The sequence below is a fragment of the uncultured Photobacterium sp. genome, assembly GCF_947039875.1.
Lineage (GTDB): Bacteria > Pseudomonadota > Gammaproteobacteria > Enterobacterales > Vibrionaceae > Photobacterium.
Genome location: NZ_CAMRAN010000022.1, coordinates 1 through 57,671 on the forward strand (window position 1 = coordinate 1; position 57,671 = coordinate 57,671).

General features: G+C 41.5%; 50 protein-coding genes and 1 riboswitch (1 of these 51 running past the window's edge). Of the genes, 16 read left to right on the forward strand and 34 right to left on the reverse strand.

Annotated elements, in window-relative coordinates; translation table 11 throughout:
• Positions 1–424 precede the first annotated feature (424 nt).
• Positions 425–886, forward strand: coding sequence for an RNA-binding protein (locus Q0V26_RS09490; RefSeq protein WP_297481157.1), 462 nt, complete (start codon positions 425–427; stop codon positions 884–886).
• Here the strand turns inward: Q0V26_RS09490 and murI are convergent.
• The 3 genes from murI to btuB are packed head-to-tail and all read right to left on the reverse strand — an operon-like array spanning position 855 to position 4,259.
• Positions 855–1,655 carry a glutamate racemase gene (gene murI, locus Q0V26_RS09495; RefSeq protein ID WP_297481158.1) on the reverse strand — a complete coding sequence of 267 codons (801 nt, stop codon included), beginning with the start codon at positions 1,653–1,655 and terminating at the stop codon, positions 855–857. The genes Q0V26_RS09490 and murI overlap by 32 nt on opposite strands.
• 14 nt (positions 1,656–1,669) lie before the next feature.
• Positions 1,670–2,368 (reverse strand): adenine nucleotide alpha hydrolase, encoded by a 699-nt coding sequence (locus Q0V26_RS09500; RefSeq protein WP_297481161.1) that lies wholly within the window; start codon positions 2,366–2,368, stop codon positions 1,670–1,672.
• Positions 2,369–2,426: 58 nt separating this feature from the next.
• Positions 2,427–4,259, reverse strand: a complete 1,833-nt coding sequence (gene btuB / locus Q0V26_RS09505) for a TonB-dependent vitamin B12 receptor (protein ID WP_297481163.1) — start codon at positions 4,257–4,259, stop codon at positions 2,427–2,429.
• Between the two features lie 32 nt (positions 4,260–4,291).
• A riboswitch (cobalamin riboswitch) is annotated at positions 4,292–4,528 on the reverse strand.
• A 147-nt stretch (positions 4,529–4,675) separates the two neighbouring features.
• Here btuB and trmA point away from each other — a divergent pair.
• Positions 4,676–5,782, forward strand: a complete 1,107-nt coding sequence (gene trmA, locus Q0V26_RS09510; RefSeq protein ID WP_297481166.1) for a tRNA (uridine(54)-C5)-methyltransferase TrmA — start codon at positions 4,676–4,678, stop codon at positions 5,780–5,782.
• A 77-nt stretch (positions 5,783–5,859) separates the two neighbouring features.
• On the opposite strand, the gene Q0V26_RS09515 is transcribed toward trmA, so the two are convergent.
• Positions 5,860–6,231 carry a YijD family membrane protein gene (locus tag Q0V26_RS09515; RefSeq protein WP_297481168.1) on the reverse strand — a complete coding sequence of 124 codons (372 nt, stop codon included), beginning with the start codon at positions 6,229–6,231 and terminating at the stop codon, positions 5,860–5,862.
• A gap of 27 nt (positions 6,232–6,258) precedes the next feature.
• A complete protein-coding gene (gene fabR, locus Q0V26_RS09520) occupies positions 6,259–6,891 on the reverse strand; it encodes an HTH-type transcriptional repressor FabR (RefSeq protein WP_297481170.1) in 633 nt (210 codons plus the stop codon).
• Positions 6,892–7,201: 310 nt separating this feature from the next.
• Here fabR and sthA point away from each other — a divergent pair, with 310 nt between their 5' ends.
• The gene (gene sthA / locus Q0V26_RS09525) at positions 7,202–8,617 is read left to right on the forward strand and encodes a Si-specific NAD(P)(+) transhydrogenase (protein WP_297481172.1); all 1,416 of its coding nucleotides are present in this window, start codon (positions 7,202–7,204) and stop codon (positions 8,615–8,617) included.
• 93 nt (positions 8,618–8,710) lie between these two features.
• Here sthA and cysQ read toward each other — a convergent pair whose 3' ends face one another.
• The 14 genes from cysQ to gspC form a co-directional block, all read right to left on the reverse strand.
• Complete coding sequence (gene cysQ, locus Q0V26_RS09530) at positions 8,711–9,544, reverse strand: 3'(2'),5'-bisphosphate nucleotidase CysQ (RefSeq protein WP_297481175.1); 834 nt, start codon at positions 9,542–9,544, stop codon at positions 8,711–8,713.
• 3 nt (positions 9,545–9,547) lie between these two features.
• On the reverse strand, positions 9,548–10,105 hold the full coding sequence (nudE, locus tag Q0V26_RS09535) for an ADP compounds hydrolase NudE (RefSeq protein WP_297481177.1): 558 nt from the start codon (positions 10,103–10,105) through the stop codon (positions 9,548–9,550).
• A gap of 143 nt (positions 10,106–10,248) precedes the next feature.
• Entirely contained in the window at positions 10,249–11,007 is a 759-nt protein-coding gene (locus Q0V26_RS09540) for a type II secretion system protein N (RefSeq protein ID WP_297481179.1), read from the reverse strand.
• Between the two features lie 2 nt (positions 11,008–11,009).
• Entirely contained in the window at positions 11,010–11,492 is a 483-nt protein-coding gene (locus Q0V26_RS09545; RefSeq protein WP_297481182.1) for a type II secretion system protein M, read from the reverse strand.
• On the reverse strand, positions 11,492–12,811 hold the full coding sequence (gene gspL / locus Q0V26_RS09550) for a type II secretion system protein GspL (RefSeq protein WP_297481186.1): 1,320 nt from the start codon (positions 12,809–12,811) through the stop codon (positions 11,492–11,494). Before gspL ends, Q0V26_RS09545 begins: the two co-directional genes overlap by 1 nt.
• Positions 12,780–13,814, reverse strand: a complete 1,035-nt coding sequence (gspK, locus tag Q0V26_RS09555) for a type II secretion system minor pseudopilin GspK (RefSeq protein WP_297481190.1) — start codon at positions 13,812–13,814, stop codon at positions 12,780–12,782. Before gspK ends, gspL begins: the two co-directional genes overlap by 32 nt.
• A complete protein-coding gene (gene gspJ / locus Q0V26_RS09560) occupies positions 13,811–14,455 on the reverse strand; it encodes a type II secretion system minor pseudopilin GspJ (protein WP_297481193.1) in 645 nt (214 codons plus the stop codon). Before gspJ ends, gspK begins: the two co-directional genes overlap by 4 nt.
• On the reverse strand, positions 14,442–14,801 hold the full coding sequence (gene gspI / locus Q0V26_RS09565) for a type II secretion system minor pseudopilin GspI (protein ID WP_297481196.1): 360 nt from the start codon (positions 14,799–14,801) through the stop codon (positions 14,442–14,444). The genes gspJ and gspI overlap by 14 nt, the downstream gene beginning before the upstream one ends.
• Positions 14,801–15,409: a type II secretion system minor pseudopilin GspH gene (gspH, locus tag Q0V26_RS09570; protein ID WP_297481199.1), complete on the reverse strand. Its 609-nt coding sequence runs from the start codon at positions 15,407–15,409 to the stop codon at positions 14,801–14,803. The genes gspI and gspH overlap by 1 nt, the downstream gene beginning before the upstream one ends.
• Positions 15,410–15,419: 10 nt before the next feature.
• A complete protein-coding gene (gspG, locus tag Q0V26_RS09575; protein ID WP_297481202.1) occupies positions 15,420–15,860 on the reverse strand; it encodes a type II secretion system major pseudopilin GspG in 441 nt (146 codons plus the stop codon).
• Between the two features lie 22 nt (positions 15,861–15,882).
• Positions 15,883–17,109 (reverse strand): type II secretion system inner membrane protein GspF, encoded by a 1,227-nt coding sequence (gene gspF / locus Q0V26_RS09580; RefSeq protein WP_297481205.1) that lies wholly within the window; start codon positions 17,107–17,109, stop codon positions 15,883–15,885.
• Positions 17,109–18,611, reverse strand: coding sequence for a type II secretion system ATPase GspE (gene gspE / locus Q0V26_RS09585; protein ID WP_297481208.1), 1,503 nt, complete (start codon positions 18,609–18,611; stop codon positions 17,109–17,111). Before gspE ends, gspF begins: the two co-directional genes overlap by 1 nt.
• A complete protein-coding gene (gspD, locus tag Q0V26_RS09590) occupies positions 18,611–20,626 on the reverse strand; it encodes a type II secretion system secretin GspD (RefSeq protein WP_297481210.1) in 2,016 nt (671 codons plus the stop codon). The genes gspE and gspD overlap by 1 nt, the downstream gene beginning before the upstream one ends.
• Positions 20,627–20,676: 50 nt before the next feature.
• Complete coding sequence (gspC, locus tag Q0V26_RS09595; protein ID WP_297481213.1) at positions 20,677–21,546, reverse strand: type II secretion system protein GspC; 870 nt, start codon at positions 21,544–21,546, stop codon at positions 20,677–20,679.
• A 284-nt stretch (positions 21,547–21,830) separates the two neighbouring features.
• On the opposite strand from gspC, the gene hslR reads away from it, so the two are divergent.
• The 4 genes from hslR (at position 21,831) to Q0V26_RS09615 (ending at position 27,432) form a co-directional block, all read left to right on the forward strand.
• The gene (gene hslR / locus Q0V26_RS09600; RefSeq protein ID WP_297481216.1) at positions 21,831–22,241 is read left to right on the forward strand and encodes a ribosome-associated heat shock protein Hsp15; all 411 of its coding nucleotides are present in this window, start codon (positions 21,831–21,833) and stop codon (positions 22,239–22,241) included.
• 153 nt (positions 22,242–22,394) lie between these two features.
• Entirely contained in the window at positions 22,395–23,273 is an 879-nt protein-coding gene (hslO, locus tag Q0V26_RS09605; RefSeq protein WP_297481218.1) for an Hsp33 family molecular chaperone HslO, read from the forward strand.
• A gap of 328 nt (positions 23,274–23,601) precedes the next feature.
• Complete coding sequence (pckA, locus tag Q0V26_RS09610; RefSeq protein ID WP_297481221.1) at positions 23,602–25,233, forward strand: phosphoenolpyruvate carboxykinase (ATP); 1,632 nt, start codon at positions 23,602–23,604, stop codon at positions 25,231–25,233.
• Between the two features lie 171 nt (positions 25,234–25,404).
• Positions 25,405–27,432, forward strand: a complete 2,028-nt coding sequence (locus Q0V26_RS09615) for an AsmA family protein (RefSeq protein WP_297481223.1) — start codon at positions 25,405–25,407, stop codon at positions 27,430–27,432.
• Here the strand turns inward: Q0V26_RS09615 and Q0V26_RS09620 are convergent.
• The 3 genes from Q0V26_RS09620 to Q0V26_RS09630 are packed head-to-tail and all read right to left on the reverse strand — an operon-like array spanning position 27,339 to position 29,693.
• The gene (locus Q0V26_RS09620) at positions 27,339–28,268 is read right to left on the reverse strand and encodes a bifunctional GNAT family N-acetyltransferase/hotdog fold thioesterase (protein WP_297481226.1); all 930 of its coding nucleotides are present in this window, start codon (positions 28,266–28,268) and stop codon (positions 27,339–27,341) included. The genes Q0V26_RS09615 and Q0V26_RS09620 overlap by 94 nt on opposite strands.
• Before the next feature lie 57 nt (positions 28,269–28,325).
• The gene (dtd, locus tag Q0V26_RS09625; RefSeq protein WP_297481229.1) at positions 28,326–28,763 is read right to left on the reverse strand and encodes a D-aminoacyl-tRNA deacylase; all 438 of its coding nucleotides are present in this window, start codon (positions 28,761–28,763) and stop codon (positions 28,326–28,328) included.
• Between the two features lie 9 nt (positions 28,764–28,772).
• Complete coding sequence (locus Q0V26_RS09630) at positions 28,773–29,693, reverse strand: virulence factor BrkB family protein (RefSeq protein WP_297481232.1); 921 nt, start codon at positions 29,691–29,693, stop codon at positions 28,773–28,775.
• A gap of 147 nt (positions 29,694–29,840) precedes the next feature.
• Here Q0V26_RS09630 and Q0V26_RS09635 point away from each other — a divergent pair, with 147 nt between their 5' ends.
• Complete coding sequence (locus Q0V26_RS09635) at positions 29,841–30,479, forward strand: DUF2959 domain-containing protein (RefSeq protein ID WP_297481235.1); 639 nt, start codon at positions 29,841–29,843, stop codon at positions 30,477–30,479.
• Between the two features lie 166 nt (positions 30,480–30,645).
• Here Q0V26_RS09635 and typA read toward each other — a convergent pair whose 3' ends face one another.
• Positions 30,646–32,472 carry a translational GTPase TypA gene (gene typA / locus Q0V26_RS09640; protein WP_297481238.1) on the reverse strand — a complete coding sequence of 609 codons (1,827 nt, stop codon included), beginning with the start codon at positions 32,470–32,472 and terminating at the stop codon, positions 30,646–30,648.
• A 600-nt stretch (positions 32,473–33,072) separates the two neighbouring features.
• Here typA and glnA point away from each other — a divergent pair.
• The 5 genes from glnA to add all read left to right on the forward strand — a co-directional run bounded on the left by glnA (position 33,073) and on the right by add (position 38,959).
• Complete coding sequence (gene glnA / locus Q0V26_RS09645; RefSeq protein ID WP_297481241.1) at positions 33,073–34,482, forward strand: glutamate--ammonia ligase; 1,410 nt, start codon at positions 33,073–33,075, stop codon at positions 34,480–34,482.
• Positions 34,483–34,615: 133 nt separating this feature from the next.
• The gene (locus Q0V26_RS09650; protein WP_297481244.1) at positions 34,616–35,191 is read left to right on the forward strand and encodes a DUF4124 domain-containing protein; all 576 of its coding nucleotides are present in this window, start codon (positions 34,616–34,618) and stop codon (positions 35,189–35,191) included.
• 134 nt (positions 35,192–35,325) lie between these two features.
• A complete protein-coding gene (gene glnL, locus Q0V26_RS09655; RefSeq protein WP_107276932.1) occupies positions 35,326–36,384 on the forward strand; it encodes a nitrogen regulation protein NR(II) in 1,059 nt (352 codons plus the stop codon).
• Between the two features lie 25 nt (positions 36,385–36,409).
• The gene (gene glnG, locus Q0V26_RS09660; protein WP_297481251.1) at positions 36,410–37,822 is read left to right on the forward strand and encodes a nitrogen regulation protein NR(I); all 1,413 of its coding nucleotides are present in this window, start codon (positions 36,410–36,412) and stop codon (positions 37,820–37,822) included.
• A gap of 132 nt (positions 37,823–37,954) precedes the next feature.
• Positions 37,955–38,959 (forward strand): adenosine deaminase, encoded by a 1,005-nt coding sequence (add, locus tag Q0V26_RS09665; protein ID WP_297481254.1) that lies wholly within the window; start codon positions 37,955–37,957, stop codon positions 38,957–38,959.
• Positions 38,960–39,060: 101 nt separating this feature from the next.
• On the opposite strand, the gene hemN is transcribed toward add, so the two are convergent.
• From hemN to Q0V26_RS09690, 5 genes are all read right to left on the reverse strand, one after another.
• Positions 39,061–40,434 carry an oxygen-independent coproporphyrinogen III oxidase gene (hemN, locus tag Q0V26_RS09670; protein WP_297481255.1) on the reverse strand — a complete coding sequence of 458 codons (1,374 nt, stop codon included), beginning with the start codon at positions 40,432–40,434 and terminating at the stop codon, positions 39,061–39,063.
• Between the two features lie 151 nt (positions 40,435–40,585).
• The gene (locus Q0V26_RS09675) at positions 40,586–41,065 is read right to left on the reverse strand and encodes a DUF2489 domain-containing protein (RefSeq protein WP_297481258.1); all 480 of its coding nucleotides are present in this window, start codon (positions 41,063–41,065) and stop codon (positions 40,586–40,588) included.
• A gap of 3 nt (positions 41,066–41,068) precedes the next feature.
• Positions 41,069–41,620 (reverse strand): Der GTPase-activating protein YihI, encoded by a 552-nt coding sequence (gene yihI, locus Q0V26_RS09680; protein ID WP_080158854.1) that lies wholly within the window; start codon positions 41,618–41,620, stop codon positions 41,069–41,071.
• The gene (locus tag Q0V26_RS09685; RefSeq protein ID WP_297481260.1) at positions 41,620–42,261 is read right to left on the reverse strand and encodes a class I SAM-dependent methyltransferase; all 642 of its coding nucleotides are present in this window, start codon (positions 42,259–42,261) and stop codon (positions 41,620–41,622) included. Before Q0V26_RS09685 ends, yihI begins: the two co-directional genes overlap by 1 nt.
• Before the next feature lie 902 nt (positions 42,262–43,163).
• Positions 43,164–43,781: a c-type cytochrome gene (locus Q0V26_RS09690; protein ID WP_297481263.1), complete on the reverse strand. Its 618-nt coding sequence runs from the start codon at positions 43,779–43,781 to the stop codon at positions 43,164–43,166.
• A gap of 156 nt (positions 43,782–43,937) precedes the next feature.
• Between Q0V26_RS09690 and yihA the strand changes: the two genes are divergently transcribed.
• Entirely contained in the window at positions 43,938–44,606 is a 669-nt protein-coding gene (yihA, locus tag Q0V26_RS09695; protein ID WP_080158851.1) for a ribosome biogenesis GTP-binding protein YihA/YsxC, read from the forward strand.
• A 901-nt stretch (positions 44,607–45,507) separates the two neighbouring features.
• On the opposite strand, the gene polA is transcribed toward yihA, so the two are convergent.
• Positions 45,508–48,279 (reverse strand): DNA polymerase I, encoded by a 2,772-nt coding sequence (gene polA / locus Q0V26_RS09700; RefSeq protein WP_080158850.1) that lies wholly within the window; start codon positions 48,277–48,279, stop codon positions 45,508–45,510.
• A gap of 376 nt (positions 48,280–48,655) precedes the next feature.
• Between polA and elbB the strand changes: the two genes are divergently transcribed.
• Positions 48,656–49,306, forward strand: a complete 651-nt coding sequence (elbB, locus tag Q0V26_RS09705) for an isoprenoid biosynthesis glyoxalase ElbB (RefSeq protein WP_080158849.1) — start codon at positions 48,656–48,658, stop codon at positions 49,304–49,306.
• 263 nt (positions 49,307–49,569) lie between these two features.
• On the opposite strand, the gene Q0V26_RS09710 is transcribed toward elbB, so the two are convergent.
• The 4 genes from Q0V26_RS09710 to recQ all read right to left on the reverse strand — a co-directional run bounded on the left by Q0V26_RS09710 (position 49,570) and on the right by recQ (position 53,083).
• Complete coding sequence (locus Q0V26_RS09710; RefSeq protein ID WP_297481268.1) at positions 49,570–50,013, reverse strand: GNAT family N-acetyltransferase; 444 nt, start codon at positions 50,011–50,013, stop codon at positions 49,570–49,572.
• A gap of 84 nt (positions 50,014–50,097) precedes the next feature.
• Positions 50,098–50,820, reverse strand: a complete 723-nt coding sequence (locus Q0V26_RS09715; RefSeq protein WP_297481271.1) for a 7-cyano-7-deazaguanine/7-aminomethyl-7-deazaguanine transporter — start codon at positions 50,818–50,820, stop codon at positions 50,098–50,100.
• Between the two features lie 106 nt (positions 50,821–50,926).
• A complete protein-coding gene (locus tag Q0V26_RS09720; protein WP_080158846.1) occupies positions 50,927–51,226 on the reverse strand; it encodes a DUF3630 family protein in 300 nt (99 codons plus the stop codon).
• 12 nt (positions 51,227–51,238) lie between these two features.
• Positions 51,239–53,083 carry an ATP-dependent DNA helicase RecQ gene (recQ, locus tag Q0V26_RS09725; protein ID WP_080158845.1) on the reverse strand — a complete coding sequence of 615 codons (1,845 nt, stop codon included), beginning with the start codon at positions 53,081–53,083 and terminating at the stop codon, positions 51,239–51,241.
• Between the two features lie 616 nt (positions 53,084–53,699).
• Here recQ and ggt point away from each other — a divergent pair.
• Positions 53,700–55,424: a gamma-glutamyltransferase gene (gene ggt / locus Q0V26_RS09730; RefSeq protein WP_297481295.1), complete on the forward strand. Its 1,725-nt coding sequence runs from the start codon at positions 53,700–53,702 to the stop codon at positions 55,422–55,424.
• Positions 55,425–55,503: 79 nt separating this feature from the next.
• Here ggt and uvrD read toward each other — a convergent pair whose 3' ends face one another.
• A protein-coding gene (gene uvrD, locus Q0V26_RS09735) for a DNA helicase II (protein ID WP_297481275.1) crosses the window boundary here: on the reverse strand, positions 55,504–57,671 show its 3' portion. The gene runs 4 nt beyond the window's last position; only the last 2,168 of its 2,172 coding nucleotides appear in the window; its start codon lies beyond the right edge, outside the window; its stop codon occupies positions 55,504–55,506.

Consider the following 57,671-nt stretch of genomic DNA (forward strand, 5'->3'; position numbering starts at 1 on the left):
ACTTTCAATGCCTTGGCGTTGAACGCTTCAGCAAGTCAGGCTGCGTATAATACGCACTATCAAAATAAAGTCAAGAAGAAATTTTACATCAAAACCTCTTATTGACTTCCTTTTCGCTGTGGAAAGCAAAAAGACAATGATTTATCAAAAGTTTGAACTTGATCGGCTGTTTAGTCGTATCATCTTTCGATGGAGCCGCATTATAGAGACTTTGATCACTCTGACAAGCCTTTTTGAAAAAAAATAATGTAATTGCTGATTATTTCATCTAATGTGGGCTATGTGTTTGTAATAAACTCATGCGAGTATATTTATACTCAATAATTATGAATTACAGGCCATTAAAATTGGCATCATCATAAGCTTGATGTTAAAACACCCATTAACGCATTCTTCTCTTTCCCTTTTGAGATGTACTTTAAATATGAAATCAAATAACCAAACCACAATAACAGTGATTGCTATCGCTATCATTGGCGCCTTAATCTTTAGTATGTTCAGTAGTACTCCACCAGCCATTAGTTTTGCGCTTGGTGCGATGCTAACAGGATTGGCGTTGCACTTTATGCAAGAAAATAAAAATCCTATCCTCGATGAATTAGATCCTTCTCAAAGTAGCAAAACCCTTTATGTTGGCAACCTTCCTTATCGTGCTAATGAGAGCGACGTAAAAAACCTTTTTGCAGAGCATGGCGATGTTTTTGCTGTGCGTCTAATGAAGGATAAACGCACAGGTAAACGTAGAGGCTTTGGTTTTGTTGTTATGAATAGTCAAGACGCAGAACATGCCATTGATCAACTCAACAACCAAGAATATGGCCAACGTACCCTAAAAGTACGTGAAGCTAACGAACCTAAAAATGCGGATAGTTTAGATCTTGAATAATATCTAATTGCATTTCATTTAAGCTTTTATTCAGCGCCGCAGCATCTGATGTTGTGGCGCTGCTATATGTAACGTTCTTTACCTGCGGCATTATAGATGGCATTACTTCAGTTGGTAACGCTAATAGTAATGCCACTCGCTTAGCGATCGCTTTACCTGAATCGATAACATTTACTCGATGGTTTAGTGCCAATAAAATTTCTTGTTTTATTAACGGAAAGTGAGTACAGCCTAAAACAATACTATCCACGCAATCTTGCCATGGTGCTAGAATTTCAGCTAATTCACCTATATCAACCGGTTTACCGCGTAGCTTTTGCTCTGCCATCTCCACCAATCGGGTAGAACCAATCATCTTAACTTCACAGCCATTAGCAAATTGTTGTACTAATTGATGAGTGTAAACTCGATTAACGGTTGCAGGTGTTGCCAATAAACCAATCGATTTTGTTTGGCTAATCAACGCGGCAGGTTTTATTGCTGGAACAACGCCAACGACGGGTATTGTTAACTGCTGACGTAACGAAGGCAAAACGATAGTACTGGCCGTATTGCAGGCGATAACTACCAAATCAGCCTGATACTGATTAGCTAATAACGTCACAATATAATTAGTACGCTTTATTAATGTTGCGTCATCTAATTCACCATAGGGGAAAGCAGCATTATCGAAAGCGTAAATAAATTGTACTTGAGGTAGTAAAGCATGGATCTCTTGATACACCGATAAACCGCCCACCCCTGAATCAAAAATGACAACTTTTTTCACTACCACTTACCTTATTACGATATCGAGTCGTTATGATACTGCGATGAGTCAGTCTCTACCAGTGTATAGCGTTGATAACAAAACCGTGAATCAGTTTCACATCCTAACCATTTCAGGTTAAGTGGTTGCTGATAAAAAGGACCATCGACGACTAACGAATGAAATTCTCCATTTTCACCACAGAGATCAGTGGCCGGTGCTAATTCAGTTAATAATTGATAATCAAACCAACGCCCACAAAACTTAATATCTAATTGGGTACTATCGACTGTGACTAATTTTGTTTGCATGCCACATTCAATAATTTCATTGGCTAACTGAAGGCTTGATTGCCCTAATAAGGGAAAAACACACTCCCAACCTGCTGGTTTAATGTATTGACGCCGATAATCTGCAATACCATTGCAAAACAAATCACCAAAAGCGACACTATCAAACTGTAACTCACAATTTTTCAACCCATCAACAATTGCCTGTTGATAGACATCATTAGCGGGAAACACATCTGGTAGTGTAATCAGCACTAACGGTAAACCAATCAGCTGCGCCTGTCGTTTAACAATATCAATTGGCGTTGCTTGAAACGGCACCTCGCTACCAACATACGTCGTATAAAGCCCAATAACCTCATAATTAGGATCGTTCATTAACCGCCATAACGTTAATGCTGAATCCTTACCTGATGACCAACTAATAATCACGCTTTGTTTCATATTTATCACCATCAAAAAGGCCGCACAATGGCGGCCTTGATCTATAAAAAATCACACATTAAAACTGATAATTAATGCTGGTATAGTAAGTTCTACTCGGCATTACGTAACCACCAGCTGTTTCGTAGTCTTCATTTAAAAGGTTCGCTACTCGCCCTTTTAAAGCAAGCTTGGGTTGTAGCCAGTATGTTAAGGCAATATCCCACGTATCATATGCTGATAGCTCAGTATCTGAAATATCTGGTCGTTTACCATGATACTGGTACGTCACTGCGGTATCTAGATCACCATAACTTGCCGTACCTACCCATTTAAATGAGAATTTTTCACGACGTATAAGCTGTTGGCCTTCACTATCTCGAGGATCTTTAAAATCAAAGTTTAGCTGGTGAGTAACAATACCCGTATCAAAGTCAGCTTCGACTTCAACACCTTTAATTTTACTTTCCCCTTTAACGTTGTCATACGATGGCGTGCCGCCGACATAAGCAATTAAATCATCAATGCGCATTTGGTAAGCCGTAACAGCAACGCTCGCAATATCGTAATCAGCATGCAGCGAAACATCGATATTTTTTGAGGTTTCCGGATTTAAATTAGGGTTACCCGTTGACCAAGCACTTTTAACGTAAAGTTGGTAAAGATTAGGGGCTTTAAATGCTGTGCCGTACGAACCACGTAACTGAATATTGTCATTTAAATACCAGCCACCAGCAATATTGTACGTTGAATGGGTACCATACTGCTGATTATCATCCAGACGAACACTGGTTTCGATACTAACTGGAGAGTAATCCCATAAGCCAATCGCATAATAACCAGTATTATCGCGTTCTTTATTACCCGCAAAACCCGTTAAATCATTCCATTGCTCTTGGCGCCAATCAATACCACCACTCACTGACAATGTTGATAATAATTGGTATTGGTTATGCCATTGAACATTACGTTGGTGATATTGGTCCTTGCGATTAACAACATTGGTTTTATCGATCAAATCAAGGTTGTCTTGTTTTTGATAATCAAAAATCAGTGATGACTTATAGCTATCCTGCGCATATTTTAAACCCGCAGAATAATCATTAAATTCGGTTTCCGATCTCACATACTGATGACCAGAATACACACTTGAGCCGTCATATTGGGAATGATTTTTATACCAACGAGTAGCGACAAAGCCCGAAATTTGATCGGTAAATTGATGATGCAGTGCTAATGATGCATTACGGCTATCAAAACCATGTTTATCGCCATCATTCAATCCTGATTGAGGATGAACATTATAGCCTTTATCGTTTTCATAACCGGCTGCAACTTGTAATACGCTGTTATCACCGATTTTATACGCACCAGAAACATTCGCCTCTTGATAATTATGGCTACCAATACCCAGATCTAATTTCGTTTTTGATGGCGTATCTGTTCCTGTCAGGGTAATGATATTGATCACACCACCAATAGCTTCAGAGCCATAAATTGCCGCGCGAGCACCACGAGTAAATTCAATCCGCTGTACTTGAGTTAATGGAATTTGATTGAAATCTACATTACCCGCCACAGAGCGAGCCATACGAATACCATCAACCAAAACTAAAACTTGATCCGAGTTTGCACCACGAACAAAGATACTAGAACTTTGCCCACGCCCACCATTTTGAGTGATCTGTACCCCAGGTAATAAACTCAACACTTCAGTGAGTGTTTTAGCTTGTACTTTATCGATGTCTTGACGAGTCACAACATTAAAAGGAGCTAATACTGAGGTTATAGGTTGCTCAAAGCGGTTAGCGGTTACCACCATTACATCATCAGATGTAGTGTCTGCTGCAAATGAAGCAAAAGAAGGGAGACACAACGACGCTACCGTCGCTGCTAAAAGGGATTTTTTCATTACAATTGTCCTAAGTCGCGTTTATAACAAAGCAATATGCTTGTCTTGCTGGTTGGTATTCGGACTTAAGAGCATGACCATCAGGTCGCCTAGGCAACAACTTCCCATTGCCACTATACTAAATAATACTGTGATTATTTGTAGGGAGCATCAACAGTGTTTGGATTACATCCATGTGCGTTCGTTCTCTATTACCGCTGCGCGTCAGTTACGGATTCACACCGTATTCCCGAGCCTTCCAAGGCTTAACCAGCACAGCGCGAATGCTAGTGTTGTATTGCTTTTATGTCTAGTTTTGTTTGGTATTAGTTATGAATTTTTGGATACATGAATATTTTAATTTGGATCAACACTGGACATCAGTGTGCAATACAATAAAATCTGCGGTCTTATTTTGAGCAGTCGAGGCACACACTATGACATCCACCGTCCTTAATATCGCTGATTACCAGCCCCAGTTGGATGAAAAAGCAGCGCGTATTCAAGATCTACTTAGTGATTTTGAAACGCCTGAATTAGAGGTGTTTGCCTCTCCTGCAGAGCATTACCGTATGCGTGCAGAGTTTCGTGTTTGGCACGAAGGCGAAGAGCTGTATTACATCATGTTTAATCAACACACCCGTGAAAAATACCGAGTTGATCAATTCCCGGCTGCAAGCCGTTTAATTAATGATGTAATGCCAATGTTGCTTGAAGCAATCAAGCCAATAAAAACCCTGCGTCACAAACTGTTCCAAGTAGATTTCTTATCTACGTTAAGTGGTGAAATTTTAGTTTCGATGTTGTATCACCGTCAACTTGATGATGAATGGACAGTCACTGCCAAACAACTAAAGCAACGCTTAAATGATGAAGGGTTTAAACTAAACCTTATCGGTCGTGCGCGTAAGATGAAAATCGTCTTAGATCAAGATTACGTTATTGAACAATTAAAGGTTCACGATAAAGCACTGACTTACAAGCAAGTTGAAAATAGCTTTACCCAACCTAACGGTGAAGTTGCACAGAAGATGCTGGAATGGGCCGTTGATTGTACTCAAGACAGTGTAGGTGATTTACTGGAATTGTATTGTGGTAATGGTAATTTCTCATTAGCACTTGCGCCAAACTTTGAGCGAGTACTGGCAACTGAACTAGCAAAACCATCGGTTGATTCAGCACAATACAATATTGCGGTAAACAATATTGAAAACGTACAAATTATTCGTATGTCTGCGGAAGACTTTACTGATGCAATGGCGGGTAAACGTGAATTCCGTCGTCTAAAAGATCAGAATGTTGATTTACAAAGCTATAACTGCAACACCATTTTTGTCGATCCACCACGTTCAGGTATGGATGATGGAACTTGCCGCATGGTACAAGGCTACGACAACATCATGTATATCTCATGTAACCCAGAGACATTACGTGACAATTTAACCATCTTAACTGAAACCCACAATATTACTCGATTTGCCTTATTTGACCAATTCCCTTACACCCACCATATGGAAGCCGGTGTATTACTAGCGCGTAAATAAGCAGTGATCCTCAAAAGATAAAAATAAAAAAGGCGCTATCAGCGCCTTTTCCTTTTTCAAATAACAGCCAATATAACTTACACTGTTTTTTGGTCTTTCTTATCCATTACACCCATTTTATACGATACCCAAAATAACAACGCCAATGTAATCATTAATGGAATGAAATTTGACCCCATATCTGGGTATTCAGCGCGAAGTAATGCCGCATAACCAAATACCCCAACGAAGAAACATGCACTAGCAAGCGTAGGAACGCCTTCAGCCATAGGTTTACGCATGTATTCTTGGTATAAACAGTACACGGCCATGGCAAAAGCCAAAACAGGGAAAATAGAGAATGTTACATAACTTGAAAACAATACCGCCAAAGTACCATAACCACAAATACCTGCTATTACAGATAAAATAAGTGTCTTACGCTCAGCTTTAAGTTGTTGCTTTTCCATATATAATTCACCAAAATCAAAATAAGATTATAGTTTCTGCCTGAGCTCTCGACGCTCACGCTCTTTACGGTACCAATAAGCACCTTTTGCAATCATTCTAAGTTGCATAATCAGTCTTTCTGCATGCTCAGCGCGAGCATGACAATCTAGATCAAGAGCTTCTGCTCCTGAACTAAAGACCAATGTTACTGACGCTTCAGCTTGTGTATAAGCTTCTTCATGAGTTACCCCAGTTTTCGCTTTAAGATACTCAGCCAGTTCCGCCACAAAATGTTGTATTTCTCGCACAACCGCAGCACGAAAAGCTGTTGATGTACCAGAACGCTCACGAAGCAGTAAGCGGAATACGTTAGGACTACTTTCTATAAATTCCATAAAAGTCTCTACTGAGGTACGGATCACGCTGCCTTCAGTAGCAATACGCTGTCGAGCTTGACGCATTAATTGACGAAGAATTAAACCGCCCTCATCAACCATGGTTAATCCCAATTCATCCATATCTTTAAAATGACGGTAGAATGATGTTGGAGCAATACCCGCTTCACGCGCAACTTCACGTAGACTTAAATTAGAAAAACTTCGCTCGGCACTTAACTGGCTAAAAGCGGCATCAATCAATGAACGCCGAGTTTTTTCTTTTTGCTGAGCCCTAATTCCCATCAATTATCTGCTTCTCTGTGATTTTATTACAATGATACTCTGTTTCATCTGCGCCATAGCAATGACATGAGACTCTCACATAGTAAAGCGAGAGCGCGACTGACGCAAAGCCAGATTGAGATCAATTACTATTTTTCGTCACAAAACGTGGCGCTGGTTTAATAACCAATCTAGAACTATACCGATTGATTAATAATAAAAACTTCGTGACCCGCTTCGAGACACATCATTCCCTTATGCATCGTTATCTGGTAAATCGTTATCATAATGTTAATGTAAGACGGAAAAACATAATCAAGGGATGACTTTTATGACAAATAACCTACCTGCTTCTCAAAACCATTTTGATGTTATCATTATTGGTAGTGGTCCTGGAGGTGAAGGCGCGGCAATGGGGCTAGCGAAAGCTGGATTTAAGGTGGCAATTATCGAACGCGAAGACAGTGTCGGTGGCGGTTGCACCCACTGGGGAACCATTCCGTCAAAATCATTACGTCATGCCGTCAGCCGTATTATCGAATTTAACCAAAATCCGCTTTACTGTAATGACACCTCAACCCTCCACCGTACCTTTAGTCAGATCTTGCACCATGCTACCGAAGTCGTTAGTAAACAAACCCGCATGCGACAAGGGTTTTATGATCGCAATCATTGCCAAATCATTCACGGTGAAGCGCAATTTATTGACTCACATAGTGTCAGTGTTATCACCCATGATGGCAGTATTGATCATCTCAGTGCAGAGCGGTTTATCATTGCCACAGGCTCTCGTCCCTACCAGCCCACCACTGTTGATTTCAATCATCCCCGTATTTATGACAGCGATTCGATTTTACAATTAGCCCATGATCCTCGACATATTTTAATTTATGGCGCAGGGGTTATTGGCTGTGAATATGCGTCTATTTTTAGAGGACTTGGGGTTAAAGTTAATTTAATTAATACTCGCCAACGACTATTAGAATTCCTTGATAATGAGATGTCTGATTCGTTGTCTTATCACCTTAGTAATACGGGTACTATGATTCGTAACGATGAGGTTTTTGAAACCATTGAAGGGACCGATGACGGGGTTATTCTGCACTTGCAATCTGGCAAGAAAATGCGAGCAGACTGTTTACTGTATGCCAATGGCCGTACCGGTAATACTGACAAATTAGCCCTTGAGATGGTCGGATTAGAGGCAGATTCTCGAGGACAACTACAGGTGAATAATAACTATCAAACAACCGTAGATCATATCTATGCCGTGGGTGATGTCATAGGTTACCCTAGCCTCGCAAGTGCCGCCTATGATCAAGGGCGTTTTGTTGCGCAAGCGATCAGTACCGGCAAAGCTCAAGGGCAATTAATTGCGAATATTCCAACCGGGATTTATACCCTGCCAGAAATCAGTTCTGTCGGTCAAACAGAGCAACAACTAACCGCAGCAAAAATTCCTTATGAAGTGGGTCGATCTCAATTTAAACATTTGGCTCGAGCTCAGATCGCAGGAACAGAAGTCGGTAGTTTGAAAATATTATTTCATCGTGAAACCAAAGCTATTTTAGGTATTCATTGCTTTGGTGAACGAGCGGCTGAAATTATTCATATTGGCCAAGCTATCATGGAGCAAAAAGGGGAAGGCAATACCATTGAATATTTTGCCAATACCACCTTTAATTATCCCACCATGGCGGAAGCATTTCGTGTTGCGGCATTAAATGGCCTTAACCGTTTGTTCTAAAAATACCACCGATGATCCCTTATTAGTCATCCATATAATAACCAATACAAAAACAGAGCCATTAAGGCTCCGTTTTTGTATGTGGCCGATGAACTATTCTGCGCCCATTAAGCGATCATCTGCCGTTAGAATCGATACCCACGGTAATTGCTCATCACCCAGCACAATGAAGTTTGGATTCTCTAAAGTCTGACGCTGGTTATAAGATAATGGCGTTATATGGGTATTAAAAATACGTCCACCCGCTTCTTCAACAATACATTGAGTTGCGGCAGTATCCCACTCACCTGTTGGCCCTAATCGTAGGTAGCAATCAGCGCCCCCTTCTGCGACTAAACACGCTTTTAGAGAAGCAGAGCCTAATGCAACAAGATCATAGCTATATTGGCTATCAAACCGAGCCTTGGTGGTATCAATATCCTGACGACGACTAATAGCGATGGTTAACCCACGCAATGGTAACTGATGTTTAGTCGTTGAGATCGTACTAGTTTCACCGTCCGCAGTTATTTTATGTGCCCCTTGACCTTGCGCCGCATAATATGTCACGCCAGATACAGGCGCATACACCACCCCCATAACCGGCTTATTATTATCAATTAACGCAATAATTGTCGCGAAATCACCACTACCCGCAATAAACTCTTGAGTACCATCTAAGGGATCGATTAACCAATAGCGAGGCCACTGACTGCGTTCTGCTAATGATATTGCGGTATCTTCCTCTGACAGTATAGGAATGTCAGGGGTTAATTGTGATAACCGCTCAATCACTAATTTATTGGCCGCTAAATCAGCACTGGTTACTGGTGTATTATCTGATTTGATTTGCTGCTCAAACTGTCCTTGTTGATAAATACCTAAGATCAACCGACCTGATTCTTGGGCAATATCGATAACATCGGTAATAAGATGGTTTAATGTCATTGGTTATTCCTCGCAAGCTAAATACTTCAGCGCTAAAAATAAGGCGCTGATACTACGCGCTTCGGCGAAATCTAGGTGATTAAGTAGCTCTTTTGCTTGGGCTAACGGCCATCGTACAATTTCTAGAGGCTCTGGTTCATCACCTTCTAAACGCTCAGGATATAAATCTTGTCCCACAAACAGTGTCATTCGACTTGAAAAATACGATGGCGCTAAAATCACTTCTTTTAGCGGATGCAATCGCTGTGCACCAAAGCCTATTTCTTCTTTTAACTCACGGTTTGCCGCTTCTAATGCACTTTCACCAGCATCAATTAATCCTTTCGGAAAACCTAATTCATAACGCTCAGTACCGGCAGAATATTCACGAATCAATAATAAATCACCATCAGCAGTGACTGGTACGATTAATACCGCATGACGACCACTTGGCTGCATACGTTCATAAGTACGCTCGACACCATTAGAAAAACGTAAATCCAATGATTCAATTTTAAAGAGTCGTGATTGTGCTACAACCTCGGCTGCTAAGATTTGGGGTTTATCTTTGCTGAACGCCATTTATAAGGCCCTGTTTAATGAAAAGCACTACCAGAATAAGAAAAGCTTACACGAATTAAAAGCAAATAATCATCAGAAATAACAAGGCAGCCGTAATCGACTGCCTATTATTAATAAATTGATGATTAAAACGGTAACCAACGCTACAAACGTCCTGAATAATTCAGTGGATACTCTCCCTTGGTGTTAGGGTCACCTAACCATTTTAATTGTGCCGCTAACTTATCAGGGAATGTTGCCCCGGGCTTAAACCAGCCATTAAGTTTATAATGACGATTAGTGGCTAAATTGGCATGCCAATCACTACTCACATCCGTCGAGGTTTGCTTAACTTTAGCGACAATCGCACCTTTTTCACAACTAAGATCAGCAAAAACAGGTCCAGGTTTAATAGTCCCCATTGGTGTTTCCGCCGCACCTTGCACCCAAGCTAATGTCGCATCCAAGGTTTTACAATAAGGGGCTGCATAATGATAATTTTTAACCGTCAGTTCTAAATTACCATCGATAGATACTGGGACAGGAAGCTGCGCTTGTGATACGGCTTGCGCCGCTGGCATCGATAACAAAAGTTTTTCAGCAAATGGGCCAGACAAGCTGTAACCCACTAAACCTTGCCCTTGTAACTGCCATTCACTGCCTTTACCAAAGCGAACATTAAACGCCAATTCACCTTGCAATAATCGACCTAACTGCATATTCCATTGCAACCGCCCAAAAGGTTGATTTTGCCAACGTATATTGGCAGCCGATCCTTGCCATGGTGTACCCGACATCCCTTCTATAGCGAGACCTTGTATTTTAGGCGCATACTGCCATAACCAACTGGCGGGAATATGAGTGACTAAACTTGCTATAAATACCGCACCGAAACTGGCACCAACCGCTAATTTAAATTTCACGCTTATCCTCGTCCTAACTGCAAACGGTTAACTTCAACCATACCGTTTTTATCGGTTTTTGAGAGATCAATAAACTGTGGGTTAATACCAAAACTCTGCTGCAAATACACTAACCAATTAACAAGCGTATCAAATGGTAGTGGTTGCACCCACACTTGTAGCGCATCATTACGTGGCTGCATTCGAATCAAATCAATTTTAAATCGCGTCGTGGTTTCATTAATAACTTGGTTAAGCCCCTCATCACTAACATTTACCGTTCCACCTGCACGTTTAAGTGCCGTAATTTGATTAGCTTTGTGTTCAACCCAAGTTAATAATTGTCGCTGCTGATTAATTTTATTCTGAGCATTAACTGCACGTTGATTTAATGGTTGCCATACTCCCCAATAAAGAATCGCAATCACTAACGCACCACCAGCCCCAAGCAATGAATGTTGCTCCCGTTGACTGAGGGCTTTCCACCATGACTTTATCTCTGCCATTAAGCTTTCCTCCTCAACACAACAGCACCACTAACTAAATTATCTTGTTTGGTTAACTGGCCCTGATCGACCACAAACTGAGTCGCTAATGCACTGCGTAATTGTTCAAAATCTTGAAAGCCCGTCGCGGTTGCTTGCAAGCGTAATTCGCCTCGAGTTTGATCATATTTAAGGCTAACAATCTTGATTGTTGGCACTTTCGTTAATGCGGGCTTTAATTCGTTTAACCACATTAGCATGCCATCTTGTTCACCATGGCCACCTAAACTCTTCAATGCCGCATTCATTTGATTTTTCAAATAACTCTGCGAAGGAATTCGTTTAAACTGTGGCAGAACTTGACGAAAAATACGTTCACTTTCAGCTCGATACGCATTTGCTTGTTGTTCTAAACGCTGCATAGTTAGTACTTGCTCACCAATAAGTACAACTAATACCACTGCTGCCGTGATTGCCACTTTGCGCCATGGTTGTAAATGCTTACACCATGCTGCTTGTGGTTTATACGGCCCAGATAATAAAGAAGCTTTAGACTCTGCAGCCCCTATAGCCAACAGCTGCATCACCAATTCCGGCGCTTGTGGTTGCCAATGACCCGGGGTGTTTGCTGGTGCTGGCGTATAGTGATGAATCGTCACTTGCGCCAAACTCTCCGTCGCCGCAACAATCGATTCGACTTCTTCAGCTAATAGTTCAGCTTCAACCTCGACGGCAGTATCATCATTGTCATCGTCAGCAGTATCGACAGGGGTTTCAATGATTATGGGTGCTTTTTGAGCGGTGATCCATGCCCCTAACCAACTAGAGTCAGCACACACACCCATTGCTTCTGATTGTCGAATTAACCACTGTCCATCCATTTCAGCGGCACTGTAACCATCATTAAAGAGGGGTAAACATAAACAGTCTGGAATTAGTTTTTTAAGCTCAATACCACATTCATTAAATATTGCTAACCATGCTGCTATTTTTTGGTGTTCAATAATTGCAACCGTTGCAATATCATTATCACGTTTCAGTAATTGCACATGCAAACTATCAACATCTTGCGCCAGCTCTTCTTCAAGCAGGTACGGTAATACCGCCGCTAATTGACGGCTACTGCCGGCAGGGATCGCGACTTGTGTTAACAGCATCTCACTGGTTGGTACTAAACCATAAACAGGACGAGTAACAGCATATTCAGTTAATTCACCTAGTTGGTTAATATCAGCTAACTGACCCGAGGCTATCACTTCATTTTGCAGTGGCGACCAGACTAGCCATTGCACCGGCATTTCCGGCCGACTACTTAGCCTTATCGTCAGAAATTCGCTCACGGATTCCTCCATACTGGCGACGAACGACCGTCACCTTGTTCTTATCATCTCGATTAAATAATGCCACGACTCGCACTCGGGCACGGTCTACTTTTATTTCAGCATCTAACGAAAAATAATGACTGGTAACAGCTAAATATTTTTCCATTTCAGTTGCCGTCTTATCTTTTCCTGAATCGGCACTATCCGCTGGCGGTTGTGGCACTAACTTCATAAAATCAGCCACACTCTCCCATACAGTATGTTTTTTATCACGCTCACGAATGATTTTTTTTGCATCATCTAATGATAACGATGGCGCAAATAAGGCTGATAACAACACCGCGTTTTTTTCAGTAATGGTATTCACATTAAGCAACATCTCATCGCTCGGTAACGCACAGATTAAACCTTTAACCTGCTGATAAATTTTATCCGATACCCCGTTAATCGCTCTAAACTCACTGCCATCAGCCAACCAATCATTGGCGGTTACATAAGGGGGCTGAAAGCTTTCATAAGTACTGTCTTCCACGCCATACGCTGACTCTATAGTGGTGTTATCATCCACAAATTCCCAACTTGAATCTGCGATCACTTCAGCTTCGTAGTCATCAACACCTGATTCTATAAGAATATTTTGTAAATAGGTCACTAAAAATGGTTGCTTACTGCTACCAGTGCTGGCTTTAATATTTTTAAAAGCATTAAGATTAAAGCAGGCCTGACTATCAGTTAAATTACCGCTGATTACCGCATTACTGTCTAGAGGATAACTTTGCTCCCCCACAGCCCAAGCTTGGGTTAAGTTTACGGTTTTGCTGTCTTTAAAACTTTGTTTTAATGCTTGTGATGCTAATGCTTCTATTCCTAAGCTATACCAATAACTTTGCTGATGCTCTACTTGGTTCTGAACACGATGAAAATTGAGTTGCAACCGTTCAGTCATTTGCACTGCTAATAAACTCATCAAGGCAACGAGTAATAACACCACGATCAGTGCAACCCCACGTTGCTTTATCATTCCTCTTGCTCCTGGTTATTTGTTAGCAAAGAAGTAGGTAATAAATAAATACGCTCAATCTTGCCCAGTTTTTTTAAGGTCATGACCACTTTAATACCTGCGGGCAAACTCTTAGCTTTATCCCATTTTTTATGCCATTGCTTATCATAATAAAATTCAAACTTTAAATCGGTGACGCCCGTTAATAACACGCGTACCAACGGCTTAGCCCCCATCACAGTATCAGGGTAACGAAACCATACTCGCTCTAAGTTATCATCGATAATACGATAACCGACACGCGTAACATCACCACGAGGAAACATTGATTGCGGATTTTGCCAACCACCACGAACAAAAGTGATCCCTTCACTACTTGAATCTAATAAATACTCACTCGCCTGTAGAATATTATCCGTTGATTTTTCAGTATCAGATCTAAATTTACGTGCCACAATCTGCCGAAAATCATTATCCATCATAATCATGGTCCGTTGAATGGCTTGTAAGCGTTGATTATGATCTTTAGATTGTGCATCACTGCGTAATACATTGGTTAACACTTGATTGGCAGATAAGCTCAACATCGCAAATACTGCAATCGCCACCAAAACTTCCAATAACGTAAAACCTTGTTGGTGACGATGATTAATTGCTGACATAGGTCTTTACCGTAATAACTGAATGTTTACGCTGCGAATCGGTAGCCACCGAAACTTCAATTAGGCGTAATAGTTTTTGTTGGGTTTTGGTGCTGGTGACCGTCCAATACCACTCTTGATCAGCTAAGCTTGATTTACCCCGTTTTACTGAACTTGGGTACTCACCACTTAAATGCAGCTGCGCTAATTCATTATCTGCCACCATCGACGCGAGAGTTTTCTGTTCTAAATAACCTAAGCTATTTAAGTTTTGACTTACTGCCCGCACTACACTTAATGCTGCGATAGCAAAAATAGCCAACGCCACTAACACTTCTAATAATGTGAACCCTTGTGAACGTTTCATTACGATCGTTCCTGCGCTGATAACGCTTGTTCGGAGAGATATTGCTCCAATGTTTGCCCAGGAGCTAATAACACTAAATTTCCCACTTCATCCGCAACGACTTGCCAAAATTGATGTTGTTTATCAACCTCAAAACTGACTGTAAATGGAGTGTATTCACCACTGGCCATCACCACAATTTGTGGCGGTAGTTGTTTCTGTTCCTGATCAGACTTTTTAAATATGTCGTCATTTTTAAACATTGAATCAGATTTAAAAAGTCGGTCCTTATCTTTCCATGCTCCGCCAATAGCCACTGTTGTCGTAATACCGGCCTCAAGTTTGACATTAGTAAAAAATTTAACGTCTTCTAGTGGTTGCCAACCATTTTGAGTTAACCTTAAAAAATGATATTGATGGGGTTCGATACGAATACCATAATCGACCCCATTTAACATTGCATCTTCACCCAAGAGTTGAGCCAAATGATGAAAACGTAGTGCCTGTTCTTTGACCTCATCACGTTTATTATTGGGTAACGTCGATATCACGGCAACCGCACTGGTTGCTAATAACACTAGCACCAACATAATTTCAATTAGAGTAAAACCTGCATTTCGTTTCATCATGATTTTAGCTTTATTTCTTGTAATTCAACATATTCCAGTTACCGATATCTGTATTGATATCGTCACCGCCTTCTTGACCATCCGCACCAAGACTAAAGATATCAACCGCACCATGTTCACCAGGCATAACGTATTGATATTCATAACCCCATGGATCTTTTGGTAAACGCTTAATGTAACCATCATCACGATAGTTACGTGGTTCAGGTGATGATGAAGGCTTAGTAACTAAAGCTTCTAGCCCTTGATCTGTGGTTGGAAAGACACTGTTATCCAACTTATACATTTCCAATGATTGTTCTAACGAACTAATATCAGTTACCGCTTTTTGTTGATCGGCTTTTTCTTTATTTCCTAATAGATTTGGCACCACTAAACTTGCCAATACCCCTAGAATCACAATAACGACCATTACTTCTAACAGCGTAAAACCACGTTGTTTTTGTTGCATTATTTACCCTCCAAAAGAAAAATTACATTCCAACCATATTGTTTAATTCAATAATCGGCATCAAGGTCGCAATAACGATAAACATCACCACCCCTGCCATGGCGACAATCAATAACGGCTCAAAAACCCCTAACGCCATATTCACTAATGATTCAAAATCACGATCTTGGTTATCCGCCGCACGAGTCAGCATTTGCTCAAGCTCACCACTGCGTTCACCACTGGCAATCATATGTAACATCATCGGTGGAAACAGTGCCGTTTTTTCCAACGAAACCCGTAAGCTTGCTCCTTCACGCACTCGATCTGCCGCGTCTAAAATTTTCTTATTAACATAGGTGTTAGTCATCACATCAGATGCGACTTTCATACCATCTAATAAAGGGATCGCACTTGAAGTACAAATAGAGAGTGTTCGAGCAAAACGAGAGGTGTTCAATCCACGTGCAACTTTACCAATCACAGGCAGACGCAAGATGGTACGATCCCACTTCATACGAAAGGCGGGTTTTTTCAGGGCTGTTTTGATTAAAACAATTAAAGCCACAATCGCAATCACCACCAGCAATCCCCAATGTTGAACGAAATTACTGGCAGCCAATAACACTTCAGTAATTGCAGGCAAGCCTTGGTTCATTTGCACAAATTGATCAACAATTTTCGGCACCACAGTCGCCAACAAGAATGCCACTACCGATACCGCCACCAACGTCAGCATAAGTGGGTAAATCATCGCTTGTTGAAGCTTACTACGCATTTGTTGACGATTTTCGCTGTAATCAGCTAAGCGATTTAAAATGGTATCTAAATGCCCTGATTTTTCACCCGCTGCCACCATAGCGCGAAACAATTGATCGAACACATGCGGGTATTCCGCCATACTGTCAGCCAAGGTGTAACCTTCAACCACCCGCGAACGCACCGCCAGTAGAATATTTTTCAAACGCGGCTTTTCATTTTGCTCTGCCACCGCCTTAATACATTCTTCCAATGGCATTGAGGCTTGTACCAAGGTCGCTAACTGACGGGTAATCAACGCTAGTTCATTGGTACTAATACCCCGTCGAAACGTTAACTTACTCGGTGCCGCTGCCGTTTTTTTACCTTGACCAGAAGTTTGATTAACCTCAATTGGCACTAACCCTTTTTCGCGCAACTGCTGCCTAACCTGACGCGATGTATCGCCTTCTAGCACACCTTTTTTGTGGCGGCCTTTGGCATCTAATGCTTTATATTCAAATGCCGCCATTAGCTCTCCTTGGTCACGCGCATCACTTCTTCAAGTGTGGTGATTCCTTGGCGTACTTTATCCAAACCATCATCTCGAATACTTGGAGTGCTCTGGCGAACATATTTTTCAATCGCTTGTTCGCCAGCTTCCGCATGAATTAACTCTTGTACGTGCTCATCTACTTGTAAAAGCTCATGAATACCCGTACGGCCTCGATAGCCTTTAAAATTACATTTGTCACACCCGCAAGAACGATACAATGTCAAACTATCGGTCGCTGTTAACTTAAACAGTTTCTTCTGTTCGGTATCGGCATCATAAGGTTGGCGACATTCAACACATAAAGTACGGACTAAGCGTTGAGCTAACACCCCCAGTAGAGATGATGACACCAAGAAGGGTTCAATTCCCATATCGCGTAAACGAGTGATTGCGCCTACCGCAGTATTGGTGTGCAGGGTTGATAACACCATATGACCCGTTAATGATGCTTGAACGGCAATTGCTGCCGTTTCTAAATCACGTATTTCACCAATCATGACCACATCGGGATCTTGACGTAAAATGGCCCGCAAACCACGCGCAAATGTCATATCAACTTTACTGTTTACCTGCGTTTGACCAATACCATCGATATCAAATTCAATCGGATCTTCAACCGTAAGAATATTACGTTCAGCACTATTGAGCTCTTGCAGACCAGCATACAAAGTAGTTGATTTACCTGAACCAGTAGGACCGGTAACTAAAATAATCCCATGCGGGCGATCAATGATCTTTCTAAACGCTTCATGGTTAGCAGCGGTCATACCAAGGCTGTGTAAATCAAGCCGAGTGGCATTTTTATCTAATAAACGCAATACCACCCGCTCGCCATGCGATGACGGCATGGTTGATACCCGCACATCCACCGCCCGGCCACCGATACGTAATGAAATACGGCCATCTTGTGGAATCCGTTTTTCTGCGATGTCTAATTTCGCCATGACTTTAATACGAGAGACTAGCAACGGTGCTAACTTACGGCTTGGTTGTAATACTTCACGTAACATGCCATCGACACGAAAACGAATCGACAATATTTTTTCAAAGGTTTCGATATGAATATCAGACGCCCCTTCTTTGATGGCTTCTGCGAGCATCGCATTGATCAATTTAATGATTGGCGCATCATCTTCCGACTCAAGTAAATCTTCCGTTTCAGGAAGATCTTCAGCTAACGAGAAAAAATCATCACTGTCAGAACCTAAGTCTTCCATTAACTGGCGTGCTTCTGACGAATCACGTTGATATGCATCCGTTAGCTTTTGCTCAAACTGTGATTCTGATAATTCAACCGGATAAAAACCCTCTCCAACAACACGGCGCACTTCCGCTAATACGATGGCTGATAGCTGACCGCAATAGTATAACTGCCATCCTTGTTGATTCGCTTCAATCACCACATGATGGCGCTTAGCAAAAGAAAACGGCAATCGAAATAAAACTGCGGTTTCTAACGCCAAAGACTCATCTGCCATTAGTGTTTCTCCAACTGCGATACAAACGCCCGCACTTCTGCTGGCAATGCCATGTCATCACCATATTTTGGAATAACAGGTATTTCAGCATCCATTAAACGCATCCCTTTATCCGCTTGGTATAACTGCTTGGCACGAATATAGTTATATTTACGTTGCGTCATACCATCAGCACTCATGTCATCACGTAAAATCGTTGGACGAATGAAAATCATCAAGTTGGTTTTTTCGGTTTGATTATTGGTCGAACGGAATAACGCCCCCAATACCGGAATATCACCTAAGATCGGCACTTTTTGCTCAGACTCAAGGGTTTTCTCTTGCATCAAACCACCCAATGCAATCATGTTGCCATCTTTAACTAATACTGATGTTGTTAATTCACGCTTATCAAATCGAATATCAACCGCACCATTTGCATCAGCAACTTGCGATACCACTTGTTCGATCTTCATTTGTACTGAGTCACCCTCGTTAATTTGCGGGGTCACTTTCAGTTGAATACCAACATCTTTACGTTCTACTGTAGTAAATGGGTTATCGTTATTTGATCCCGTTTGCGAACCAGTCGTCACAGGCACTTCTTGACCAACCGATAAATTCGCTTCTTGGTTATCCAAGACCGTAACGTTCGGGGTTGAAAGTACATTTACATTTCGGTTAGATTGCACTGCAGTGACTAATGCCGTCCAATCACCCAATGCAATTGCAGCCGCGGCACCTTTAACACCACCAAGGAAGGTAGCCATTGGTGCTAAATCACCACTTTCGGTAGTTTGATACGTATAAGGTACGCCGTCAGAATCGTAACGCGTTTCAGTGGTGGTAGTATCTTTACCCGCTTCTTGGGCTGATAATAATCCACCAATCGGTGCACTGCTGTTACCAAATTGAACCACACCACCATCTTCAGAGCCCCACTGAACACCAAAGTCGACCCCTTCACCTTCCTGTACTTCAACAATCATCGCTTCAATGTGAACTTGCGCGCGACGGATATCGAGTTGTGAAATAATCGATTCTAAACGTTTCATTACATCCGCAGGCGCTGAAATAATTAATGAATTCGTTGATACATGAGCGGAGATCATTACATCATCTTTATTTGAGCCCTGACCTTGACTAGCATTACCTTTGGTTGATGCTTTCACATTTTCAGATACCCCTTTAAGAACATCGACTAAATCTTCTGCTTTGGCATATTTAAGATAAAACACACGACTGTTGCCACTTACCGCCATCTCTTTATCTAATCGGTGAATCAGATTTTTTAGGTACTCACGTGCTTTAGGGTCGCCAGAAATCAACACCGAGTTAGTCCGTTCATCAGCAACAGCTTTAGGGATAAGAAAACCTGGAGTTGATGATTCAGTACTTTTATTCAATGAATCAATAATACGTACCATTTCTGATGCTGATGCATTATTAAGTGATACCACGGTAACGTCTTTATTACCGGCACGGTCAACTCGCTCAATGATTTCAGCTAAGCGGTTAACAACCGCAGCACGACCAGTGATCATAATGATATTGGCAGGATCATAATGGACAACATTACCCGCACCAGCATTATCATTTAGCTGGCGTAATAATGGCGAGAGCTCACGCACTGAAACATTCTTCACCGCAATAACACGCGTCACAACCGCATCACCAGGAATGTTTTTATCATTCGCGCCAACCACTGGAATCGCAGCTGTTTTAGCATCTTTATCACGAATAACTTTCATGACACCATCTTCCGTAGTTACAACAGCATAACCATAGACATCAAGCACATTCAGGAAGAAACGGTAATATTGTTCTTCGTTCAATAAATCATAGCTACGCACATTCACTTGCCCGCGCACAGCTGGATCAATAATGATCGTTTTATGTAAGGTGCGGCCAACTATATTGATAAATTCTTGAATGTCAGTCCCTTTAAAGTTGGCACTTAATTCATCAGCCATCGCTTGACTACACAACAAGCCACTCGCTAACAATAGGGCACTTTTTCCCATCCATTTTTTCACAAAAAACTCCTGCATAATCGCATATTCATTTCAAGCTAAGCACTAAGTTGTTATTGCAGCTCTATGTGGATATCATGTAACTGACCGTTGCGTTCAACCGTCAGTGTAAAATCAGAGGCTGAAGACAACTCACCCCAAAGTTTGGTCATAATTGTAGAATCGATCAGACTATTACCGTTAATTTTCACTGCAAGGTCATTAGCTTTAAGACCGACCTGATCAAATAAAATTCTATTTTTTCCTGGATTAACGCGATAGCCTTCAATTTGGCCATCTTTTTTTACCAAAGATAAACGAATGTAGCGAAATAAGCTTTGTGGCTCAGATAAAATTTCTTGTTTTATTTTGGCAAGTTCAGCGCTATTGCTGCTATTTTTCTTTGGCGCCACAATGTCCGTCGTCGAAGGCTTGATAAATTTCAATCCTTCTAGCATTAATGTTTCATCACGACCGTTATTTCGAATAATCACCCGATCGTTATAAACCGCAATTAGAGTTGCACGTGTGTTATCGATCACTTCATTGATACCATACGTATTTTGTTTACCGTTATTGGTCACCACAGCTAATGCTTTTGACGGGGTTGAACTAGCAACCACCCCCACTAACGTTAATCGCAATTGTGTTTGAGGGGCATCTTGTTTAATCGCCGTTTTCGTAACAGCATCGGCTTGATAGCGACCAAACAAATTTAAGCTTAATAATTCATTGACGGGTATTTGTTGTTGGGCGGTATCAACGGTTACCACAAGAGGTTGCCAGCGAGCAACAGCAGGAGCGGGTTCGACAATAGACCACACTAAACGACCTGTAACCCAAGCCAATATCACAACCAAAATACAAGTTAAAATACGCGTGGCAGATTGTAATGATAACGGACATTTGGTTGTTGCAGCAGTAAACCACTTTGAAGTAAGCATAGTGAAATCCATTGTTAAAATACCAACTACCATTAAACAGATAAGTGAAGTGCCGTTGCACTATAAAATTGAACTGACAATGATCGCCTGTTAATGACTGAAATACTATCTAATAATCCACACAAAACACCATAGTATCTAAGAATTTACTGATTTTTTGTAATAAATTCTTACTCAGTGATTGAAATCCTCGGCTAATATCACCATTTATACTAAATAGTCACATTACTGCGGTTATCTGTAGAATGTGATAATTTATCGTTTCAGCAAATAAAGGCACCGTAATGAAGCAAAACACCTCGAATCTTAAGCAGGTTCGTCTTGATAAATGGTTATGGGCTGCCCGCTTTTACAAAACACGTTCAATTGCTCGCACTATGATCGATGGCGGTAAAGTGCAGTACAATGGTCAGCGTTCAAAACCAAGTAAAATTATTGAACTTGGCGCAACGGTAAAATTACGTCAGAGTAACGATGATAAAATAATCATCATTGAACAAATTTCTGACTGCCGCCGTGGCGCACCAGAAGCACAACTGCTCTATCGAGAAACGGCAGAAAGCATTACAGCCCGTGAACAGACGGCAAAAATGCGTAAACTCAATGCTTATGACAATCCAAGTCCAGAAAAACGACCGGATAAAAAGCAACGCCGCGACATTATGCGATTCAAAAATATTAACTCATCTGAATAAATAACTCAGTGCCACCCTATTAAATTATAATTTCAACAATGAGTGCTTTATTGCAACGGTTTAACCGCCTTGGTTGCGGCGTTGACCATAAAGTAATTACTGTTCATTTTATCCCTTTATTGGGTTGGCTCTATAGTTGGAGAATACATACTCATGACAAACGATAGTTTAAACCGTTACCTTTTCGATGGCGCAGCCGTTCGCGGTGAATTGGTACAAGTAAGTCAAACTTACCAACAAATTATTGCGGATAAAAACTACCCAGCACCAATAGCGACATTATTGGGTGAATTATTAGTAGCAACCAGTCTATTAACCGCAACCTTAAAATTTGAAGGTTCAATTACCGTTCAAATTCAAGGTGATGGTCCTGTCAGCCTAGCGGTAATCAACGGTGATCATAACCAACAATTACGTGGGGTAGCGCGTTGGAATGGCGACCTAGAAGCTGGAACTATCCATGACTTAATGGGTAAAGGTCATATGGTGATCACCATTGCCCCAACCAGAGGTGAGCGCTACCAAGGTGTTGTGGGTCTTGATGGCGATACATTAGCTGAATGTCTTGAAAGTTACTTCAAAAATTCAGAGCAATTAAAAACCCGTATTTGGTTACGTACCGGTGAAATTGACGGCCAAGTAAAAGCGGCGGGAATGTTATTACAAATCATGCCTGATGGTACAGGTAAAGAAGGCGACTTTGAACATTTAGAAGCGCTAACTGAAACCGTTAAAGATGACGAGCTATTTACGCTTGAAGCACAAGATGTGTTATATCGTCTTTACCACCAAGAGCAAGTGCAATTATTTGAACCACAACCAGTAAGCTTTGAATGTGGTTGTTCTCGTGAGCGTAGTGCCGCTGCCATCATGAGTGTTCAACCAACAGAAATTGATAAAATCATTGCTGAAGATGGCAAAGTATCATTGCATTGTGACTATTGCGGCACGAGCTATGATTTCGATAGTATTGATGTAGCAGCACTACGTGACAATAGTGCTAACGCTGCTGATAGTGATCAAATTCACTAATTCAAACGTATATCATTTTGTTATTTAAAGCCGACAATCATGTCGGCTTTTTTTATCTTATTTTTAAATCCCATCATAGCCACACCGTATACAAGTTTACATTTCAACTTTATTTGTGCTTTTTTTGCAATCACGCAGAGTAAAAATTGACCACTATCACAACAAATAAAATTTAACATTTTCGCAAAATAAAACTCTTCACGATCTTGATGTTTTTACCTAAAATTAACAAAATGATGGTCATTTTTTTGATGACCGTCCCTGATTTAGCGATTTAGGGTTGCTAGCATGATTGACAGTTAAACAACATCTTACCCTAGGAGCACCAATGATCACTACTTGTGTCGATAATAAGGTTGCAAACAACATGGATTTATCCCAATACGGTATTACTAATGTTACAGATGTTATTCGTAACCCATCCTACGAAGTTCTTTTCAATGAAGAAACAAAACCAGAACTTGAAGGTTACGAGCGCGGTATAGTTACTGAACTGGGTGCTGTATCTGTTGATACAGGCATTTTTACAGGTCGTTCACCACAAGATAAATTTATTGTGCGTGATAACACAACCAAAGATACATTGTGGTGGTCAGATCAAGGTAAGAATGACAATAAAGCCCTCACTCAAACAGCATGGCTAGATCTTAAAGAATTAGTCACCAACCAACTATCGAACAAGCGCCTTTTTGTTGTTGATGGTTATTGTGGTGCTAACCCTGATACTCGTCTTTGTATTCGCGTAATCACGGAAGTCGCATGGCAAGCACATTTTGTGAAAAACATGTTCATTCGTCCAACAAACGCTGAACTTGAAAATTTTGAACCTGATTTTGTGATCATGAATGGTTCAAAGTGCACTAACCCTAAGTGGAAAGAGCACGGCATGAACTCTGAAAACTTCACTGTTTTCAACCTTAGCGAAAAAATGCAGTTGATTGGTGGTACATGGTACGGCGGTGAGATGAAGAAAGGTATGTTCGCGATGATGAACTACTTTTTACCACTGCAAGGCATTGCATCAATGCACTGTTCAGCCAACATGAGCCAAGAAGGCGATGTGGCCGTATTCTTTGGTCTTTCAGGCACAGGTAAAACAACCCTATCAACCGATCCTAAGCGCGCATTAATTGGTGATGATGAACATGGTTGGGATGACCACGGCGTATTTAACTTTGAAGGTGGTTGCTACGCAAAAACGATCAACCTATCAAAAGAAGCAGAACCTGATATCTACAATGCCATTCGTCGTGATGCCTTGTTAGAGAACGTTACTGTTCGTGGTAATGGTTCAATTGATTTTGACGATAACTCAAAAACTGAAAACACCCGTGTTTCGTACCCAATTTACCATATCGAAAATATTGTTAAGCCAGTATCAAAAGGCGGCCATGCTAATAAAGTGATCTTCTTATCAGCAGATGCTTTTGGTGTATTACCTCCCGTTTCGAAGTTAACCCCAGAGCAAACTAAGTACCATTTCCTTTCTGGCTTTACTGCTAAATTAGCGGGCACTGAACGTGGTATTACAGAACCAACACCAACGTTCTCTGCATGTTTTGGTAATGCATTCCTAACCTTGCACCCAACTCAATATGCAGAAGTATTAGTTAAGCGTATGGAAGCTGCGGGCGCTGAAGCTTACTTGGTAAACACAGGCTGGAACGGCACTGGTAAGCGTATTTCAATTCAAGATACACGTGCAATCATTGATGCAATCCTTGATGGCTCAATTGATGAAGCAAATACCAAGCAAATTCCAATCTTTAATCTAACGGTGCCAACATCATTACCTGGTGTTGATCCAACGATTCTTGATCCGCGTGATACTTACACTGATCCACTTCAGTGGCAAAGCAAAGCTGAAGATTTGGCTGATCGCTTTATTACTAACTTTGATAAGTACACCGATACTCAAGAAGGCCAACAATTAGTCACAGCAGGCCCACAACTCGGTTAATTTGAGTCCTCATTGAATTATCCATTAACAGCCTCTTTTATTAGGGGCTGTTTTTTATCACCATATTTCACATTAATACACCAGCCAAAGCACTTGCTAAAAAATGGTTTTTCGCCCACCCTCAACAAGCCTTTATATTGATTTGATGCCTTCCGCTTACAAGGAAAAATTATGCGACTGTTGAGCAAAGTAGTGCTTATTTTTATATTAATCGTCGTTGTGAGTCTGACCGCTCTAATTGGGTTATTACATACTCGTTATAATACGCCATTATTAAATTTTGCCCTCACACACCTATCACCTTACCAAGTGTTCGCTAAAAAGATTGATTACGATATTCGAACGCCTTATCAAATCACATTAGAACAGGCAGAAATCACCCAGCACCAACAGGTATTGCTTAACGCTGATAGCATTACATTATGGTTATCCAAACCTAGCTTTACAGACCACAAACTGGAGTTTGACGGTGTTCAGATTAATAATATTACCGCAGTAAACATGCCACTATTAAATCAATCGTCACCCGTAACGGTTAAGCGCTTAATACTCAATAACACCAATATAGACACCCCTGAATTTACAATGAAACACGGGGTAATTGAAATGGATAATTGGCAAACACCTCAACCAAATACGCCCTGGTGGCAGAGCTTTAACGGCAGCTTTAAAATGAGCGCCCCCAGCATCAAGTGGCACCAATTACAACTACAACAACTGCTACTCAATGCTGAAAAACACGATCAACAATGGCAATTTAATGGTATTTCAGGCCTGTGGCACCAAGCGACGATCACCGCCCAAGCTCAGCTCGATAATCACAGTCACAATTTAACGATCGACCAACTCACCATTAGTCGCTTTCACCTACAAGACCAACAGTTATTTGATACTTGGCGACAGCAATTTAGCCCCCCCATCACAGGCTTAAAAACCATTACATTTAACCGTATCGATGTGGTCAACAGTAGTATTGAGTTGCCACAGTGGGGAGCTGATGATATTAATTTATCGTTGGAAAATTGGCAGTGGCCACTCACTTACTGGCAGCAAAAAGACAGTCGCTTATCGTTCAGTGCTGGCCATGCCCAATGGCAACAACTTAATTTTGAGCAACCATTAGCTGAATTACAATTTATGCCTCAGCAAGTAATCAGCCACGGTATGTCAGCCCATATTATGCAAGGTTTTGTTCGTGTTGATGGCTGGATCGATCCACAGCAACTATTTATTAATGATCTAAAAGCCAGTGGTATTAAATGGTTTGTAGATAAAAATTGGTATCAGAAATGGCAACAATGGCAGCAGCAATACACCGATGTGATAGCAAAAAAAATCAACATTAATAATAGTCAGATCACCTCTTCAGCAACAACTATTCCGTTTCAATTAGCGGGCATTGATATTGATGCGCAAGACACGGTACTGAAACAAAATAATCAGTGGGGATTATGGCAAGGTTCTATTGAGGCTAACTTAGGCTTTGGTAGTATCAATCAAATAGTGATGAACCAAGCCATCGCGACCATGCACAGTAATGCTGGCCAATGGCAACTGGATAAGTTAGTGCTGCCATTTAAGGATGGAATGTTAAAAGCACGGGCAAGAATATTACTTGAAACCCTATACAAACCATGGCGATTAACCATGATGGGCGATACCATGCCCGCTCAAATATTATACCGCTGGTTAGGATTACCACTGCCACTTACGGGGGCGATCGACACCCAAATAAAACTAAAGGGTCATGCGAGCAACTGGACCGAGGTTAAAACCCATTTAACAGGTAGTGCTAATATTGCCTTGCGTCAATTGGCATTAGATAACATCACCCCTCAACAATTATTAACCCAATGGCAGCAATCGAATATTACCGTCAAGAGTCAATCAACAACAATGCCTACTATCGCATCACCGCTACAACTCACCACACCACCACAGACACTAACGGCACAAGATGGCACCATCCAGTTATCCCCATCAACCATTACGGGTGATGATTTTAAATTAAATATGGCTGGTCGATGGAGCTTAGGTGATGCCCAACAACAGCAATTTCAACTGACATTAACCACAGCCTGCCAACAATTAATCCGTTCATGGCATCACGGCGTTTCAACCTCAACTATTGATTCATTGTGTACAGGCAACACTAAATACGTCCCTGTAAAAGTGGATGAAACCGTTTTGCCACATTGAACATTAACATCAACCGTAATCCGTCCTTTTCGCTGTTGAGTAATACGATCAAAGTCCCCGCGTAAATGTTCAAGGGTGGTAACGGCGATTGGACGCTCGGTGACTGGAGCTGAATAACGAATGTGGCTATCAACTAAAATAATATTACCTTGTAAGCCACGCTCTTTAAGCAACAACCAAATAAAGCCCCAGCCCGCTAAGGTCGCCATCGTAAAAATACTGCCCGCAAACATAAATTCATTGGGATTAATATTGGCATTGAACAATGCGCTAACTTCAAATCGATAGCCGGTATATTGGTTAATTTTGATCCCCATTTTATCACTAATCGGAATCTGGCTTTGCCATAATGATTGTAGTTCCTGACACCATTGAGGCTGACGAGCAACATCTGTCAAAGGCGACAGTAATTTCACCATTTGCTGATGACGTATAGGGCCACTCTCATCACTTAACTCGCCACGACTTTCAAAGCCATTTTTAATATAAAAGGGAATAGCCGCTTCACGGGCATTACACACTAACCGTTTTGCACCGTCATAACGTGCTAACGATTCCAGTGCCATTAACACCATTCCACCTAGCCCGTGGTGTTGCGCTGCCGTATCAACCGCCATATAACGCACTTGACCTTCATTATCTGGCGTAATATACAAACGTCCAATTGCCACCACATTGTCATCATTATCAACCAACATTCGATGCGCGCTGACATCATCATAAGCATCACGCTCCGATCCTAACGGCATTTGCCATGGCTGACGTAACATTCGCCAGCGAAAATGATAATAACGTGCAAACTGTTGTTCGGTTTGCGGAGTGACTAATCGAAACATGCATTCCCTCTCTTTTTCATCGACCGCTATTAAGTGCCCAAATTAAAAATCTAATACTTAGACTTGCAACCAAAATGTCACCGGACCATCATTAACTAATGCTACTTTCATGTCTGCACCAAAGACTCCAGTTTCAGTAACAATTGGTTGCGCTTTACATTGTTCGACAAAATATTGGTACAAGCGTTCAGCTTCAATCGGCTCAGCTCCTGTCGAAAATCCAGGACGCATGCCTTTTTTAGTATCTGCCGCTAACGTAAATTGTGATACCACCAACACACTACCTTGTGCCTGTTGAACATTAAGGTTCATTTTATCGTCAGCATCACTGAAGATACGATAACCCAACACTTTATCCCGTAGTTTTTTGGCTTTGGTTTCATCATCACCTTTTTCAACCCCTAATAGCACCAACAAACCAGAGCCAATGGCACCCGTTACTGTACCATCGACAACAACAGACGCTTCACTTACCCGCTGAATTAACGCAATCATTGCTGTTCCTTAATCTTCATTATAATCATGGTCGCTATTGGTCACTGCGGTCGTTGGCAGTAATTGTGCTTGAGTAACATCCCAAAAACCACGTTCACCTAAACTTGCAGTGATCTCTGCTCCCAATAATACGATACACCAACACAAATACACCCATACAAACAAAATAGGGATCACTGACAATGCGCCATAGATCAGTTGGTAAGAATGAAAATGTGCTAAATAAATCACAAACCCTTTTTTACTCAACTCAAACAAAACACTGCTACATAACGCCCCTAACAACGCATGTTTAAATAACACCTTACAATTAGGCACTAGCGCATAAAGCAATAAAAAAGCCAAACCAGACATCATCGAAGGAAGCCATTGTAATGACTGCTGCACCGCGCCATGTAATACTTGATGCTCAAACAAAACCAATGAACCGACATAGGAACTCAATGCAATACTTGAGCCCAAAAGAATAGGACCTAAAGTGAGGATCATCCAATAGACCGCCAATGATATAATCCAACGCCGCTTTTTCTTCACTCGCCAAATATAATTTAATGACTTATCAATTGAAGAAATCAGCATCATGGCGACCACAAATAATGCCCCAATACCGACAATAGTCATTTTGCCTGCATTAACAATAAATTCATTAAGGTAAGTTGTTACTACCTCACTGGTGGCTGGTACAAAATACGTAAGAACAAATTGTTGTACTTGATTACCAACACCAGCAAAAGCGGGCACCACCGACAATGCCGCAATTATTACGGTTAATAACGGTACTAATGATAATAAAGTCACATAAGCCATTGATCCTGCAGTTACAGTTAAGCGGTCATGGTTTACGCGCTGGATTAAATACCCAAAATATTCCATTATTCGTAGCAATCGCTGCCACAATACAAATTTCACAGGTTTTTTTTTGTCAGCCATAATAGAGAATTCTACCTATACGTTATCAAATACAGCCATGCTATCGTTACACGCTGTAACTGTAGTTTATCTATTGAAATCGTTGCGTTAGCACTCTGTGATAATATGACTTTTTGTTATTTCTCATCTCTCACCAAGGAGCAAAATATGCCCTATTTTATTGCACTTTTTCTAAGTGTTAGCTTACTTTCTGGCTGTCAAACAGCCTACTACTCAGCCATGGAAAAAGTCGGGGTTTATAAACGCGATATCATGGTTGATCGGGTTGAAGATGCCAATCAAGCGCAACAAAACGCTCAAAAACAATTTACTAGCGCCCTTGATGGTCTAAAAGCACTTAATCAATTTAATGGTGGCGATCTTGAATCGGCTTATCAAGATATTGATAGCCAATATCAAAGCAGTGAAGCCGCGGTTAAAAATGTCAATGATCGTATTGCCGCTATTGAAGATGTCGCCAACGCCATGTTTGAAGAATGGCAGCAAGAACTATCATTGTATAAAAGTGCTAACCTTAAACGTGATAGCCAACGTAAATTACAAACGACAAAAGTATCTTACAATAAAATGCTATCTGCAATGAAACGCGCTGAAAAGAAAATGGAGCCTGTTTTAGACACTTTACGTGATAACACCCTATATCTTAAGCATAACCTCAATGCGGCAGCAATAGGCTCACTTCAAGGGCAGTTTAATGCATTACAAACCGAAATCTCTGGTGCTATTCGTGATATGAACAACGCCATTGCTGAATCAAATCGCTTTATTGGTCACTTAAAAAAGTAATCTGCACTATTGCCATACTATAACCATAAAAAAGAGCTAACCATGTTAGCTCTTTTTTTGTCTCAAGATTTTTTGCCTCAAGAATATTTCCATACTCCAGATACAACAATCCCCCGCTTGTTGCCAAGCGAGGGATTGTATTAGTAATCGTTCAGACTAGCGGTAATTACTTACCACGACCTGCGCGCTTACGATCGTTTTCAGTAAGAAGTTTCTTACGGATACGAATGCTTTCTGGTGTTACTTCTACTAGTTCATCATCATCGATGAATTCTAGTGCTTGCTCAAGTGTGTACTTAATAGCAGGAGAAAGCGTTTGTGCTTCATCTGTACCAGATGCACGAACGTTTGTTAGCTGCTTACCACGTAGACAGTTGATAGTTAGATCGTTTGCACGGTTATGAATACCGATGATCTGACCTTCATATACTTCGTCACCGTGCTCAGAGAACAGACGGCCACGCTCTTGTAGGTTGAATAGCGAGTAAGTTACCGCTTTACCTGTACCATTAGAGATCAATACGCCGTTAGCACGTTGACCGATAGTACCGCCCTTGTGAGGACCGTAATGATCAAACGTATGGTAGATAAGACCAGAACCAGAAGTCATTGTTAGGAATTCTGTTTGGAAACCGATAAGACCACGAGAAGGCATCATGAAGTCCATGCGAACACGGCCTTTACCATCTGGTGCCATATCTTTTAGCTCACCCTTACGGATACCGATTTTCTCCATTACACTACCTTGATGCTCTTCAACCACATCGATAGTTACAACTTCAAACGGTTCCATTAGCTTACCATCTTCTTCTTTGATGATAACTTCTGGGCGAGATACTGCTAGCTCGTAACCTTCACGACGCATGTTTTCAATCAGGATAGATAGGTGAAGTTCACCACGGCCTGAAACACGGAAGCGGTCTGGGCTATCAGTCTCTTCAACGCGCAATGCTACGTTGTGTACTAATTCTTTTTGTAGACGCTCAAGGATGTTACGTGAAGTAACAAACTTACCTTCTTTACCAGCAAACGGAGAAGTGTTTACTTGGAAAGTCATGGTTACAGTTGGTTCATCAACAGACAATGCTGGTAATGCTTCAACAGTGTTTACGTCACAGATAGTGTCAGAAATCTTAAGCTCGCCAAGACCTGTGATTGCAACGATATCGCCCGCTTTCGCTTCAGCAACTTCGTGACGCTCAAGACCTAGGTAACCTAGAACTGTACCTACTTTACCGTTACGCTTAGCACCGTCAGCACCAATGATAGTTACTTGTTGGTTTGCAGCAACAGAACCACGAGCAATACGAGCAACACCGATAACACCAACGTAAGAGCTGTAATCTAGTTGAGAGATTTGCATCTGTAGTGGGCCATCAACGTCAACACATGGAGCTGCAACGTTATCAACGATAGCTTGGAACAATGGTTCCATGTCTTCGCCAGTTACACCTTCTTCCATTGTTGCCCAACCGTTTAACGCAGAAGCGTAAACTGTTGTGAAGTCTAGTTGCTCGTCAGTTGCGCCTAGGTTGTCAAATAGGTCAAAGATTTGATCCATAACCCACTCAGGACGTGCACCTGGACGGTCAATCTTGTTGATTACAACGATTGGCTTAAGACCGTATGCAAACGCTTTTTGCGTTACGAAACGTGTTTGAGGCATTGGGCCATCAACCGCGTCAACGATCAGTAATACAGAGTCAACCATAGACATGATACGCTCAACTTCACCACCGAAGTCTGCGTGTCCAGGGGTGTCTACGATATTGATGCGGTAGTCATTCCAATTAATTGCTGTGTTCTTAGCAAGAATGGTAATGCCACGCTCTTTTTCGATATCGTTAGAATCCATCACACGTTCTTCGGCTTCGCCGCGACCCTCTAACGTGCCAGATTGCTGTAGAAGTTTATCAACCAGGGTAGTTTTACCGTGGTCAACGTGAGCAATAATTGCGATATTTCTTAAGTTATCGATCAGTTGATTAGACATTAGTTTCACATTCACTCAGAACATGCAGCGTCTTAATAGAGGCTACTTGATTAAAAAAACGGCTCATAATTTAACAGATTTTACTCCAAAACCCACGAAATATGTGATTTATATCACCAGCTTTTTTCGCAACTTGCTCTAGAGCCGCATTTTTACTCACTTTTTCGGCTGTTTTTATTTTTCTTAACCCTCATATTGATACGATAAATTAGTCTAAAACCCACCAAATTTGCGATATTGATCACCTTTTGGTTACAGCTTAATGACGATTATTTAGCAATAAAAATACCTAATTATCTCTGGCAGATTGACAATATTTAACCTCATCACCATAGTAGTGGAACTATTAAATGGTGACGTATATTGGTCAATATTGTATCACTTTCAATATGCACCATAGTTGCACCAAATCAGTGCGCACACTCACCATAATAGTGCAAAACAGGAGAGGAAAAAGTCATCTAATTACCTTAAACACGCATTATTAGAGACTTTTAAAAGTTGGCATGGTTTTCGCTTTAATACTTTCAGATTCGCTCACCACAGTATGAGCATAAAGTTTGCGGCCATCGCCCTAAATAACACCGGAGGTTACTCAAGATGTCAGTTGAAAACGTACTCGCGCTGATCCAAGAAAATGAAGTTAAGTTTATTGACCTACGTTTTACCGATACCAAAGGTAAAGAGCAGCACATTTCTATTCCATCTCATCAAATCGATGCTGATTTTTTTGAAGAAGGTAAAATGTTTGATGGCTCTTCTGTAGCTGGTTGGAAAGGCATCAATGAATCAGACATGGTAATGATGCCTGATGCAGCAAGTGCGGTACTTGACCCATTTACGGAAGACGCAACTCTAAATATTCGTTGTGATATTCTTGAGCCAGCAACAATGCAAGGTTACGATCGTGACCCTCGCTCAATTGCTAAACGTGCTGAAGAGTTTATGCGTTCAGCAGGTTTTGCTGACAATGTATTAGTTGGCCCTGAGCCAGAGTTCTTCCTATTTGATGACGTTCGATTCAATACTGATATGTCAGGTTCATTCTTTAAGATTGATGACATTGAAGCAGCATGGAATAGCGGCACCAAAATTGAAGGCGGTAACAAAGGTCACCGTCCTGGCGTTAAAGGCGGTTATTTCCCCGTTGCTCCTGTTGATTCATCACAAGACATTCGTTCTGCAATGTGTTTAATCATGGAAGAAATGGGACTCGTTGTTGAAGCTCACCACCATGAAGTAGCAACTGCAGGTCAAAACGAAATTGCAACCCGTTTCAATACGTTAACTAATAAAGCTGATGAAATTCAGATTTATAAGTATGTTGTTCATAACGTGGCACACGCGTTTGGTAAAACAGCTACCTTTATGCCTAAACCACTGGTTGGTGATAATGGCTCAGGTATGCACGTTCACATGTCACTGGCAAAAGATGGTGTTAACCTGTTCTCAGGTGATAAGTACGGCGGCCTATCAGAAATGGCACTGTTCTACATCGGTGGTATCATCAAACACGCACGTGCAATCAATGCGTTTGCTAACCCAGCAACTAACTCATACAAGCGTCTAGTCCCTGGCTACGAAGCACCTGTTATGCTGGCTTACTCAGCGCGTAACCGCTCTGCATCAATCCGTATTCCAGTCGTACCAAGTCCAAAAGCACGTCGTATCGAAGTACGCTTTGGTGATCCAGCAGCCAACCCATACCTCGCGTTTGCTGCAATGCTAATGGCTGGCCTCGATGGTATCGCTAATAAGATCCACCCAGGCGAAGCGATGGATAAAGATCTATACGACCTACCAGCAGAAGAAGCGGCAGAGATTCCAAAAGTAGCTGAGTCACTACAAGGTGCACTACAAGCGCTTGACGAAGACCGTGAATTCTTAACCTCTGGTGGCGTATTCTCTAACGACTTTATTGATTCTTACATCACCCTAAAAGAGCAAGATGTAGAGAAAATCAATATGGCTGTACACCCGTTAGAGTTTGAACTTTACTACTCTGTTTAAGTAATACATTTAAACTGAACAATGAAGATTTAGGCCTGCCTCACACGCAGGTCTTTTTGATCTTGCTCCCCCCAAAAAAGCGGCAACAATAAAGGACTTATTGACCATCAAGGTCTTGCTGGAGAGTTAACGGATGAAACTCATTAATCTGGTCTCAATGCTGTTATTTACAACAGCAGCGAGCACCGCCATAGCTACAACAATTTATTCTTGGACTGATGATAATGGTGTAGTCCATTTTAGTGATACTCCCGGAACTCCCCAAGCTAGTACGGTTGAACTTTCCGTCACTGAAGTACAACCCAGCATGCAATCGACATCAATCACTATTGATCAACCAGATAATGTTGAGCTTATATCAATCACCACTGATGCTGAACCGCCACTTCCTGCCGCTACCATCAGCCTATTAGCCCCTGTACATCAACAAACTATTCGCAGTAATGACGGTGATATTAAAGTACGAGCAGTCAGTAACCGTAAGCTGAATAAAAACCTGCAAGCACAGCTAGTGATAGATGGTAAAGCGTATGGTAAAACTCAAACCGACTTAATTTGGATGTTGACCAATATCGATCGTGGCAGTCATCAAATTCAAATCCAATTACTTAAAAATGGCAAGATCCTTGCCTCATCTGAAAGTATTACGGTTTATTTACATCGCGAATCACAGGCGCGTCCTAAAAATAGTCCAATTCAACCCCGTTAACGCCTATTTACAATAAATCCTGCCTGTTCGCTATTAAACCGAGTACACTGACATGCACCATTTTGGTGCATCAGCTAACGGCGACGGGTGTGCATCTGCACCAACGATCTTTTGCTTAGCTATCGATAAGGATAATGATTGTGAATACCAGCTTTACACCCATAATTCTCGACAATTTAGTCACCGCCATTGTGCTACTTGATGAAGCGTTAGTGATTCGTTACGTCAATCCTGCAGCTGAACAATTATTATCGTCCAGTAAGCGCCGCTTAATCGATTCACCATTAGCTAAATTATTGCAATACAGCTCACTCGATCTTGAGCAAGTCAAAGCAACCCTTCACAGCGGTCAAGGACTCGCAGATAGCGATGTTACGTTTGTGATAGATGGTCAACGGCACTTATTGGGAGCAAATGCCAGTCCCATCTCATGGCAAAAACAGCTGCTGATTCTCTTAGAATTAAAACCGATTGATCAACAACGTCGTATTAGCCAAGAGTTAAATCAACATGCGCAACAACAAGCGGCTAAAGAATTAGTGCGAGGCTTGGCCCATGAAATAAAAAATCCGCTCGGGGGTTTACGTGGGGCTGCACAATTACTTGAAAAAACCTTACCCGATAAAAGCTATCACGAATATACCCAAATGATCATTGAGCAAGCGGATCGGTTACGCAATTTAGTCGATCGCTTGTTAGGCCCGCAACGACCGGGAATTCGCAAAACCGACAATATTCATTTAGTGCTAGAAAAAGTGCGTCAACTCGTCAATCTCGAAACTGATGACACGATCAATATTGAACGTGATTACGACCCCAGTTTACCCGACATCAATATGGATGCTGAACAACTGGAACAAGCATTATTAAATATTGTTAGTAACGCAGCATTAGCGTTGAAAGGTCAAAGGGGCGGTACCATTAAATTAAAAACCCGCACTGCGCATCAAAGTTTAATTCAAGGGGTACGCCACCGTGTTACCGCCACCATTGAAATCATCGACAATGGCCCAGGTATTCCCGCCGATATTCAAGACACCTTATTTTATCCCATGGTGACTGGCCGCGAAGGTGGAACGGGGTTAGGTCTATCCATCGCTCGAAATTTGATCGATCAGCATCAAGGAAAAATTGAAGTCTTTAGCTGGCCGGGGCATACAAATTTCACTATTCATTTACCGATTAAGTCATAACACTGACAACCATAGGAATTTTATTATGAGCAAAGGATTAATCTGGGTTGTTGATGATGACAGCTCCATTCGTTGGGTATTAGAACGCACCCTCATCAATGCCGGTATGAAATGCGAAACGTTTGCTGATGCTGATAGCGTATTGGCCGCATTAGAGCGCAGTGTACCCGACGTATTAGTGTCTGATATTAAAATGCCTGGCACTGATGGATTTACATTACTCAAACAACTCCAGCAAGATTACGTCACTCTCCCAGTGATTATTATGACGGCACATTCTGATCTTGATGCCGCAGTTAATGCTTATCAACGCGGTGCGTTTGAGTACCTGCCCAAACCATTTGATATTGATGAAGCCGTCACCTTAGTTGAGCGCGCCCTCAGCCATAGCCAAGAGCAAAAACGTCAGCACCAGCCAACGATAGAACCAAAACAGGTTCCCGAAATCATTGGTGAAGCACCTGCGATGCAAGAGGTGTTTCGTGCGATAGGACGCTTATCTCGCTCATCCATTTCAGTGCTCATTAATGGCGAATCTGGCACAGGTAAAGAATTAGTTGCCCATGCATTGCATCGTCACAGCCCACGCAGTAATAACGCATTTATTGCGCTCAATATGGCTGCGATACCTAAAGACTTAATCGAATCAGAACTGTTTGGTCACGAAAAAGGGGCTTTTACCGGCGCCAATAGTGTTCGCCAAGGTCGGTTTGAACAAGCCAATGACGGCACTTTGTTTCTCGATGAAATTGGTGATATGCCATTGGACATTCAAACACGATTACTCCGTGTATTAGCTGATGGGCAATTTTATCGCGTTGGTGGACATGCACCAATTAAGGTCAATGTACGTATTATTGCGGCCACACACCAACATCTAGAACAACTGGTTGCCGCTGGTGATTTTCGTGAAGACCTCTTTCACCGTCTAAATGTGATTCGAGTTCATTTGCCATCACTCAAAGATCGTCGCCAAGATATTCCTCAACTGGCACACCACTTTTTACAACGTGCCGCTGATGAACTCAGCGTCGAAGTAAAATCACTGCACCCACAAACCGCAGAAAAGCTAACCCAACTACCATGGCCGGGTAATGTGCGTCAATTAGAAAACATCTGTCGTTGGCTCACTGTCATGGCCAGTAGTAATGAAATATTGCCATCAGATTTACCGCTAGAAATCACCGAGACAACAGTTACCACCAGTGCCAATACAGAACCTCAACACTGGCATCAAGGCTTAGAACGATGGGCGCAACATGCTTTGCAGCAAGGCGAAACTGACTTATTAGCAGAAGCACTGCCACAGTTTGAAAAAATTCTGCTGGAAACAGCCTTACAGCACACTCATGGTCATAAACAAGAAGCGGCAAAATTACTCGGTTGGGGCCGAAATACCCTCACCCGCAAACTGAAAGAATTACACATTCATGATTAAAATTTATGATAACAGTACGATCTGACGGTGGTATCAATTTGCACCAATGCACATTTATCTGCAACAGTGGTGAATGTCATTTAGTGATTGCGTATACTTAGGTCACCATTATCTTTGGAAAGTATAATAATCATGATAAACAAAGATCTTCCACTAACGGATATTCACCGCCACCTTGATGGCAATATTCGTCCCCAAACTATCTTAGAACTTGGTCAGCAATTTAATATTACCCTGCCAGCAACAGAAATTGAAGCCTTGCGCCCACACGTGCAAATTGTTGAAGCGGAACCAAGTTTAGTTGCCTTCTTAAGTAAATTAGATTGGGGTGTTGCGGTATTAGGTGATTTAGAGGCATGTCGTCGTGTTGCTTACGAGAACGTTGAAGACGCACTTAATGCTCAAATTGATTACGCTGAATTACGTTTCTCACCGTACTATATGGCGATGAAACACAACCTGCCGATTGCTGGTGTTGTAGCAGCTGTTGCGGATGGTGTTGCCGCAGGTTGCCGTGACTTTGGTATTAAAGCTAACTTGATTGGTATCATGAGCCGTACTTTTGGTACTCAAGCTTGCCAACAAGAACTTGATGCACTGCTTAGCCACAAAGACCAATTAGTCGCGATTGACCTTGCTGGTGATGAACTTGGCCAACCCGGCACTCAGTTTATCTCGCACTTTAAACAAGTACGTGATGCAGGATTACAAATCACGGTGCATGCGGGTGAAGCAGCAGGGCCTGAAAGTATGTGGCAAGCAATCAATGAGCTTGGCGCAGTCCGTATTGGTCACGGTGTCAAAGCGGTTAACGATCCTAAATTAATGGATTACCTTGCTGAACATCGCATTGGTATTGAATCTTGCATTACTTCTAATATTCAAACCAGTACTGTAGCAGACATTACTCAACACCCTATTAAAGCTTTCCTTGAGCACGGTATTTTAGCTTGCTTAAATACCGATGATCCTGCGGTTGAAGGCATTGAATTACCATATGAATATGAAGTTGCTGCGCCAAAAGTTGGCTTAAGCGGCGCTCAAATTCGTCAAGCGCAAATCAATGGACTAGAGCTAGCATTCTTATCTGCGGTAGAAAAGCAGGCGCTACGTGATATCGCCAGCAAACGTGGCTAATCATAACAAGTGATAGTACGCTAACGACTAATGATACACATAACAAAACGCCTCTGTTTCACGTGAAACCGAGGCGTTTTTTATAACACAATGAGTAAGACTTAAATCACACGAGAGAATTGCTGTTGACGAGCGCGAACACGTAAATATTTATCAAAACACATACAAATATTACGAATCAATAAACGGCCTTTTAACTCAACATAAATAATATTGTCACCTACAGTCACTAATTCATCATTAATGAATGTCTGCAATAATTGTAAGTCTTCGCTAAAGTAGCTATCAAAATCAATATTGAATTCAGTTTCAATCGCACGCTTATCTAGCTGGAAATTACAAATTAGCGCTTTGATCACTTCACGACGTAACAAGTCATCCGCGTCTAAGGTTACCCCTTTCCACAATGCCGTTTGTTGTTCTGCCATTTGGCTATAATACAATTTCAATTCTTTTTGGTTTTGCGCATAACAATCACCAATCATTGAAATAGCAGAAACGCCCATACCTAATAAATCACAATCACCTTGAGTGGTGTAGCCTTGGAAGTTACGGTGCAAAATACCATCACGCTGCGCAACAGCTAACTCATCATTTGGTAGTGCAAAGTGATCCATGCCAATGAACTGATACCCTGCCCCCGTTAACGTCGCAATCGTATCTTGTAAAATCGCTAATTTTTCTGTCGCTGACGGTAACTGATCTTCATGAATTTTACGTTGGGCTGCAAACAAAGTCGGCATATGAGCATAGTTAAACACCGATAATCGCCCAGGTTTCATGGTTAACACTTGCTGCAATGTCTCGGCAAATAATGCTTGAGTTTGTAATGGTAAGCCATAAATTAAATCAAGGTTAGTAGAGCGATAACCTAATTCACGTGCTCGCTCTACCATCGCAAAAATAAAATCTTCATCTTGCTCACGGTTAACTAACTTCTGCACCTCTTTATTAAAGTCTTGTACCCCGATACTTAAACGGTTGAAGCCTTCACTGCGAAGGTGATCAAGAATACTCAATTCAATTTCACGAGGGTCAACTTCAATACTGATTTCAGCATCAGCATCAAAATTAAATGCACTGCGTAGTGCTGTCATTAACCGAGTAATTTGAGTTGCTGTTAAAAATGTCGGCGTACCACCACCAAAATGTAACTGGCTAACATGACGATCGCCAAGCAAAGTCGCACGTTGCTTAATTTCTTGCTCAAGCACATCTAAATATTGATCGGCTTTGTGCTGATGGCGAGTAATAATTTTATTACAGCCACAGTAATAACAAAGCTTATGACAAAAGGGAATATGGATATAAAGCGATAGTTTACGATCAGGATATTGCTGACATGCCATCTCAAATTCAGTAGAAGTAAATGCTTGATTAAATTCTAGTGCGGTCGGGTAAGAAGTATAACGCGGGCCTGAATAATTATATTTTTCAATCAGGGCCTGATCCCAAATAATCTGCTCATTTGACATGACATTGTTCCAATGTGTGAATGTAGAATAACTAGAGTGTGTCACCATTTGGTGAAAAGTAAAACCCATCCCTTCCCTGCTGCTCAATTTACACTCTGAACAAAAACAAACACCGCCAATAAATGGCGGTGTTAATAATAACGATGACGAGTTAAACCTTAGTTGACAGGATGGCATCCAATTCAAGTTTAATCTCAGCTTGTAGACGGGACTCCGCTTTCATGCGTTCAAGATCGAGTCGCATTCGGCTTTGTTTTTCTAGTAGCTGACGCGCATCGCCTCGCGGCATATCTTTAACCACTTGGTACAAGTCGGTTAAGGCCGGATACGTTGCGGCAAAATCAACTTGTTTATCTGCTTGCAACACTTCCATTAATTTATATAACCGAATCGCGGCTTCAGACATATCACATTGTTCTTGTTTACATGCCATTGCGATAATAAAGACGCTTTCTAATATATTGTCGTTTCTAGCTTTGATTGCTTCAGCTTGTTGCTCAGCAGCACGTGCCAAAAATAATTTATGCCGTTGTTGCTGTTTATAAAGCTTAGCTAATAACAATCCAGCGTAAAGTGCTAATCCAGCAACAATGACGCCACCAATAACAAATAGAAGTGTGATTCCCTGCAACGGTTACTCCTTATCGAAATTATCAAAATCCATATTTTCAAATTGTGCTAATAAATCATCATCTGAACGAGGTTTAGATTTAGCACTTTTTGCAACAGGCGCTGATGCTTCTTCTTCAACATCATCTAATAAACCAAGTTGCTTCATTAGACGTTCAATACGGTCTAACTTAAGATCAACTTGTTTTTGTAGGCCAGAACCTAATTTTTCACCAGCATCAATTCGATCGAGTAATACCATCAATTGTGCATCATTTTCTAGCATTGCAAGTTCTTGCTCAGCAGATAAACGACGTTGCTGTTTTGTTTGGGGCTTTTTAGGCTCAACAATTAGCGGAACTAATTTTTTACTACCTAAACGTGGATCTTTTTTCTGACCACCATTACGCTGTTTATTATCTTCAACAGCAGAATGACGACTTCCTGATTTTAAGCCTTTACGTTTTTTCGCTTTTTGGCGTTCACGTGTCTCAACATCAACTTTACTATTTGATTTCTCACGGTATACAGCAGGGCCTTCTGAACCTACGGTGCGCGCTCTTTTCTTACGGGTCATTACTGGGGTTTCCTCAGCAAAATCACATCATTTCCAACAAACTCAACTTCAAGACCATCTCGTTGCGCTAAAAAGCAAAACGTATCATGACTAAAAAAGCTAACATGGGTTGGGTCGTTCTTATAGTACCAATGCCCAAAGGCATCAGTGTCGGTTACTAGTTTGGTCATGATCCCAAGCCAACCGCCGGGTTTGACTAAACGTAGCAACAGCCCCCATTCCTTCGCAGGCTGATAAAAATGCTCGATTGCTTCTGTGCAAGTAACAAAATCATACTGACCCTCTAATGCCGCTGGTTGTGCCGCAAAATAGGGATCGTAGATTGTCATAGTATACCCCATTTCAGCCAACATCACTGACAAGGTCGGCCCTGGACCGCTACCAAAATCCAACCCCAATAACGGTGGTGATGGTAATCGAGTCACAAGTGGCGTTGCTAATCGCCCTAAAAATTGTCGATAATTCGCATCATCAGGGTTATTTCGATGTTGATCATAAACAGATTTTTCTTGGAAAGATCTTAAATGAGTTGTCGGATCGGCATAAATTAATGCACAGTGTAAACAACGAAAATAATCACGTTTAGTGTCAGCCACCAACCAGTGATTATCTTTACTCTTACAAAGTGGACATCTATCCATTGTCTTCTCCACAACGACTGAATGTTGACGAACAGCAGCAGCGGTGCAAAATCGAGCGGGCTATTCTATACCCAATTGCGGTTAAGATGTAGTTCTGCTGACAAATTGTTCAATTTATTCAGCTATTTTATCGAACCTAAAAGTAAAATATCACATCTAAATCATAATAATAACCATCACTTACCACGAAATTTAGACGAAAAAAAAAGCGATAGGTCTACACCTATCGCTCTATGGGGTAAGCTATGAGCTTATAATTCTGTCTAGTCTTTCCATAACCAGCAAGCAACGTCCCGGTTTAACAAATATCCATTTATTATAATTGCTATCCATGCCAATATCGTTCGTCACTATCCTAGTGATTTTTCATGTCCATTTTACCCATCCATGGCTTCACAGCTCATCCTAAGCTGGCAATCCCTATCGCAATGTTACGCTCCGATAACTATGCCACCATCCTTATGCGATACATCATCCTGATGTATCTGAGCTATATTACTATAGCTACTCTCTTTCCTTGAGTGTCTACCCTGACAATCCTACGCATCCCGCGCCGCCTACCCTAGTCTCTTGACCAGACATCCTGTGATTCCTTTAAGCGTCACTGCTTAAGCTATCCTAGCGCTTCCTTCCTGTGCCGCACTCCTTGTCACAGGGAGTAATTTACCTGAAGCCATCATTAAAACAATGTATCAAGATCACACTTTTTAATTTGCAATTATCGCCAACAAACAAGTCCATGTTCTATAAAACAAAAAAATAATCGGCTACAAATCAAATCATTATAACTTCCCTCATCAATGGTCGATCTCTTACAACATCACTGGCAAAACCACCGTTGCTAAAATATTAACAAACAGTAACACTCAGCAACGTTTGTCATCATAAGGATCATTTTACTTCTAATGCAAGCCACCAACGTAAGCGGAGAGTGCTGAAATTTCATCATCACTGAGTTTAGCAGCCACCGAGCGCATCATGGCATTGAGGTCATTATTACGTGCACTGGAGCGAAATGCTTGTAACTGTAATTGAGTATATTGTGCATTTTGACCAGATATTTTAGGGAAACCAGATAAACGGGTACCATTACCGCGTGGGCCATGACAACTGATGCACGCGGCAATACCCCGCTCAGGATCACCAAAACGGTATAAAGGCTCAGCTATCGCAATGACATTTTTAGGGGTGGTATTGCCAGAAAGAGGCAGAGAGGAAAAATAAGCACTAAGATCAGCCATATCGGTAGCGGAGAGTGCAGCAGCCATACCCGCCATAACCGCATTACTACGACCTTGAGCGCCACTGCTGGTCACTGCTAATTTATAATCAGCAAGTTGCTTCGCTAAATAATCAGCATGTTGACCTGCTAACTTAGGGTATTGACCTATTGTTGCATTACCGTCACTACCATGGCATGCAACACAGGTGGTAGCTTTTAATTTACCCGCATCGACATCACCTTGTGCCCAAGCAGAATAACTTGCCACAAGGGTAAATATTAAAACTAATTTTTTCATGACATTCCATTTATAATTATAGAGCTTCCGTACCACAAGTAATGCTCAGTGACATGGTATACAATACGACCATAAACCAAACACGGTTTAATATATCTTAGACAATTTCACAAAAAAGCGCTTTTTTTACAACATAAGCGCTTGACGGAGTTAACAGTGAATCAACCTCTCAACTATAGAAATACCAGTTTTATCACAAGTGCACCGGATATTCGTCACTTGCCACAAGATGCCGGCGTTGAGATCGCATTTGCTGGTCGCTCCAATGCGGGTAAATCAAGTGCACTAAATCGCCTAACCGATCAAAAAGGTTTGGCTCGTACTTCCAAAACCCCTGGCCGTACTCAATTAATCAACATGTTTGAAGTCATTGGCGGCTGTAACTTGATTGACTTACCTGGCTACGGTTTTGCTCAAGTACCACTTGAACTCAAACTGAAATGGCAAAAAGCATTAGGTGAATACCTACAACGCCGTGAATGTTTACAAGGTTTAGTGGTTCTGATGGATATTCGTCACCCAATGAAAGATCTTGATCAGCAAATGATTAATTGGGCGATTGAAAGCAGTTTGCCAGTCTTAGTATTGCTAACTAAAGCTGACAAATTAAAAAGCGGTGCGCGTAAAGCACAAGTATTAAAAATCCGTGAAATGTCGAAAGAATTTGGCGGTAACGTTCAGGTTGAAGCTTTCTCTTCATTGAAAGGGATTGGCGTTGATCAAGTTCGTCGTAAACTTGATGAATGGTATGCACCAGAACTAGAACGTCAACGTGTACTGGCCGCTGACGATAGTGATGTTTTTAATCTACCCTCTGCAGAATAAAACCATTACACAATGCAATAAATAACATCTAGCCCCATCATTTTTGGTGGGGTTAATGGTGAACATTTCACTCGATAAAACTCATGATCACCACTTGCAGTACATCATCTTAAAAGACATCTATCGTCGTACTCCTAACGCTCCCCCGATTAAATTCTGCTAATCCAATTGATGACAACACATTATTTTAGACAAAAAACAAGTTTGCTAATTGTTAATAATTTAATCTTTTTGTGGAATAAAATTACATCATTGGTTGTTTAAAAAAAAACCAAAAAAAAAGCCATTCTCAATGTCGAGAATGGCTATTCCATGTCTTTGTTTGTCGGCTAGTGATCATCACTAACCCACAAAACCAAATATGAACAAGAAGCTGTGACTATTATAGCCTGCCCATTTTAAATTTAAAGTATTTGCTCTAAAAAATGCGCTAACAAATACAAATCAGCCTCAAAGATAGATCAACCAACCAAAAATAAGTGAGGCTTATCATAAAAAATCAGCAATCTTGTCACTTTAGTGTGAAAAACAAACACAAATAAGCCGCGATAAACATCGAGATAGAAATAATAAAACAGGAAATTAATGCGAGAATATCGTTATAACGCAGATAAATTTGATGTTGGCACCATAAAAAACGCCCCAGTCCAATAAATAGACTGGGGCAGCTGAATCAGCCAAATCCAATAACGTGAAACAAAAGGTCTGAAAGATAGAACATCTTACCTCTGTACCCTACGTCATCAACTGTATATCAATTGCTCAGTTTTTGGAAGTCTTTGTTGTAGTTTTTTTTCATAATATTGTAAGTAATTTTTACATAAGTGTTGTTAATTTTAACAAAAAAATAGCCAATCTTACGATCAGCTATAATTTTATAATCAAGATACAACCTGATTAATTAGTGAGCTTGATCCCAGTTATCGCCACAACCTGCATCGGCAATTAATGGTACGGCTAAGGTTGCCGCTTGCTCCATTAACTCGCGTACTTTAGCGGTAACGCTGTCTAATACTGAGGCTTCTACTTCAAACACCAATTCATCGTGTACTTGCATTAACAAACTAACTTGCCCTTGTGGTTGCTGTTGTACCCATTCATCAACCGCAATCATGGCTAATTTAATAATATCAGCCGCAGTACCTTGCATTGGGGCGTTAATCGCTGCGCGTTCAGCAGCTTTACGACGTAAGCCATTACGCGCTTTAATATCAGGAAGATACAAACGACGACCAAATAGAGTTTCAACATAACCTAACTCAGCCGCACTATTACGGGTACTTTCCATGTATTCTAAAACGCCAGGGTAGCGTTCAAAATACACATTCATATAATCTTGTGCTTCATTACGACCCATATCAAGTTGCTTGGCTAAACCAAATGCACTCATGCCGTAAATCAGTCCGAAGTTGATCGCTTTTGCACGTCGACGTTGTTCGGTACTCACATCATCAATCGCTAATCCTAAAATTTCCGCCGCCGTTGCTGCGTGAATATCTTTACCATGACGGAATGCATCCAATAACGCTGGATCACCAGAAAGATGCGCCATAATACGCAATTCAATTTGAGAGTAGTCGACAGCAAGAATTTTATAGCCCGGTTTGGCAACAAACGCTTGACGAATACGACGTCCTTCTTGATTACGAACCGGAATATTTTGCAGGTTCGGCTCACTTGAAGACAAGCGTCCCGTTACGGTTCCAGATTGGTGATAAGACGTGTGAACTCGACCTGTTGCTACATTCACCATTTTGGGCAATTTATCAGTATAAGTGGATTTTAGTTTTGCTAAGCCACGGTATTCTAATAATAATTTTGGTAATGGGTAATCTAAAGCAAGTTCTTGTAGCACTTCTTCATTGGTCGATGGTGTGCCTGATGGAGTTTTTTTAATAACTGGTAAAGCCATTTTCTCAAACAAGATTGCTTGTAATTGCTTAGGAGAACTTAAATTAAATTCTTCACCTGCTAATTCGTAAGCCAGTTTTTCAATTTCATCTAACCTTTGTGCCAACTCGATAGATTGCGCGCCTAACAAAGCACTATCAATATAAACACCAGTACGTTCCATACGAGATAAAACAGGGACTAACGGCATTTCAATCGTTTCAAACACTTTATTCAGCTTTTCATCAGCGGCAACTTTTGGATATAACGCATGGTGAAGGCGTAACGTAATATCAGCATCTTCAGCAGCATAAGGACCCGCCTGCTCAAGATCGATTTGGTTAAAGGTCAATTGCTTTTTACCTTTACCCGCAATCTCTTCAAAACTGATATTTTTATGCTCAAGATAACGCAGCGCAAGGCTGTCCATATCATGGCGACCGACAACGCTGTTATAAACATAAGATTCAAGCATGGTATCAAATTTAATACCCTGCATATCAATGCCATATCGCGCAACAATGCTGGCATCAAATTTTAAATTCTGACCGACTTTAGCTAAAGTCTTATCTTCTAATAATGGTTTTAATTGTGCTAACACCCAATCACGATCAAGTTGCGCTGGCGCATCTAAATAATCGTGAGCCACAGGGACATAAGCCGCTTTACCTTCTTCTACCGCAAATGAAACCCCAATTAAATTGGCTGTCATGTAATCAAGACCATCGGTTTCAGTATCAAACGCAAATACGTCGGCATTTTTTAACTGGGCTACCCAGTTATTAAAACTTACTTCATCAAGTACGGTTTCATAACCACTACGATCAATGGTTGGTGCAACAACTTTTGGCTCAGTTGTGGTGGTTGCGGCACTTTCATCAGCAACAATGCGACCATCACTGCCATCCAACATTTCAGTTAGCCAGCGACGGAACTGTAATTTACCAAATAATTCAGTCAGTGCGTCAGTGTCTGGTACGCCTTTGCATAATTGTTCAGGGGCAAGTTCTAATTCAACATCCAGCTTAATAGTCGCTAATTTATACGACATGTAAGCCGCTTCTTTATTATCAAGCAGCTTTTTAGCCATGGTTTTTGAGCCACGAAAGCCTAGCGGCGCAATATCATCAAGATTGGCATACAAAGTATCTAAGCCACCAAGACCTTGCAATAATGCTGTCGCCGTTTTTTCACCGACACCAGGAACGCCAGGAATATTATCAACCTTATCCCCCATTAACGCTAAGTAATCGATAATCAGCTCAGGGCCAATACCAAATTTGTCCTTAACGCCAGCGGCATCCATCACTACATCCGTCATGGTATTGATCAAAGTAACATGTTGATCAACCAGTTGCGCCATGTCTTTATCACCAGTACTGATCAATACCGGCATTCCCTGTTTAGAAGCCTGAGTTGCCAACGTACCGATCACATCATCCGCTTCAACGCCAGAGATCGCGATCAACGGCAATCCCATCGCCTTGATCACTGCATGTAATGGTTCAATCTGACCGCGAAGATCATCCGGCATCGGTGGGCGATTAGCTTTATATTCAGGGTATATATCATCACGGAATGTCTTACCTTTAGCATCAAAGATAACCGCAATACGATCAGTTGAAAACTGACGTAACATGCTGCGTAACATATTAACCACACCATAAATTGCACCTGTTGGTTCACCGTCTGAATTAGTGAAATTGGGTGCGGCATGGTAAGCGCGATAAAGGTAAGAGGATCCATCAATAAGGATCAATGGATTTTCAGGAATCGTAGCCATAGGGTTATTCTTATATCCGAGCGAAAGTAGTTCAGGTTAGGTCTATTATCGACCAATTTTATCCCTACACCACAGAAAAAATGCAATATTTACTAGAATGCCATGCTCAACCGCAACTGTTAACTGCTGTTTTGTGTTATTCGTCCATTTTCTGTGGATAACTTTGTTAGTATTTAATTTACTCCAGTTGATCGTTTTTTATCTGAAAATAAAAATTACTCATGATTGTATTTATTTTCATATACTTAATAAGAAAGCTTAAATTAGATCCTCGATCCCATATTGATCATTGATTGTGGACAACCTTAGCTAGATAATCTTAACCAAGCCAATAATAACAATAATATAAGTCTATTTGATTAGTTAGGATGCCATTATGAAGAAAATTGCGGTAATTTTAAGCGGTTCTGGTGTATTTGATGGAACCGAGATCCATGAAGCGGTATTAGCTTTATTGGCGATTGAGCAACAAGGAGCAAGCTGGCACTGCTTTGCTCCTAACATCGATCAACACCAAGTCATTAATCACCTTAACGGTCAGGTGAGTCATGAAACTCGTAATGTTTTAATCGAATCAGCACGAATTGCACGTGGCAATATTTCAAATGTCACTCAATTAAACATTAATGACTACGATGCACTACTGGTTCCTGGCGGATTTGGTGTTGCTAACAATTTATCTGATTTTGCCCTTCATGGCAGTGCATGTCAGATCAATGAAGACGTTAAACTGGCCTGCCAAGCTTTTGCTCAAGCCAATAAGCCTGCAGGCTATTTATGTATTGCACCAACATTGATCCCACAGATCTATGGCCCAGGCGCAAAGGCTACGATCGGTGATGATCCTGACACCGCAGCCGCATTTAACGCCATGGGGGGTGAGCATATTCAGTGCCCTGTTGATGATTTTGTATTGGATCAGAAACGACGTCTATTAACTACGCCGGCTTATATGTTGGCAACCAATATCAGTGAAGCGGCAACAGGGATTAATAAACTGGTACGAGAGTTAATAAAATTAGCCTAAGCGACATAATAAAAACTAACCACTTAAAAAAGAAAAAGCGACGCACTGTGTGATGCGTCGCTCAGCAGAAGTAGTAATCGGTTTTTAGCCCTACACTAAGCACCATTACCAAGCTGAAGTACACTGAAAGCAATGTGAGCAATGTCGTGCCCAAGCAACAGAAAAAGGGGTTTCTCTGTTGTTTGAAAGCCCGTTAATAATAACCATTCTCAACTAAGTTGCAATACTTAATTGAGAATAGTTTTCATTTGGAATAAAAACTGTTAGTTAACCTTCTTGGTAAAACATAATCGATAATCACATAATTGCCCTTTCTTTTCCATATTTTCAATAGCATAGCCATTTCTAAACAATAGCCGTAACATCGCTGGAAAACAGTTACGTGATTTAACGTTAATCACCGTATATTGTGATTGTGCCACTACCCATGCTTCTTGGGCTTCTAATAATTTTTGAGCAATACCCAGTCCACGTCCACAGGCTAATACACCCCCAAGCCAGCTATAAAAAACGTGATCAGATAAAGCATAACCAATTTTCACACCAACTAATTGTTGTTGATATTCAGCCACCAAAATCAACGCTGGCTGATGAGAAAATCGTTGCCGTATCGTCGTAGCATCAACACCAGAGCTTAATTCATTAATCCCTGCCAATACGGTAACCGCTTCATCTACCGTTCCAATCCGCACCACTATTTCAGTCATTATTAGCATCCCTTTATTGACTTAAAAAACGTAAAAAAAATCGGCCGCAGCCGATTTATTCTTTATTCTACAAATCAATCATCGCTATTTAATCACGCTTGCCGTATTCGGCAGTGATGATTGTTTTAATGTGGTTAGCTTATTAATTAAATAATTAAGCAGTACCCCATATAAAGGTACAAATAACCCCAAACTAATAATTAATTTAAAGCTGTAATCCACCAGCGCAATTTCAGTCCAATTTTGAGCCATAAATGCATCTGGGCTGTGATAAAACGCAATACTGAAAAAAGCGAGTGTATCAAGCGCATTACCTATAATGGTCGACGCTGTCGGTGCGATCCACCATTGTTTCATTTGGCGCAGGCGATTAAACACCGACACATCCAATATTTGCCCTAATAGGTACGCCATAAAACTCGCGATCGCAATACGGGCAACAAAAAGATTGAATTCGGCCAAATGAGCAAAGCCTTGATATTGGCCTTGAAAAAAAAGCACAGATAACACATACGACACAATTAGTGCTGGCGCCATTACCCGCCAAATAATTTTTCGTGCCATACCAGCACCAAAAATGCGTACCGTCAGGTCAGTCGCGAGAAAAATAAACGGAAAGGTAAACGCACCCCAAGTGGTGTGATAACCAAAAATAGTAAACGGTAATTGGACTAAATAATTACTGGAGGCGATCACTAACAAATGAAACGCAACCAAATATGATAATGCCTTGTGCTGTTGAGCTGCAGAAAAAACAGTTGTTGTTACATTAGATGTTATTGCGTTGGATTTGGATAAAGCAGTCATGGAAGACCTTTTTGTCATTGGGGGGAGGGAACCCAAACATTTTCATTGCCAGTGGTAACCACTAGCAACACCAGGGCGGCGATTATACAGCACAGCATTTATTTGCCTAGTAGTGAGACAATAACTGTTGAATAAAAATTAAATGCTCAATGTCATTTAAGGTCAGTAACTCCAACCACATCGATGCACTGTAATATTCAGCTTTAAGTAATAACTGGCAGCCTTCAACATCAATTAGCCATTGTTGAAGGTCGGCACTTGGCTCTTGCTCTATTAATATTGCATCTAGGCGCTGCAACAATACCTTAGCGACCGCTGGAAAATTATCAAACTCAAACAAAGGAAGCGTTATCGCTAACGTGCCTTGCTCAATATTTATTTCCGTTTGACTAAAATCATAATCCATTATTAGCTTCCATTAGTTATGTTCATCGACCGCCATTAAATGATCACCAATCAATTGTAAAAATACGATGCCAAATTTTTCTAACTTACGCTGGCCAACCCCATTAATAGCTAAAAATTCACCTTTTGAACTGGGTAATCGTTCTGCCATTTCCATTAAACTGGCATCATTAAAGACCACATAAGGTGGAATATCTTCCTCATCAGCAATGGCTTTGCGTAACTTACGTAACTTGGCAAATAATTTTTTGTCATACTGACGATTGGCCATTCGATCTACTTTACTGCTACGAACCGCAGTATCAAGCCGTGGCACCGCCAATGATAACGCCATTTCAGCACGTAATAATGGTCGCGCTTGCTCGGTGAGTTGTAACACCGAATTGCGGCTAATATTTTGAGTTAAAAACCCGCGATGAATTAATTGGCGTAAAATACTCACCCAATATTCATGGCTATAGTCACGTCCAATACCATAAGTGGTTAATTTATCATGGCCATATTCACGAATACGTTGATTTTGCATACCTCGTAAAACATCAATAACATAGGTAATACCAAAATTCTGATTCACACGGTATACACAGGATAAGGCTTTTTGAGCGGCTTCAACGGCATCAAATTGTTGCGGGGGATCAAGGCACACATCGCAGTTCCCACAAGGCTGACGTTGATCTTCACCAAAATAATGTAATAACACTTGGCGACGACAACTTTGCGCTTGAGCAAAAGCTCCCATCGCATGTAATTTATGTAATTCCACCTCACGCTGTGCATCATGAGGTTTTTCATCAACACAACGGCGTAACCACGCTAAATCGGCTGGATCATAAAGCAGCAGCGCTTCAGCAGGTAAACCATCGCGCCCTGCTCGTCCTGTTTCTTGATAATACGATTCAATGTTGCGCGGAATATCAAAATGGACCACAAACCGCACATTGGGTTTATTAATTCCCATCCCAAATGCGACCGTCGCCACAACCACGTGAATATCATCTCGCTGAAAAGCCTCTTGAACAGCGCTGCGTTGTTGATACTCCATGCCAGCATGATACGCCGCGGCACGAATGCCACTTTCACACAATTTTTCGCTAATCTGTTCCACTTTCTTGCGGCTATTACAATAAATAATCCCGCACTGACCGCGCACCGTCGCCAAATAGCGGCTTAATTGCGTTAACGGTTTATGTTTTTCCCAGAGGGTATAGCGAATATTAGGTCGATCAAAACTGCCTAAATAACAATGAGGATCGGTTAACCCCAAGCGACTAATAATGTCTTGTCGTGTTGCGTCATCAGCCGTCGCCGTTAACGCCATCACGGGCAACGGTGAAAATTGCTGTTTTAATAGCCCTAATGCTGCATATTCTGGTCGAAAATCATGTCCCCATTGAGAAACACAGTGGGCCTCATCCACTGCCACCATCGTTAAATCCAGTTGCTGCAACCGTTCAATAAAATCCCGCATTAACACCCGTTCAGGTGAAGCATAAACTAATTGCAACTCGCCATTTTGCATCGCATCAAACGTCGCTTGAATCTCTTCACGCGACATTGCTGAGTGAATACAGCCAGCACTGACACCATTGGCATTCAATTGGTCGACTTGATCTTTCATTAACGAAATTAGCGGTGAGATCACCAAGGTTAATCCCGACAGCATTAACGCCGGAATTTGATAGCACAGAGATTTACCGCCACCAGTGGGCATAATCACCAAACAGTCATTACCCGCAGTGATCGCTTCAATCACTGCTTGTTGGCCTTGCCTAAATTCTTGATAGCCAAACACATCCTGCAAAATTTCTTGGCTAGATAATAATGATGGCGTCACGGGCAAAGGAACAACAACAGACATAGTAAGACTCTTCGCTAAACAGGGCTGCCATTCTATACCTAAATGAGTAGTAGATGCGAGTTAGCCCCTCGCTTTGCTGATCACACTCTCATACTAAAAACACATATTCAGCGAGAGCCCAACTATATAACCACACCGAAAACAGCAGCACACTAACCGTTATCAATACCCTTTTCGGCCTCAATCCTTAGTTGCTGCTAATTTTATCCATTTTAGCGTATTCTCTTGTTCTACTTTTTCGACTACCGCTATCAATATATTAATTAACTAGATAATTAATAAGAAAATAAAACCATCACTATTTACTCATTTACTTATTTGTCATCGGTCAGTTATTCAACAACGGTTACATTAACCTCAACATTTAACGGTTTATTACTTAAGTTATCTTGGGTATTTATTTAGTTACAGTCATAACAACGGCTGTAATTCATTAAAACCGACATCTTTAATTAAAATATCACTAATAATTTTTAAAAATAATGAGATATACGGGGGTTTTTCTGCCATCATTAATCACATTAAAAGACTACATAGCGTCCCCCCTCTTTTGCGTTGCTGATTACAAGGATCTGTTATGCTCAAAATCACGTCAACACTATTACGTTTTGCCACCATGTGCAGTTGCGCAGTTCCGATCTTTACCGTTTCTGCGCAACAGCTGAGTGATAACATCATTCCTGAAACCAGCGTCGCTCAACAGCCATCACAATTAGTCCAAGGTAAACAATGGATGATTGCTAGTGCGAATCACTATGCCAGTGAAGCTGGAGCGGCAATGTTGCGTCGAGGAGGGAATGCCATTGATGCGATGGTTGCCACCCAATTAGTTTTAGGCTTGGTTGAACCACAATCATCCGGTATTGGTGGCGGTGGTTTTTTAGTGTATTGGGATAACGACAACCACCAAATGACGACCTTTGATGGTCGTGAAACCGCACCGTTTGCGGTCACGCCACGCTTATTTCAGGACAAAAATGGGCAGCCCTTAGCATTTTATGACGCGGTTGTCGGGGGCCGATCTGTCGGTACACCTGGTACGATAAAATTATTGTGGAATAGTCATCACCAATACGGAAAATTAAAGTGGAAACAACTGTTTCAACCGGCCATCAAACTGGCTAAAAATGGCTTTATTGTTAGCCCTCGTTTAGCTGCATTAGTCGCGAAAGATGCCACACACTTGCAACGCTGGCCTGTCACTAAAAATTATTTTTTTGATCCCCAAGGTCAACCGATTCAAGCGGGCCAAAAATTAATTAATCAACCTTATGCCGATACCCTGCGTAAAATTGCTGATTATGGCCCAAAAGCATTTTATCAAGGCGACATTGCACGCGAAATTGTTAATACCGTCCAAAATTCCGTTGGTAATCCCGGTGTCCTCAGTAGCATTGATTTAGCCAGTTATAAGGTTAAACAACGGGCACCAATCTGCGCGCCTTATCACCAATATCAAATTTGTGGTATGGGACCACCCAGTTCTGGCGCATTAACGCTTGGCCAAATAATGGCGATGCTCAATCATTACCCATTAGCTAAAATGGGCGCTAAGGATATTAATAGTTGGCGCTTAATTGGTGATGCATCTCGATTAGCGTTTGCTGATCGCGGCCGTTATATGGCCGACAGTGATTATGTACCGATGCCAACCAAAGGCTTACTTGATGCGGCTTACATTCATCAGCGGGCACAATTGTTAGCCACTAATAAAAAATTAACCACCGTCGATGCAGGATCACCACCATGGGATCATGCCAACCTTCAAACGACCGATGAAGCCATTGAATTACCGTCAACCACCCATTTTGCGATTGTAGATCGCCAAGGAAATGTGGTCTCTATGACCTCAACCATTGAAAACAGTTTTGGTTCACGGTTAATGGTCGGTGGCTTCTTACTCAATAATGAATTAACCGACTTTTCATTTCGCAGCCACATTGATGGCCAACCGATAGCAAATCGAATTGAACCGGGCAAAAGACCACGCTCGTCAATGGCACCGACAATTGTGATGCATAATAATCAACCGGTGTTAGCCATTGGCTCACCTGGCGGCAGTCAAATTATTGGTTATATTGCTAAAACCTTGGTAGCTTACATTGATTGGGGAATGGATTTACAGCAAGCGATTAACTTACCAAATATCAATAATCGCTTTGGTCCCTTTGAGCTTGAGCAAAATACCTCAGCCGCAGCATGGGCGCCTAAGTTTGAACAATTAGGTTATAAAACCGCAGTCAAAGATCTTAACTCGGGTATTCAAGCGATCAGTATTGCGCCAAAACAGTTAATTGGTGCCGCTGATCCGCGTCGCGAAGGTAAGGTTATCGCTCAATAGCAACCTCAACACATAAAAAAAGCCCACCAATGATTAACCATATAGGTCATCACTGGCGGGCTTATTTATTCTAAAGATATTATAGGGCGGTTAACTTCGCGTATTGGGTCACTAGCCACTTAATCCCTTCACCATTAAAGGCGACTTGCACTCGACTTTGGGCGCCACTACCTTCAAAGTTAATGATTGTGCCTTCACCAAATTTAGCATGCTGCACCCGCTGCCCTAAACTAAAACCGGTCTCATTGAAATTATTATTCACTTGAGTTTGGCTAAAACGGCCACTGCTCACCGGACGTGATACCTGCGCCTTCATTCGTACTTCCTCAACATATTGCTCAGGAATTTCACGAATAAAACGCGACGGTTTATGGAAATTATCTTTACCATATAAGCGGCGCATTTCAGCATAAATGATATACAGTTTCTTCATTGCTCGTGTCATGCCGACATAACACAAGCGACGTTCTTCTTCTAACCGATCCGCTTCTTCAATGGTACGTGAGCTTGGGAACATCCCTTCTTCAACCCCCACCATAAAGACAATCGGAAATTCTAGACCTTTAGCACTGTGCATGGTCATCAATTGCACCGCATCTTCAAAGGCATCCGCTTGACCGTCACCCGCTTCTAAAGCCGCATGGGCTAAGAAAGCAGATAATGGACTCATTTCAGCGGCTTCTTCTGGAATTTCAAACTGACGGGTTGCAGTGACTAATTCTTCTAAGTTCTCAATTCGTGCTTGCGCTTTTTCGCCTTTTTCTTGCTCATACATTGCCCGCAAACCAGAGTGACGAATGACATCATCCGTCTGTTGGTACATTGGCAATTCAGCGGTATCGTCTTCTAAGGCATTAATTAATTCGATAAAACGCTGTAATGCATTTGCCGCGCGTCCCGCTAGCACTTTTTCATCTAATAGCGCTAGACTTGATTGCCACATGGTTAAACCGCGATCACGTGCTGCTAAACGAATCGTCTCTAAAGTGCGATCACCCAAACCACGCGTCGGTGTATTAACTACCCGCTCAAACGAAGCATCGTCGTTACGGTTGCTGATCAAACGCAAATAAGACAGTGCATCTTTAATTTCTTGGCGCTCAAAGAAACGCATGCCGCCATAAATACGATATGGCATGCCCGCTTGAATTAAGGCTTCTTCTAATACTCGCGATTGCGCATTACTGCGGTATAAGAAGGCGGTATCACTGAGGCTTCCCCCTTGTTCACGCCACTCTTTAATTTTACCCACAGCAAAGCGGGCTTCATCGAGTTCATTAAAAGCAGAATACAAAGAAATTGGCTCGCCATCGCCATCTTCAGTCCATAAATTCTTACCCATACGAGCAGTATTATTGGCAATTAATTCATTGGCAGCATTAAGAATATTGGCAGTCGAGCGGTAGTTCTGTTCTAAAAATATCGAGGATGCGTTATTAAAATCATTTAAAAAACGCTGAATATTTTCAACTTGTGCGCCACGCCACCCATAAATAGATTGGTCATCATCACCGACGATCATCACATGACAATCAGGACCCGCCATTAACCGTAGCCATGCAAATTGAATATTGTTGGTGTCTTGAAACTCATCCACCAAAATATGTTTAAAGCGTGCTTGGTAATGCTCTCGAATATGTTTGTTATCGCGTAATAACTCAAACGAGCGCAGTAATAACTCGGCAAAATCAACCATCCCCGCACGATCACAGGCTTCTTGGTAAGCGGTATAGATACGTAACCACGTTTGCTCAACCGGATCATTATAGGTTTCAACGTGCTGCGGGCGTAAGCCTTCATCTTTCTTGCTGTTGATATACCACGCACCTTGACGGGCAGGCCAATGCTTTTCATCTAAATTCTGCGCTTTAATCAAGCGGCGTAATAACCGCATCTGATCATCAGAATCAAGAATATTAAAATCTTCAGGTAGGCGCGCATCCAAATAGTGGGCGCGTAACATGCGATGACATAAACCATGGAAGGTGCCATTCCACATACCTGCACTTGAGCCGTGCATTAATTCATTAATTCGACCCCGCATTTCTGCGGCCGCTTTATTGGTAAACGTAACCGACATAATCGAGTACGGTGATGCTTGTTCAACCGCCAACAACCAAGCAATGCGATGCACTAGCACACGGGTTTTACCGCTACCTGCTCCCGCCAATACTAGGTGATTACCCAACGGCGCAGCCACCGCCTCGCGTTGTTTGTCATTGAGGCCATCTAATAGAAGTGAAACGT

What these genes read in the sequence shown, in the direction of transcription:
- Q0V26_RS09490 (WP_297481157.1), top strand. Translation starts at nt 425, where the DNA reads ATGAAATCAAATAACCAAACCACAATAACAGTGATTGCTATCGCTATC.
- Q0V26_RS09500 (WP_297481161.1), bottom strand. Translation starts at nt 2,368, where the DNA reads ATGAAACAAAGCGTGATTATTAGTTGGTCATCAGGTAAGGATTCAGCA.
- btuB (WP_297481163.1), bottom strand. Translation starts at nt 4,259, where the DNA reads ATGAAAAAATCCCTTTTAGCAGCGACGGTAGCGTCGTTGTGTCTCCCT.
- trmA (WP_297481166.1), top strand. Translation starts at nt 4,676, where the DNA reads ATGACATCCACCGTCCTTAATATCGCTGATTACCAGCCCCAGTTGGAT.
- Q0V26_RS09515 (WP_297481168.1), bottom strand. Translation starts at nt 6,231, where the DNA reads ATGGAAAAGCAACAACTTAAAGCTGAGCGTAAGACACTTATTTTATCT.
- fabR (WP_297481170.1), bottom strand. Translation starts at nt 6,891, where the DNA reads ATGGGAATTAGGGCTCAGCAAAAAGAAAAAACTCGGCGTTCATTGATT.
- sthA (WP_297481172.1), top strand. Translation starts at nt 7,202, where the DNA reads ATGACAAATAACCTACCTGCTTCTCAAAACCATTTTGATGTTATCATT.
- cysQ (WP_297481175.1), bottom strand. Translation starts at nt 9,544, where the DNA reads ATGACATTAAACCATCTTATTACCGATGTTATCGATATTGCCCAAGAA.
- nudE (WP_297481177.1), bottom strand. Translation starts at nt 10,105, where the DNA reads ATGGCGTTCAGCAAAGATAAACCCCAAATCTTAGCAGCCGAGGTTGTA.
- Q0V26_RS09545 (WP_297481182.1), bottom strand. Translation starts at nt 11,492, where the DNA reads ATGGCAGAGATAAAGTCATGGTGGAAAGCCCTCAGTCAACGGGAGCAA.
- gspK (WP_297481190.1), bottom strand. Translation starts at nt 13,814, where the DNA reads ATGATAAAGCAACGTGGGGTTGCACTGATCGTGGTGTTATTACTCGTT.
- gspJ (WP_297481193.1), bottom strand. Translation starts at nt 14,455, where the DNA reads ATGTCAGCAATTAATCATCGTCACCAACAAGGTTTTACGTTATTGGAA.
- gspI (WP_297481196.1), bottom strand. Translation starts at nt 14,801, where the DNA reads ATGAAACGTTCACAAGGGTTCACATTATTAGAAGTGTTAGTGGCGTTG.
- gspH (WP_297481199.1), bottom strand. Translation starts at nt 15,409, where the DNA reads ATGATGAAACGAAATGCAGGTTTTACTCTAATTGAAATTATGTTGGTG.
- gspG (WP_297481202.1), bottom strand. Translation starts at nt 15,860, where the DNA reads ATGCAACAAAAACAACGTGGTTTTACGCTGTTAGAAGTAATGGTCGTT.
- gspF (WP_297481205.1), bottom strand. Translation starts at nt 17,109, where the DNA reads ATGGCGGCATTTGAATATAAAGCATTAGATGCCAAAGGCCGCCACAAA.
- gspE (WP_297481208.1), bottom strand. Translation starts at nt 18,611, where the DNA reads ATGGCAGATGAGTCTTTGGCGTTAGAAACCGCAGTTTTATTTCGATTG.
- gspC (WP_297481213.1), bottom strand. Translation starts at nt 21,546, where the DNA reads ATGCTTACTTCAAAGTGGTTTACTGCTGCAACAACCAAATGTCCGTTA.
- hslR (WP_297481216.1), top strand. Translation starts at nt 21,831, where the DNA reads ATGAAGCAAAACACCTCGAATCTTAAGCAGGTTCGTCTTGATAAATGG.
- hslO (WP_297481218.1), top strand. Translation starts at nt 22,395, where the DNA reads ATGACAAACGATAGTTTAAACCGTTACCTTTTCGATGGCGCAGCCGTT.
- pckA (WP_297481221.1), top strand. Translation starts at nt 23,602, where the DNA reads ATGATCACTACTTGTGTCGATAATAAGGTTGCAAACAACATGGATTTA.
- Q0V26_RS09615 (WP_297481223.1), top strand. Translation starts at nt 25,405, where the DNA reads ATGCGACTGTTGAGCAAAGTAGTGCTTATTTTTATATTAATCGTCGTT.
- Q0V26_RS09620 (WP_297481226.1), bottom strand. Translation starts at nt 28,268, where the DNA reads ATGTTTCGATTAGTCACTCCGCAAACCGAACAACAGTTTGCACGTTAT.
- dtd (WP_297481229.1), bottom strand. Translation starts at nt 28,763, where the DNA reads ATGATTGCGTTAATTCAGCGGGTAAGTGAAGCGTCTGTTGTTGTCGAT.
- Q0V26_RS09630 (WP_297481232.1), bottom strand. Translation starts at nt 29,693, where the DNA reads ATGGCTGACAAAAAAAAACCTGTGAAATTTGTATTGTGGCAGCGATTG.
- Q0V26_RS09635 (WP_297481235.1), top strand. Translation starts at nt 29,841, where the DNA reads ATGCCCTATTTTATTGCACTTTTTCTAAGTGTTAGCTTACTTTCTGGC.
- typA (WP_297481238.1), bottom strand. Translation starts at nt 32,472, where the DNA reads ATGTCTAATCAACTGATCGATAACTTAAGAAATATCGCAATTATTGCT.
- glnA (WP_297481241.1), top strand. Translation starts at nt 33,073, where the DNA reads ATGTCAGTTGAAAACGTACTCGCGCTGATCCAAGAAAATGAAGTTAAG.
- Q0V26_RS09650 (WP_297481244.1), top strand. Translation starts at nt 34,616, where the DNA reads ATGAAACTCATTAATCTGGTCTCAATGCTGTTATTTACAACAGCAGCG.
- glnL (WP_107276932.1), top strand. Translation starts at nt 35,326, where the DNA reads ATGATTGTGAATACCAGCTTTACACCCATAATTCTCGACAATTTAGTC.
- glnG (WP_297481251.1), top strand. Translation starts at nt 36,410, where the DNA reads ATGAGCAAAGGATTAATCTGGGTTGTTGATGATGACAGCTCCATTCGT.
- add (WP_297481254.1), top strand. Translation starts at nt 37,955, where the DNA reads ATGATAAACAAAGATCTTCCACTAACGGATATTCACCGCCACCTTGAT.
- hemN (WP_297481255.1), bottom strand. Translation starts at nt 40,434, where the DNA reads ATGTCAAATGAGCAGATTATTTGGGATCAGGCCCTGATTGAAAAATAT.
- yihI (WP_080158854.1), bottom strand. Translation starts at nt 41,620, where the DNA reads ATGACCCGTAAGAAAAGAGCGCGCACCGTAGGTTCAGAAGGCCCTGCT.
- Q0V26_RS09685 (WP_297481260.1), bottom strand. Translation starts at nt 42,261, where the DNA reads ATGGATAGATGTCCACTTTGTAAGAGTAAAGATAATCACTGGTTGGTG.
- Q0V26_RS09690 (WP_297481263.1), bottom strand. Translation starts at nt 43,781, where the DNA reads ATGAAAAAATTAGTTTTAATATTTACCCTTGTGGCAAGTTATTCTGCT.
- polA (WP_080158850.1), bottom strand. Translation starts at nt 48,279, where the DNA reads ATGGCTACGATTCCTGAAAATCCATTGATCCTTATTGATGGATCCTCT.
- elbB (WP_080158849.1), top strand. Translation starts at nt 48,656, where the DNA reads ATGAAGAAAATTGCGGTAATTTTAAGCGGTTCTGGTGTATTTGATGGA.
- Q0V26_RS09710 (WP_297481268.1), bottom strand. Translation starts at nt 50,013, where the DNA reads ATGACTGAAATAGTGGTGCGGATTGGAACGGTAGATGAAGCGGTTACC.
- Q0V26_RS09715 (WP_297481271.1), bottom strand. Translation starts at nt 50,820, where the DNA reads ATGACTGCTTTATCCAAATCCAACGCAATAACATCTAATGTAACAACA.
- Q0V26_RS09720 (WP_080158846.1), bottom strand. Translation starts at nt 51,226, where the DNA reads ATGGATTATGATTTTAGTCAAACGGAAATAAATATTGAGCAAGGCACG.
- recQ (WP_080158845.1), bottom strand. Translation starts at nt 53,083, where the DNA reads ATGTCTGTTGTTGTTCCTTTGCCCGTGACGCCATCATTATTATCTAGC.
- ggt (WP_297481295.1), top strand. Translation starts at nt 53,700, where the DNA reads ATGTGCAGTTGCGCAGTTCCGATCTTTACCGTTTCTGCGCAACAGCTG.